General features: G+C 45.6%; 48 protein-coding genes. 29 read left to right on the forward strand and 19 right to left on the reverse strand.

All coding sequences use genetic code 11. From position 1 onward, the window contains the following. Positions 1–594: 594 nt before the first annotated feature. Positions 595–2,322 carry a group II intron reverse transcriptase/maturase gene (gene ltrA, locus QUB12_RS16915; RefSeq protein ID WP_333301309.1) on the reverse strand — a complete coding sequence of 576 codons (1,728 nt, stop codon included), beginning with the start codon at positions 2,320–2,322 and terminating at the stop codon, positions 595–597. 564 nt (positions 2,323–2,886) lie between these two features. Beyond that, a complete protein-coding gene (locus QUB12_RS16920) occupies positions 2,887–3,249 on the reverse strand; it encodes a hypothetical protein (protein ID WP_333307751.1) in 363 nt (120 codons plus the stop codon). 217 nt (positions 3,250–3,466) lie between these two features. Between QUB12_RS16920 and QUB12_RS16925 the strand changes: the two genes are divergently transcribed. Further along, positions 3,467–4,585 carry an HNH endonuclease gene (locus QUB12_RS16925; protein ID WP_333307753.1) on the forward strand — a complete coding sequence of 373 codons (1,119 nt, stop codon included), beginning with the start codon at positions 3,467–3,469 and terminating at the stop codon, positions 4,583–4,585. Between the two features lie 116 nt (positions 4,586–4,701). On the opposite strand, the gene QUB12_RS16930 is transcribed toward QUB12_RS16925, so the two are convergent. From QUB12_RS16930 to rpsB, 6 genes are all read right to left on the reverse strand, one after another. Further along, a complete protein-coding gene (locus QUB12_RS16930; protein WP_333107390.1) occupies positions 4,702–5,238 on the reverse strand; it encodes a Uma2 family endonuclease in 537 nt (178 codons plus the stop codon). A 123-nt stretch (positions 5,239–5,361) separates the two neighbouring features. Then, positions 5,362–7,446 carry an elongation factor G gene (gene fusA, locus QUB12_RS16935; RefSeq protein WP_333307755.1) on the reverse strand — a complete coding sequence of 695 codons (2,085 nt, stop codon included), beginning with the start codon at positions 7,444–7,446 and terminating at the stop codon, positions 5,362–5,364. A gap of 685 nt (positions 7,447–8,131) precedes the next feature. Further along, complete coding sequence (gene recG / locus QUB12_RS16940; protein WP_333307757.1) at positions 8,132–10,645, reverse strand: ATP-dependent DNA helicase RecG; 2,514 nt, start codon at positions 10,643–10,645, stop codon at positions 8,132–8,134. A gap of 262 nt (positions 10,646–10,907) precedes the next feature. Next, positions 10,908–11,879, reverse strand: coding sequence for a hypothetical protein (locus QUB12_RS16945; protein WP_333307759.1), 972 nt, complete (start codon positions 11,877–11,879; stop codon positions 10,908–10,910). A 306-nt stretch (positions 11,880–12,185) separates the two neighbouring features. Further along, the gene (gene tsf, locus QUB12_RS16950; protein ID WP_333307761.1) at positions 12,186–12,845 is read right to left on the reverse strand and encodes a translation elongation factor Ts; all 660 of its coding nucleotides are present in this window, start codon (positions 12,843–12,845) and stop codon (positions 12,186–12,188) included. A 427-nt stretch (positions 12,846–13,272) separates the two neighbouring features. Beyond that, positions 13,273–14,103, reverse strand: coding sequence for a 30S ribosomal protein S2 (gene rpsB, locus QUB12_RS16955; RefSeq protein WP_333307763.1), 831 nt, complete (start codon positions 14,101–14,103; stop codon positions 13,273–13,275). A 560-nt stretch (positions 14,104–14,663) separates the two neighbouring features. Here rpsB and QUB12_RS16960 point away from each other — a divergent pair. From QUB12_RS16960 to QUB12_RS16975, 4 genes are all read left to right on the forward strand, one after another. Continuing rightward, positions 14,664–16,868, forward strand: coding sequence for a cation:proton antiporter domain-containing protein (locus tag QUB12_RS16960; protein WP_333307765.1), 2,205 nt, complete (start codon positions 14,664–14,666; stop codon positions 16,866–16,868). 160 nt (positions 16,869–17,028) lie between these two features. After that, on the forward strand, positions 17,029–17,691 hold the full coding sequence (locus tag QUB12_RS16965; protein WP_333142967.1) for a hypothetical protein: 663 nt from the start codon (positions 17,029–17,031) through the stop codon (positions 17,689–17,691). A gap of 421 nt (positions 17,692–18,112) precedes the next feature. Beyond that, a complete protein-coding gene (locus QUB12_RS16970) occupies positions 18,113–18,739 on the forward strand; it encodes a DUF3038 domain-containing protein (RefSeq protein ID WP_333142966.1) in 627 nt (208 codons plus the stop codon). Positions 18,740–18,742: 3 nt separating this feature from the next. Next, positions 18,743–19,915: a DUF4335 domain-containing protein gene (locus tag QUB12_RS16975; protein ID WP_333307767.1), complete on the forward strand. Its 1,173-nt coding sequence runs from the start codon at positions 18,743–18,745 to the stop codon at positions 19,913–19,915. Between the two features lie 303 nt (positions 19,916–20,218). Here the strand turns inward: QUB12_RS16975 and QUB12_RS16980 are convergent, their stop codons facing one another. Together QUB12_RS16980 and QUB12_RS16985 are read right to left on the reverse strand one after the other, a co-directional pair. After that, complete coding sequence (locus tag QUB12_RS16980) at positions 20,219–22,207, reverse strand: abortive infection protein (protein ID WP_333307768.1); 1,989 nt, start codon at positions 22,205–22,207, stop codon at positions 20,219–20,221. 95 nt (positions 22,208–22,302) lie between these two features. Further along, a complete protein-coding gene (locus tag QUB12_RS16985) occupies positions 22,303–22,974 on the reverse strand; it encodes a hypothetical protein (RefSeq protein ID WP_333108427.1) in 672 nt (223 codons plus the stop codon). A 240-nt stretch (positions 22,975–23,214) separates the two neighbouring features. On the opposite strand from QUB12_RS16985, the gene QUB12_RS16990 reads away from it, so the two are divergent. After that, on the forward strand, positions 23,215–24,150 hold the full coding sequence (locus tag QUB12_RS16990) for an OmpA family protein (RefSeq protein ID WP_333142963.1): 936 nt from the start codon (positions 23,215–23,217) through the stop codon (positions 24,148–24,150). A 393-nt stretch (positions 24,151–24,543) separates the two neighbouring features. Here the strand turns inward: QUB12_RS16990 and QUB12_RS16995 are convergent, their stop codons facing one another. Next, positions 24,544–25,653, reverse strand: a complete 1,110-nt coding sequence (locus tag QUB12_RS16995) for an AI-2E family transporter (protein WP_333142962.1) — start codon at positions 25,651–25,653, stop codon at positions 24,544–24,546. A 96-nt stretch (positions 25,654–25,749) separates the two neighbouring features. On the opposite strand from QUB12_RS16995, the gene QUB12_RS17000 reads away from it, so the two are divergent. The 3 genes from QUB12_RS17000 to QUB12_RS17010 are packed head-to-tail and all read left to right on the forward strand — an operon-like array spanning position 25,750 to position 27,451. Beyond that, positions 25,750–26,139: a type II toxin-antitoxin system RelE/ParE family toxin gene (locus tag QUB12_RS17000; protein WP_333142961.1), complete on the forward strand. Its 390-nt coding sequence runs from the start codon at positions 25,750–25,752 to the stop codon at positions 26,137–26,139. After that, positions 26,132–26,461 carry a helix-turn-helix transcriptional regulator gene (locus QUB12_RS17005; protein WP_333142960.1) on the forward strand — a complete coding sequence of 110 codons (330 nt, stop codon included), beginning with the start codon at positions 26,132–26,134 and terminating at the stop codon, positions 26,459–26,461. Before QUB12_RS17000 ends, QUB12_RS17005 begins: the two co-directional genes overlap by 8 nt. 33 nt (positions 26,462–26,494) lie before the next feature. Continuing rightward, positions 26,495–27,451, forward strand: coding sequence for an alpha/beta fold hydrolase (locus tag QUB12_RS17010; protein ID WP_333307770.1), 957 nt, complete (start codon positions 26,495–26,497; stop codon positions 27,449–27,451). A 40-nt stretch (positions 27,452–27,491) separates the two neighbouring features. Here the strand turns inward: QUB12_RS17010 and QUB12_RS17015 are convergent, their stop codons facing one another. Together QUB12_RS17015 and QUB12_RS17020 are read right to left on the reverse strand one after the other, a co-directional pair. Further along, positions 27,492–27,674 carry a plasmid stabilization protein gene (locus QUB12_RS17015; RefSeq protein WP_333307772.1) on the reverse strand — a complete coding sequence of 61 codons (183 nt, stop codon included), beginning with the start codon at positions 27,672–27,674 and terminating at the stop codon, positions 27,492–27,494. Positions 27,675–27,900: 226 nt separating this feature from the next. Continuing rightward, positions 27,901–28,128 carry a hypothetical protein gene (locus tag QUB12_RS17020; protein ID WP_333307774.1) on the reverse strand — a complete coding sequence of 76 codons (228 nt, stop codon included), beginning with the start codon at positions 28,126–28,128 and terminating at the stop codon, positions 27,901–27,903. Between the two features lie 110 nt (positions 28,129–28,238). Here QUB12_RS17020 and QUB12_RS17025 point away from each other — a divergent pair, with 110 nt between their 5' ends. Further along, the gene (locus QUB12_RS17025; protein ID WP_333142956.1) at positions 28,239–28,427 is read left to right on the forward strand and encodes a DUF433 domain-containing protein; all 189 of its coding nucleotides are present in this window, start codon (positions 28,239–28,241) and stop codon (positions 28,425–28,427) included. Positions 28,428–28,477: 50 nt separating this feature from the next. Here QUB12_RS17025 and cysS read toward each other — a convergent pair whose 3' ends face one another. Beyond that, complete coding sequence (gene cysS, locus QUB12_RS17030; protein ID WP_333142955.1) at positions 28,478–30,022, reverse strand: cysteine--tRNA ligase; 1,545 nt, start codon at positions 30,020–30,022, stop codon at positions 28,478–28,480. Between the two features lie 71 nt (positions 30,023–30,093). Beyond that, positions 30,094–30,669, reverse strand: coding sequence for a Uma2 family endonuclease (locus QUB12_RS17035; RefSeq protein WP_333142954.1), 576 nt, complete (start codon positions 30,667–30,669; stop codon positions 30,094–30,096). Between the two features lie 127 nt (positions 30,670–30,796). Between QUB12_RS17035 and QUB12_RS17040 the strand changes: the two genes are divergently transcribed. The 4 genes from QUB12_RS17040 to QUB12_RS17055 all read left to right on the forward strand — a co-directional run bounded on the left by QUB12_RS17040 (position 30,797) and on the right by QUB12_RS17055 (position 35,197). Further along, positions 30,797–31,087, forward strand: coding sequence for a type II toxin-antitoxin system Phd/YefM family antitoxin (locus QUB12_RS17040; protein ID WP_333142953.1), 291 nt, complete (start codon positions 30,797–30,799; stop codon positions 31,085–31,087). Continuing rightward, entirely contained in the window at positions 31,084–31,422 is a 339-nt protein-coding gene (locus tag QUB12_RS17045) for a type II toxin-antitoxin system RelE/ParE family toxin (protein ID WP_333142952.1), read from the forward strand. Before QUB12_RS17040 ends, QUB12_RS17045 begins: the two co-directional genes overlap by 4 nt. Further along, on the forward strand, positions 31,422–31,865 hold the full coding sequence (locus QUB12_RS17050) for an Imm30 family immunity protein (protein WP_333142951.1): 444 nt from the start codon (positions 31,422–31,424) through the stop codon (positions 31,863–31,865). Before QUB12_RS17045 ends, QUB12_RS17050 begins: the two co-directional genes overlap by 1 nt. 170 nt (positions 31,866–32,035) lie before the next feature. After that, positions 32,036–35,197: a CHAT domain-containing tetratricopeptide repeat protein gene (locus QUB12_RS17055; RefSeq protein WP_333142950.1), complete on the forward strand. Its 3,162-nt coding sequence runs from the start codon at positions 32,036–32,038 to the stop codon at positions 35,195–35,197. Here QUB12_RS17055 and QUB12_RS17060 read toward each other — a convergent pair. Then, entirely contained in the window at positions 35,194–35,562 is a 369-nt protein-coding gene (locus QUB12_RS17060) for a hypothetical protein (RefSeq protein WP_333142949.1), read from the reverse strand. The genes QUB12_RS17055 and QUB12_RS17060 overlap by 4 nt on opposite strands. A 142-nt stretch (positions 35,563–35,704) precedes the next feature. Further along, positions 35,705–36,082 carry a hypothetical protein gene (locus tag QUB12_RS17065; protein ID WP_333142948.1) on the reverse strand — a complete coding sequence of 126 codons (378 nt, stop codon included), beginning with the start codon at positions 36,080–36,082 and terminating at the stop codon, positions 35,705–35,707. A gap of 29 nt (positions 36,083–36,111) precedes the next feature. Here QUB12_RS17065 and QUB12_RS17070 point away from each other — a divergent pair, with 29 nt between their 5' ends. Next, positions 36,112–37,320 carry an ISL3 family transposase gene (locus QUB12_RS17070; RefSeq protein WP_333142947.1) on the forward strand — a complete coding sequence of 403 codons (1,209 nt, stop codon included), beginning with the start codon at positions 36,112–36,114 and terminating at the stop codon, positions 37,318–37,320. Positions 37,321–37,340: 20 nt separating this feature from the next. Here QUB12_RS17070 and QUB12_RS17075 read toward each other — a convergent pair whose 3' ends face one another. Further along, positions 37,341–37,529 carry a hypothetical protein gene (locus tag QUB12_RS17075; protein WP_333142946.1) on the reverse strand — a complete coding sequence of 63 codons (189 nt, stop codon included), beginning with the start codon at positions 37,527–37,529 and terminating at the stop codon, positions 37,341–37,343. Next, a complete protein-coding gene (locus tag QUB12_RS17080; protein ID WP_333142945.1) occupies positions 37,519–37,728 on the reverse strand; it encodes a ribbon-helix-helix domain-containing protein in 210 nt (69 codons plus the stop codon). The genes QUB12_RS17075 and QUB12_RS17080 overlap by 11 nt, the downstream gene beginning before the upstream one ends. A 443-nt stretch (positions 37,729–38,171) precedes the next feature. On the opposite strand from QUB12_RS17080, the gene QUB12_RS17085 reads away from it, so the two are divergent. From QUB12_RS17085 to QUB12_RS17150, 14 genes are all read left to right on the forward strand, one after another. After that, entirely contained in the window at positions 38,172–38,441 is a 270-nt protein-coding gene (locus tag QUB12_RS17085) for a hypothetical protein (protein ID WP_333142943.1), read from the forward strand. A 32-nt stretch (positions 38,442–38,473) separates the two neighbouring features. Next, positions 38,474–39,838 (forward strand): DUF4912 domain-containing protein, encoded by a 1,365-nt coding sequence (locus tag QUB12_RS17090; protein ID WP_333142942.1) that lies wholly within the window; start codon positions 38,474–38,476, stop codon positions 39,836–39,838. A gap of 165 nt (positions 39,839–40,003) precedes the next feature. Further along, on the forward strand, positions 40,004–40,126 hold the full coding sequence (locus tag QUB12_RS17095; RefSeq protein WP_333142941.1) for a hypothetical protein: 123 nt from the start codon (positions 40,004–40,006) through the stop codon (positions 40,124–40,126). 323 nt (positions 40,127–40,449) lie between these two features. Continuing rightward, on the forward strand, positions 40,450–41,766 hold the full coding sequence (locus tag QUB12_RS17100; RefSeq protein ID WP_333142940.1) for an ABC transporter substrate-binding protein: 1,317 nt from the start codon (positions 40,450–40,452) through the stop codon (positions 41,764–41,766). Between the two features lie 257 nt (positions 41,767–42,023). Next, complete coding sequence (locus QUB12_RS17105; protein WP_333142981.1) at positions 42,024–42,923, forward strand: sugar ABC transporter permease; 900 nt, start codon at positions 42,024–42,026, stop codon at positions 42,921–42,923. Positions 42,924–43,162: 239 nt separating this feature from the next. After that, entirely contained in the window at positions 43,163–44,026 is an 864-nt protein-coding gene (locus QUB12_RS17110; RefSeq protein ID WP_333142939.1) for a carbohydrate ABC transporter permease, read from the forward strand. Positions 44,027–44,237: 211 nt separating this feature from the next. Continuing rightward, positions 44,238–45,320 (forward strand): ABC transporter ATP-binding protein, encoded by a 1,083-nt coding sequence (locus QUB12_RS17115; RefSeq protein WP_333142938.1) that lies wholly within the window; start codon positions 44,238–44,240, stop codon positions 45,318–45,320. 333 nt (positions 45,321–45,653) lie between these two features. Beyond that, complete coding sequence (locus QUB12_RS17120) at positions 45,654–46,004, forward strand: hypothetical protein (protein ID WP_333300568.1); 351 nt, start codon at positions 45,654–45,656, stop codon at positions 46,002–46,004. Positions 46,005–46,575: 571 nt separating this feature from the next. Further along, a complete protein-coding gene (locus QUB12_RS17125) occupies positions 46,576–47,013 on the forward strand; it encodes a DUF3574 domain-containing protein (RefSeq protein ID WP_333142936.1) in 438 nt (145 codons plus the stop codon). 162 nt (positions 47,014–47,175) lie between these two features. Beyond that, the gene (locus QUB12_RS17130) at positions 47,176–47,379 is read left to right on the forward strand and encodes a hypothetical protein (RefSeq protein WP_333142935.1); all 204 of its coding nucleotides are present in this window, start codon (positions 47,176–47,178) and stop codon (positions 47,377–47,379) included. A gap of 330 nt (positions 47,380–47,709) precedes the next feature. Next, the gene (locus QUB12_RS17135) at positions 47,710–48,222 is read left to right on the forward strand and encodes a hypothetical protein (RefSeq protein ID WP_333142934.1); all 513 of its coding nucleotides are present in this window, start codon (positions 47,710–47,712) and stop codon (positions 48,220–48,222) included. 275 nt (positions 48,223–48,497) lie between these two features. Beyond that, positions 48,498–50,522 carry an ABC transporter ATP-binding protein gene (locus QUB12_RS17140; protein WP_333307776.1) on the forward strand — a complete coding sequence of 675 codons (2,025 nt, stop codon included), beginning with the start codon at positions 48,498–48,500 and terminating at the stop codon, positions 50,520–50,522. A 634-nt stretch (positions 50,523–51,156) separates the two neighbouring features. Next, positions 51,157–55,860, forward strand: coding sequence for a PAS domain S-box protein (locus QUB12_RS17145; RefSeq protein WP_333307778.1), 4,704 nt, complete (start codon positions 51,157–51,159; stop codon positions 55,858–55,860). Positions 55,861–56,204: 344 nt separating this feature from the next. Continuing rightward, positions 56,205–57,503, forward strand: coding sequence for a cytochrome P450 (locus tag QUB12_RS17150; protein ID WP_333307779.1), 1,299 nt, complete (start codon positions 56,205–56,207; stop codon positions 57,501–57,503). Positions 57,504–57,671: the final 168 nt, after the last annotated feature.

Here is a 57,671-nt window from a genome sequence, read left to right on the forward strand (position 1 = left end):
TTCGTTCAGGAGCAAATTTTGAACTCCTATCTGAATCATTACAACTCAGCATTCGCTTTTTAACCCTTCCTCTATCCGACCGAGTGTTGTGTCCTCGTTACCTTAGACCTACTAGGATTTTTCGACCTCTCCTAGACTCTGTAGGACTTACCCAGTTGTATCGTTTGGTTTTGTGTTCTCAGTTAGGTGTTATCTATTCAGCGATGGGCTTTGTGTTCACACGATTCATAAATGAAGGAGTTATGAATCCGCCCATAATGTCCTGTCAGCCTTATTTGGACATTTTCCGTATTACGCCGTTTAAAAATGATAATTCACTTGCGTTCACCATTTAAGAACTCTCTCTAGCTCCTGACCAGCTTGGGCTGCCAGTTTCGGCTACATTCGTGGTCTGCATTCCGGTTGTTTCGTTACCTACTTGACCGTGACCGGACTCACTTAAGAGTCTTTTACGTGAGAGTAGGGGGTGTGAATCCCCTAGTGGAGTTGGCTCCACGTACCAAACGACCTTTCAGGTCGCGCCCTTCAGAACGGAACGTGAAACTTTCGCTTCATTCCGCTCCTTGATATCTTCACCCTTTTTATGGGTACAATTTAAAACGGGTTATCATTGTAGCCCTTGAAGGAGCCATCATTTTCCGTTTTTGTGTCGTGACAATGTTTGTGTAGAAGTTGGAGGTTTATATATTCATCCTTACCACTTAGGGAGCGGGGTTGGACATGATCAACTTCTACAGTGTCTGTAGGTGTGAAGTACAAACCACAGTGGGTACATTTACCTTTTTGTTTTTTAAGAAGTGTTGCCACTCTCGTTGGTGTTTCAGGGTATTCTCCGCGTCTTTTGCTCCAGTAAATCCAGTCGCCATTATAGGGTGTTGAGTTGCCTTTTACTTTTGCGTGCCTCACTATTGGCGTTGCTGAGTGTTGGGATAACTCTAAACCGTCTTCTGTGCTGAAACACCAATTTCGGTCGCCTACTGTACGCCAGTATTTGTCTTTGTTGATGCTACCTTTTCCCCGTCGTTTTGCCCAGGCTCTTAATTTGTCGTAAGTAAGGTTATCTACTTTTCCAAATATTTCCTTACTTACTACTGTAGAGTAATAATTTGACCAACCCCTAATTATTGGATTCAGCCGACTAATTAAAGCAGCTTGTGGGGCGGTATTATGAATGTTTATTACTTCAGCTATTCGTGAGAGATGAGCTTTAATTTTTGGCTGTGAAGGGGTGATTAACGTCTTAAACCCTAGTGGTATTCCATTTGTACTTCTGGCACTTCGGTAGTTACCTACCTTATGTTGTTGTATGTGGAACCCTAGAAACTCAAACCCAACATTTCCATTGTATTCATTGAGGGTGTGGGTTAATTTTGTTTTACTTGGCTTTAATTCTAAGCCAATGTCACCTAACCATTCCGCAATTATCTTCTGACAGGTTGTTACCACGTCAATGTCTTTGTGCATTATCACAAAGTCATCGGCGTATCGGATTAAGCTTAGGGATGCTCGTTTATCTCTCTTATTGATACCTAAGTATCCTTTTGTTAGCGTTTCCGCATATTGCTTAACCCGTTCTTCCATTCCGTGAAGGGCTATGTTAGCCAATAGCGGGGAAATGACCCCTCCTTGTGGCGTACCTTTGTCGGTCGGAAAGATTTCACCTTGGTCTAATACCCCGCTTTTAAGCCACGATTTAATTTGTTTTCTCAGTCGCGGATAGGTATTGATTTTGTCAAGTAATGCTTTGTGATTAATGCGGTCAAAGCATTTGGCAATATCAGCGTCCAGCACGTATTTAGCTTTATATCTGATACTGTCAAAGATAGCTCCTATTGCATCGTGACACGACCTACCTGGTCTAAAACCAAATGAATTAGGCTCGAATAATGCCTCCCATTCTGGCTCAAGCGCTGCTTTTACCACTGCTTGTAATGCGCGGTCGTACATAGTAGGTATTCCTAAATGTCTTGACTCATTACTACCCGGCTTGGGAATCCTTACCCGACGAGTCGGTTGTGATTTGCCAGTTGTTTTGAGTTGACTTACTAGCTTAATTCGTTGCTTTGGGGTTAGTAGTTTAATACCATCCACTCCGGCTGTACGTTTGCCAGTGTTATCTTGTGTTACCCGCCGTACCGCTACCACCTTATTAGACCATGAATTAATCAAGGTCTTTTGAAGTTTACGAACTGCTTTAACGTCGCCACGCTCACTTGCTCGATAGATACGTTTTTGCAACTTGAATGTCAATCTTTCAGCTTTTCGCCAATTGATTTTATTCCATTCCACCGTCGGGTTATCCCGCGTTTTAGACTTATTCATTGCTACTGAGTTCCTATCTTTGAAGTTATCATGTGTCTGTCTGCATATCTCTGTCATTACAACAGAGCGTTGGCTTTTGACACAATCCTTCTCTCATATATTATTCGTTAGCTACTTACTGGGTAATCGACCTGTTTCCAGAAATATATGAGAGTTACTTCGTTCCGAATATACATTGTTTGAGCTTTTAGTGTAATGCTCTCCACCGGGTTTCTGGGCAGTGCTTATAGGTCGTACAGGAAAACGCCTATGCCCTATCCTTGCCTTTTGGCTTGGTCTTATTCAGCCCTTAGACCATCTACAATAACGATGGTTCTGACACATTTTTGCTTTCGCTACACATGAACTCTTGCTCGGCAGTTACCAGTTTCGGCTACCAGTAGTCTGCCTTTTATCCCCGCTTTACTTTGTTAGTTGCTACCTAGCAAAATAGGGGATATGCTTTTACCGCTGCACTTGCGGACTAGGACTAGGGACTTGTGAATCCTGCACCTAGATGTATAATCAGTTACACTAACCAGAGGGTTAGGCTAATCGTCCTTGGATATTCTTTATCCATTTGGATTAAACGAGTCGCACTCCCATCATTGTATTGTGCATTGCCTCAAACTTAGATTCATCTTTAGCAATTCGTTCGTAGTGCAAAATTACGTGATAACGCTTTTCAATCGGCTCTCCCGAATCCGAAATTTCCACCGCATCCCAATCTATATTTTGAGAGTCTTCGGCTTGCTGGCGGTAGCGAGATGCTAAATTTTCCAGGGCGATCGCGATCGCGTGTTCTTTCGTTTGTCCGTAAAAATTCATGGTATCATCAGGGCGATCGCTCAGAGATGACGAAATCTGACAAAGATACTGCCCGTTTGATTGAGCGCAAACGTCGATCGCAATTGTACCAGCAGTGCGATCGGGATTTATTTGAGTCATAAGCTGTTCGGCATTTAAAAGACGATAGTAGGGTGCGTCAGTCCATAAGCGTTTCCCTTGTCCAGTAACTATTCTAACTGACGCACCCTACAAGGCTGAAACTCACCACAGCACAAGTTTTAGGAGCCGGGGAAGCATGACCGATTTCAGGATATGTCGAAAAAAAAGCTAAAATATCGATTAGTTTTCGTTGCACTTGTCATGTCGGAGAGCAAATATGAATTCAGTTGAGGAAACCGAATTGTCACAAATCGTTGACTTGCCACTGATAGGGTCTGCTGAACAATATCTCTTCTCAGTCGAAGACAATCGAGAGCGTGCTGATAAGCTAAAAGAATTACTTAGCCCTAAGCTTAAAATAATCATTAAACAAGCTTGTGACCAAATTCACCAAGTTTATGGCACAGATGTACTCTCAGATTGTCAGATATTGACTACACCATGGCACAGCCTTGTAGCCAAGAAAACCCGGTCCTTCAAAATAGCAACCGCTGGCTTGGCTATAAAAGGAAAAGGTTGGTATTTCCAACAGAGATTCGAGTGTACTTCTTATAGTTTATTTGTGAATTTCTTTGGATTAAGAGGGCTAGAAAGCAATCCGATTGTTCACGTTCTGAAAAACCATTTAGAAGATGTTACTAGGATTTTGAAGCATGGTAGATATAATATTTCCTCTGATAATATTGCACCGGAAAAATATGGTAAGTTAAAGTATGATGAGTTCATTAACAAACTGCAATTAATTCATGAAGGAGGTAGGAATGGTACTTATATTCAGAGTCCATCCCTAGTTATTCCTATTAAAGACCTAGATGCAGCTCAGCCAGTGATTAATAACTTTGTCGAAATCTTTGCTATCTTTCGTGCTGCAGCAAATGTGTTTCTTGGTGAGGAAGACCGTTTTGAGGAATACCTAAAATGTTTGTGGGATTGGCAAAATCCGCTTCAGGTTCAGGAATCTGTAACTACTAGATTGTTTCCTGATGAAGTAGATGCAGTACAAACATTTCGTGAGGGGGCAGTAAGGCAAGTTTCAGTCAACGCGTTTGAACGAGAGCCTAAAGCTCGGCAAAAATGTATTGATTATTACGGTTCAAGTTGCTCTATTTGTGATTTCGATTTTGGCAGAGCTTTTGGGCAACGGGGAAAAGGTTTCATTCATGTTCATCATCTACGACCCCTTTCAGAGATTGCAGAAGAGTATGAAATTGATCCTATAAAAGATTTGCGTCCTGTTTGCCCAAATTGTCACGCTATGATTCATCGTAGTTCACCACCATTAAGTCTTGAAGAAATCAAGATGTTGTTAAAGTCTGCTCGTGATTCTACTATCTAATATGTGGGGCTTCCTGAATAAGCCGATCGCAAACCCAGACCACGCAATATGCGGTATATTCAGCAAACCCTAATTACTATCAACGGGGTTTTAAACCCAGTTTTCTAATAAAATGCCTACTGTCGGCGAATCATAGCCATCACAGCATCAACCGTAAGTTCCGGGAGAATACCTAAAACTGGTAAAATATCTGCACCCGAACAGATTATAGGTAGCTCCTCACCCTGCCATACCCAAACTTGTTGGTGAGAGATATCGATTAGCCATGCTAATTGCGTGCCGTTAATGAGGCAGTGGAGGATCTTATTCTGCAATTTTAAAGTGCTTTGATCCGGCGATAGAATTTCAATTAACCAATCCGGTGCGCCGTTAAGTGGTCCGTCTTCATCGGTAAGCCGATCGCCTGCTACAATCGCTATATCTGGTACTGGCGAGTAGGGAAGTACCAAGCAACGCAACTCTGGTATCGCTTCAAATCGATCAGTCCGATCGTTGATATAGTTAACCAAGTTGTGTTGCAGTCGCGAATGAAAAAGGGTTGGCATAGTTTTTTGAACCGCTCGTCCCAGAATAAATTCCCATGCAGGCGAGGATTCAATATCCGGTTGAGCGAGGAAGTCTGTTAGTGAAAGTGTTGCGATCGACTCAATCATATTTTTTTGTCGAACCTCACTGTACTTATTATCTAGATTAAATCCCCGACTTCGTAGAAGTTGTCGGGGATTGAATTGTTCTGTTTGACTCCAGATAGCACCTACCGGGAGTCAAAAGCACTACTACTTCGCAGCTTGACGCTCTTTCGCTTCCTTAATCACTTCTTCAGCGATGTTATTCGGACAAGGAGCATAGTGCGAGAAGGACATTGAGAACTGTCCGCGCCCAGAGGTCATAGTACGCAAATCGCTAATGTAACCAAACATTTCGCTCAACGGTACATCTGCCTTGATCCGTGCTCCTGTCTGGCTTGTTTCCTGAGATTTCATCATCCCCCGGCGGCGGTTGAGGTCGCCGATCACGTCGCCCATGTAATCATCTGGAGTGAATACATCGACATTCATAATCGGTTCGAGCAACTGAGGCCCCGCTTTCGGCAGAGACTGACGATAGGCCGCTTTGGCAGCAATTTCAAAAGCCATTGCTGACGAGTCAACGGGGTGGAAACCGCCTTCTAGAAGCGTGAATTTCAAGTCTAGGCAAGGGAATCCGGCCAAGACGCCTTTGTCGATGCAGCTTTCAAAGCCTTTTTCGACGGCTGGCCAATATTCTCTCGGTACACTACCACCAGTCACTTTTGACTCAAATATGAAGCCACTTCCAGGCTCACCAGGCTCGATCACGTAGCCGATTTTGGCAAATTGACCGGAACCACCTGATTGCTTTTTGTGGGTGTAATCGTCTTCGAGGCGCTTGGTAATCGACTCGCGGTAGGCTACCTGCGGTTCGCCGACTTCTACTTCGATGCCGTGGGTGCGCTTGAGAATGTCTACTTTGATGTCGAGGTGTAACTCGCCCATCCCCTTGAGAATCGTTTCGCCACTTTCTTGATCCGTCACCATGTGGAAAGATGGGTCTTCTTGCACCATCTTGGTGAGGGCTGCTCCCATTTTTTCTTCGCCGCCTTTTTGTTTCGGTTTGACCGAAATCGAAATAACGGGATCTGGGAATACCATCGGCTCTAGGGTGGCGGGATTTTTGGGGTCGCAGATGGTGTGTCCGGTGCGGACGTTTTTCATACCGACGATCGCCACAATGTCTCCTGCTTGCGCGGATTCAATTTCTTCGCGAGAGTTGGCGTGCATTTCCACCAAACGGCTGATGCGCTCGGTTTTGCCTGTGGCGGTGTTGAGTACGGTGTCGCCCTTGGACAACTTACCGGAGTACAGGCGCGTGAAGGTTAAAGCACCGTAGCGATCGTCCATGATCTTAAACGCGAGTGCCCGCAATGGCCTGTTGGGATCGACGAGCGCAAACTCGCCGGTTTCCTCGCCATCGAGATCGACTTCTGGCTGCGGTGTGACTTCCATCGGGTTTGGCAGGTAGTCAACTACGGCATCGAGAACTAACTGCACGCCTTTGTTTTTAAACGATGAGCCGCAGTATGTGGGGAAAAATGCCCGATCGCGAGTACCTTTGCGAATGCAGCGCTTGAGGTCGTCGAGGCTCGGCTCGTTGCCTTCGAGATACTGTTCCATCACAGTGTCGTCTTGCTCGACGGCCAGTTCGATCAACTTTTCGCGCCAAGTTTCGACATCATCGACCATATCGGCCGGGACATCTTTAATTGTATAGTTCATCGGATCGCCGGAATCATCCCAGATCCAGGCTTTGCGGGTCAGCAAATCGACTACGCCGCAAAACTTTTCTTCTATGCCGATCGGCAATACCATTACCATCGGTTTAGCGCCGAGGATTTTATCAACTTGCTTGACAACGCGGTAAAAATCTGCACCGGTGCGATCGAGCTTATTGATGTAGATGACGCGAGCGACTTTGGAATCGTTAGCGTAGCGCCAGTTGGTTTCAGATTGCGGTTCAACTCCACCCGAACCGCAGAACACACCAATGCCACCATCAAGAACCTTCAAAGAACGGTAAACCTCGATCGTAAAATCGACGTGTCCCGGAGTATCGATGATGTTGAGCTGATGCTCGTTCCAGAAGCAGGTGGTAGCAGCGGATTGAATCGTAATACCGCGCTCTTGCTCCTGTTCCATGAAGTCAGTAGTCGCCGCGCCTTCGTGAACTTCACCGATTTTGTGGATTTTACCCGTCAGTTTCAGGATTCTTTCAGTTGTGGTGGTCTTGCCAGCATCTACGTGGGCGAAGATGCCGATATTTCGATAACGAGTGAGATCTTTCATAAATTAGTGTTGAGATTAAATGCGACGAACCGTCGGCGACCACCTGCAAGCGTGACAAGCGAGGAATCAATGTTGCCTGGTAAGGCCAGTACAGGCCGGATTTCCTTTTCCCTGTTTCTGGCAGGACTATCTTAATTTTGACACTTTCTCGTCATTCCTGCGAAGGATTCTGGGTTTAATAAGTGCCCCAAGCCTGACAACTCATAAAAATACCCTAGATTAAGGGAAAAATCGTCTCCGAAAGTAGGTTGGGTTGAGGCACTCCTACCCAACAAATTCGTGTTTTTGACGCTTCGCTCAACCTGATATTTTGCACCAGTCTCAGCAAAAAAGTATAAACCGCGTTTCCTGACAAAAAACCTAGGATTTCAGGTGAGTTTGTGGGAAGAAAACCGATTTCTTACATTACTGACATTAAATAAGTAGGTGCAAACTGAGATGTTGCACCATTCTCAATAAGCTTTTTATGAACAGGCAAGATGCCTGTTCCACAAGAAAATTCACTCTTTGTGGAACAGGCATCTTGCCTGTTCTTGACAATGGTGCAACATCTCAGTGCAAATAAACCTCCCTGTGGGGAGGAGGGCGGCTGAGTGCAGCAATAAACTGGCAACTTTGATATATCTTTGCTTAACCGGCCACTACAAAATTTTATTAAAAACCCCGTTGCTGCGTTCAAAACGATCTAAGTCAAAATAGACCCACTCATCATCCGCTGATATCTCCGCTCCAATTCATCCCGCACCACCGGCCACTGATTCAAAGTTTCATCATTTTCAATTACCATTTGAGCCGCCGCCCTCGCCAACTCCAAAACCTCCTGATCCTCCACCAAACTCGCCAAAGCAAAATCTGGCAAACCCGACTGCCGAGTTCCCAAAACCTGACCAGGCCCGCGCAATCTCATATCCATTTCCGCAATAAAAAAGCCATCTTGAGATTGTTCTAAAACCTTCATTCTCTGCATGGCTTCCGCCGTTTTAGAACCGGGCATTAACAAACAATAAGAACGGTTGCTGCCCCGACCAACTCTACCCCGCAACTGGTGCAGTTGCGACAGTCCAAAACGCTCAGAGTTTTCAATCAGCATTACCGTGGCATTCGGCACGTCTACTCCCACTTCGACGACAGTAGTAGATACTAAAATATCAGTTTCTTTGTCTCGAAACTTAGTAATTGCGTCATCTTTGTCAGCACTGCTCATCCTGCCGTGGAGCAAACCCACCTTAAACTCAGGAAATACGCTTTTTTGCAGTTTCTCTTGTTCCTCAATTGCCGATCGCACGTCCAACTTTTCCGACTCCTCCACCAGCGGCAGCACCACATAAACTTGACGGCCGCTCGCCACTTCCCGCCGAATCAAATCGTAAGCTTGAATGCGTTCTTTTGCCGACAGTACAGTGGTTTGAATCGCCTGCCTACCGGGGGGGAGTTCATCAATTTGACTCACATCTAAATCCCCATGCAGCGTCAGCGCCAGCGTCCGGGGAATGGGAGTTGCCGTCATCGTCAAAACGTGGGGAGCTTCGCCTTTTTGCTGCAATTTAGCGCGCTGTTGCACGCCGAATCTGTGCTGTTCATCAATTACCGCCAAACCCAACTTATGGAAATTCACCGTATCTTGAATCAGCGCGTGAGTTCCCACTAAAACAGGTAATTCTCCGGTTTCTAACTGGCTGTGAATTTCGCGGCGCTTGGCTACTTTTGTCGAACCAGTTAACAGTTCAACAGACAAGTGCATCAAGTTAAACCAACCTACCAATTTGCGGTAATGCTGTTCTGCTAAAACTTCTGTCGGCGCCATTAAAGCGGCTTGATAGCCGGATTGAATTGCTGCTAGCATTGCCACGACGGCCACTACGGTTTTGCCAGCACCGACATCGCCTTGCACTAATCTGTTCATCGGTTGCGATGAAGCTAAATCGTTGAGGATGTCGTTGATTACTCTTTCCTGAGCATTAGTCAACGCAAAAGGCAAGATTTCATAAAAATGTTCGATCAATTTGCCAGTAGGAAGGATGACTGCACTAGCTTGAGCTTTCCTTTGGGTTTGGCGGCGCTTTAAAAGTCCTAATTGCAGGTAGAAAAATTCGTCAAAAACTAAGCGACGGCGGGCGGCTGCTAAACAATCTCGATCGAGGGGAAAGTGAATATTAGTCACGGCATCGGCTAAACCCATTAAACCGTAACGCTCGCGCAAATCCTCTGGTAGCGATTCTGGCAACATTTTCGCCGCCGGCATTGCCGCCAAAATCGATCGCCTCACCGAACCAGCATCCACCCCCTCCGTCAGCGGATAAACTGGTATCAGGCGGCCGACTTTCATAGATTCGATCGCACCGCCGGAGTCGTCTAATACTTCTAACTCAGGATTTTCTAAAGTAATTCCATATTTGCCCTGCTTCACTAACCCGGAAGCTGCCAGCACCGCACCAGTACAATACTCGCGCTTTTTGAATTCTTGCCAACCGCGATTACTGTAGCGAGGGCCTGCAAAAAAACGACTGATTTTTATTTCTCCAGTGCGGTCTTTTAAAATTACTTCTAATATGGTTAATTTCTTATTCTTCGGACTAGAAAAGCAATTGCAGCGCTTTACTTCTGCGATTAAAGTGACAGTTTCCCCAGCTACTAACTCGCGAATTTGTACTTGCTTTGCATAGTCGATGTGGTTGCGGGGATAGTAGTAAAGCAAGTCGTATACAGTGTATAAACCCAGTTTGACCAAGCGGTTGCCGTTGGCGGGGCCGATGCCGGTGACGCGGGTTAACTGTTGGTCGAGAGTCAGGCTTGGTGGTGCGGCTGCTGTACTCAGGGGTACTGTTCGGGGAACGGAAAGTGCTGGGGCGGTTGGTTCAGAAGCGTTAGCGTTTGCGGGTCTGACTTGTGCTACTTGTTCTGGCTGGTGGCGAGTTTCTTGTTCCCAAACTTGCTCCATTTGCCTCAGAAAACTGACCGTAATGGCGATCGAATGTTGGCGCTGTTCGATATCTTTCTGAGGGTAGATGTCAAATTCAGCAGCTAGTTGTCTGGCTCGATCGCGCGAAGAAGCGGCCACAGAACCTGCCAACTGTCTCAAACTCAGGCCCAGAAACTCGCTGAAGCGGTATTGACTGCCTTGGATGTCGTTAAATCCGCGATCGGCTTCTACTGAAAGAGCTTTTTGCAATCGCTGCCATTCGGGTTGATTATTAGTCATCAGTCATTAGTTATTAGTCATTAGTTATTAGTCATTAGTCATTAGTCATTGGTCATTGGTCATTGGTCATTAGTCATTAGTCGTTAGTCATTAGTTATTAATCATAGCTCAAGAATTCCCGACAACTGACAACTGTCAACTGACAACTGACAACTGACAACTGACAACTGACAACTGCCAACTGACAACTGACAACTGTCAACTGACAACTGTCAACTGTCAACTGACAACTGTCAACTGTCAACGGACAACTGTCAACTGACTAATCTTCAAACCAACTCGATCGCCAAGCCGACTCAGCCTCCACCACAGCGAGTTCCCGCTGCTTTTTCTGGTAATCGCGGCCCAGCGAGTTCAACTTTACAGAGAGGTTACGAATTTGCTGGCGCCAAGCCGAGGTTCCCGCATCGGCAAACTCTATTTCCGACAGTCGCAGTTTAATCGCTGTAATGTGCAGTGCCCTACTACCAAAGGTTGCTGCAGCCAATTTGCGCGATGCTGATGAGGCATCGGTTTCAATGATTATGTTTAATAAGTTAGGCGGCCCGGCAACACTATCGCCGGAGGATTCAGCTTGAGAAGCAGCTTCGAGAACCGGTTCTGGTAATTGACTCGGCAAGATTCCCGACTGTTGCAGCAAGCGGTTGGTGTCGCGAGAAAGCAGCTTGAGTATATGGACGATCGACTTTTCCATACTATTTTGCCAGCGTGCCAAACTTTCTGGGGAATTGGCACTTGGCAATTGATAATTTGCCAATGAAAATAGATAGTTAATGGCGGAAACTGGGTTTTTTTCCTTTTCGTCTTCTTCGTCTTCTTCGTCTTCCTCTTCTTCGTCTTCCTCTTCGTCTTTGTCGAAGTCGTCTTCCTCTTCGTCTTTGTCGAAGTCGTCTTCGTCTTCCTCTTCCTCTTCGTCTTCCTCTTTGTCTTTCTCTATTTCTTCATCTGCTTGTGATTCAGTCACCAGCGATCGCAATTTTTCCTCCGACGCCACAGCCAAAGCCCTTACAGACTGCTGCATTTTTTGCCGCCCATCGAAGGACAACTTGAGAAACGACTCCGGTACGGCTTGAGTGCAAAGGTGATAGCAAGCCAAAATTAACTGCTGCCGCACCGCTTGTCCCAACGCAGTTAAATAACCTTCGTAGGTACTGCGAAACTCCAAATTCAAGGCTGCTAAAGCCTCTTCGAGTCCTGCCAAATCTTGCTCTATTCTCTCTCTTGGTCGCACCATATCTCTCGTATAAAATTAAAATAGGACTTATATCATTTCCGGTAACACCGGAATGATTTTTACTGTTGACGGTTGACTGTTGACGCCGTGAACGCCGTGAACAGTGAACTCTAATTTACTATTCCGATGCTAACGGATTTGATATTACGCAAGTTTTCCATTTTTACGCTGTCTGTAGTAGTAAGGTTTGCAGTGCCCACCCTACAAATATAGTCTGTCGATAAGTCCTATAAAAATTAAAAATTAAAAATGCAAAAAATTGATTTTTCACATTTTTAATTTTTAATTCTAAATCTTAAGTTGGGATTATTGAGCACCCATTTGGGCTGCCACTTCATCGGCAAAGTTAGCTTCTACCTTTTCAATGCCTTCGCCCAAGACAAAACGCACGAAGCGGCGCACTTGGATATTTTCTCCAATTTGGGCGATCGTTTGTTTCACCAACTCTTCCACCGAGATATTCTGATCTTTAATAAAAGGCTGATCCATCAACGATAACTCTTTCATGCGCTTCTCAATCCGCCCTAGAACAATCTTTTCTTTGATGTTGTCTGGCTTGTTGCCCAAGTCATCTTTGCCCATTTCAATTGCCTTTTCTCTTTCGACAACTTCGGCGGGGATATCTTCAACTTTCACGTATTCCACATTCGGGCAAGCTGCAATTTGCATCGCAATATCCCGCACCAACTTTTGGAATTCTTCGCGACGTGCCACAAAATCTGTTTCGCAGTTAACTTCCACCAGCACTCCCACGCGGCCGCCGGTGTGAATGTAGCTGCCTACAAGCCCTTCTGAGGCAACTCGTCCACCTTTTTTACCTGCCGAAGCCAGACCTTTTTTCCGCAGCCACTCAATGGATGTTTCCATATTGCCTTCGTTTTCAACGAGGGCTTTTTTGCAGTCCATCATGCCCGCGCCAGTTTTTTCGCGCAGTTCTTTAACAAGTTTTGCAGATATGTCCGCCATCTTCTTTAAGTTCCCAATCAAAATTAGTTATTAGTCATTAGTCATCAGTCATTAGTCATCAGTCATTAGTCACTAATTTTAATGTTAATGATTAGACCAGAGTGAAGAAATACCCAGTCGATATTAGTACCGACTTTGTAGGTGTAGCGCCAGAATTAATTCTGGCCCTGACACAATGAATGCTTTTGCCAGAGCTCTACTAATGACTTAGACTCGTGCTATAGCAATCCTCGCATCATTTCTGAATTTCTTACTCCCTCCCCTTGGTAAGGGGAGGGCTGGGGTGGGGTAAAAAATTTACGACTCCTGCAAGGATTGCTATATGTACAATTAAAAATTAAAAATATCCAACTAAAAATAATTATTATTATTGTTAATTTTCAATCTTTAATTTTTAATTTCCTGGTGTCAGATTCCGAGGGCAATACTAGCTCTCGGTTTCTTCGCCCTCGGCCTCAGCAGCTTCGTCGGGATCTACATAATCGGGGTCATCCAATTCTTCGATTTCGACATCATATTCAGCGCCTTCGTAACCACCCTCGTAGTCGTAGTCTTCATCAGAGTCGCCGCCCTGCTGACCGTGACGACCTTCGTAGATGGCATCAGCCAACTTGCCGACAATCAGCTTGATCGATCGAATAGCATCGTCATTCGCCGGAATCGCAATGTCAACCAAATCCGGGTCGCAGTTGGTATCCAACAGAGAGACGATCGGAATTCCCAACTTTTGGCATTCCAACACCGCATTATACTCGCGGCGTTGGTCTACCAGCACCACTCCGTCGGGAATCTTCCGCATAGATTTAATCCCGCCCAGATATTTCTGGAGTTTTGCCATTTCTCGGCGCAGTACCGAAGCTTCTTTTTTCGGCAACAAATCGAGGGCGCCGATTTCCTCGCGGCGCTCCAAATCCTTGAGGCGCTCCACGCGGGACTTAATCGTCGTCCAGTTTGTGAGCATTCCCCCCAGCCAGCGCTGGTTGACGTAATAAGCACCGCAGCGTTGAGCTTCTTGGGCTACAATCCCTGCAGCTTGGCGCTTCGTACCCACGAACAAAAACTTTTTGCCTTTTTCTGAGGCAACTCTCATGTACTCGTAGGCGTCTTCCATAAGCTGAGCGGTTTGCACGAGGTCGATGATGTGAACCCCGTTGCGCTCTGTAAAAATGTATGGAGACATTTTCGGGTTCCACCGACGGGTTTGGTGTCCGAAGTGAACCCCTGACTCTAACATTTGAGCCAAACTGACTACTGGCATTGTATTTTTAACTCCTAATTCGGGTTAATCCTCCACCCGGTCGTATTTCTGAAGGTTTGCGCCCTAGAAACACCCGAAAACCCGGATGTGCGAATTTAAACAACTTTTCTAGTTTATCACAGCGCGCGCTACTTTTTCTGACAATTTTATATCACTAGGTTTAAACTCAGATGTTGCACCATTATCAAGAACGGGCTCTTCGCCCCGTTCCACAAAGAATGAGTTTTCTTGTGGAACAGGCCGAAAAGCCTGTTCCTAAACAAGTAATTGAGAATGGTGCAAGATGTGAGTTTAAATGGGCGGTGGGCAACCGGAGGTGAGATAGAGTCCGGGGTGCGCCGGCTGCGGTTAAAGTTACTTGCAAGCGCTTGTAAAAAACGAAAAATCCTGGTGGGATGTTGCCAAAGCCTTTGTTCGCTTGTGAGAGAATGGCCTTGTTGGTGCGCCTCTGGTGCCTTCTACCTTCGATCGAGCTGGTATCCATTTTTTTCGATCGGCAATTCAGTCAGCTTTAGTACCCTGCCCTCTCCATCCGCAAAAATCCCAAAGCTAAAAACGCCATGCCCATACCCATTCTCGTTCTGCTTGAAGTTCTAATTGTCATCGCACTTTCGAGACTTGTAGGTTTAGGATTTCGAGCGATCAAACAACCTCAAGTCATTGGAGAAATTGTAGCAGGAATTATGCTTGGGCCTTCTCTATTTGGCTTAGTTGCACCTGATTTAGCAACAACACTTTTTCCAGCCGAAGCCGTTCCCTTCCTCAACGTGTTGTCTGAGGTGGGGCTGATATTTTTCATGTTCTTGATTGGTTTGGAACTGAATCCCAAGTACCTCAAAAGCAATTTAGATATAGCGATTTTAACTTCCCACGTCAGCATTCTAGTGCCGTTTTCCCTGGGAAGCTTGCTCGCACTGCTGCTGTATCCCATCGTTTCAAATAATAGCGTTTCGTTTACCGCCTTTGCTTTGTTTTTGGGCGCTGCGATGTCAATTACTGCCTTTCCGGTGCTGGCAAGAATTATTACAGAACACAACTTGCAGAATACAAAATTGGGGACGCTGGCCCTGACTTGCGCTGCGGTAGACGACGTGACGGCGTGGTGTTTGTTAGCGGTGGCGATCGCAGTTACTCGTACTAATTCGATGCTCGGTGCTTTGCCGACAATTATTGAGTCTTTAATTTACATCGGTTTCATGCTGACTGTAGTCCGCTGGTTCTTGCAGCGACTTTCCAAACAGTACAACCGCACTGGCAGATTAACACAGTTAGTGCTGTCAGGAATTTACATGGGAGTTGTAGCTTCTGCCTTAATTACTGAATTGATCGGCATTCATTTAATTTTCGGTGCATTTTTGCTGGGTGCAGCCATGCCCAAAAATGCGGGATTAACCAGAGAATTAGCAGAAAAAACCGAAGACTTTGTACTAATATTTCTGCTGCCAATATTTTTTGCTTACAGTGGCTTGCGGACTCAAATCGGCTTGCTCAACAGTCCCGAATTGTGGCTGCTGTGCGCCGCAGTTTTGGGAGTGGCAATTATCGGCAAGTACGTCGGCACTTACGTTGCGGCCAGAGTCTGTGGCATCAGCAACCGCGAAGCTTCAGCGCTGGGATGGCTGATGAATACTCGCGGTTTGACTGAACTAATTGTGCTGAATATCGGTCTTTCCTTGGGGGTAGTTTCGCCGCTGCTATTTACGATGTTAGTCATCATGGCTTTAGTGACAACTTTTATGACTTCGCCTCTGTTGGAGTGGACTTATCCAAAACGGTTAATTCGGTTAGATATTTCAGAAGTTAACTCTGAGGATTCAGAATTAGAGGATTTACAAATGGCTGACAGCAGCGAAGAAACTGCTAATAAATTGCTGCCAACTTATCGAATTTTAGTACCGGTTGCCAATCCCAGCACGCAGAAAGGTTTACTGCGACTAGCGGTAGCGCTGGCGCAGCCGGCTGCTGGCATGGGTGGTGAGGATTTACAGTCGGCGGCGGTTCATCCTCTGAGTTTGATAGAATTAAATGATGACTATGCCTTTGAAAGTACGCCTGCGGAAGCCGATCGCATTATTCAAGAGCGCCGCTCGAAATTATCAGAATTGATTGATAGTTTGCAAGTGTCCGATGCGAGAAAATTCGTACATCCCATCATTCGGGTTACTAATGATGTAGCCAGGGAAACGGCACAAATTGCGGAAATAGATCGCGCGGATTTGATTTTAGTAGGATGGCACAGGCCAACTTTTAGCAGCAACCGTTTGGGAGGACGTGTCGGCCAAATTCTCAGCAACGCTAAGGTGGATGTAGCAATTTTTGTTGACAGAGGCCGAGAAAGGTTGAATAACTTGTTAGTACCTTACGCGGCAAACATTCACGATGATTTGGGGTTAGAATTGGCGCTGAGACTGTTAGTTAATAGCGAGGAACGCCGTTTGACGGTGCTGCGGGTGGCGGTTGGCGGGGAAGCTGAAAACAATCTGAGTTACGAGTTTCAGCGAGTGATGGATCAGTTACCGGTTGAGGTGCGATCGCGAATTGAAACTCCGATTGTGGAGGCTGCTGAGCCAATTCAAGCAGTGGTGGCGGCTTCTGCTAATGCTGATTTAACTATTGCGGGTACGAGTCGGGAGTGGGGAATTGAGCGCCAAACTTTGGGACAGTATACTGATGAATTGGCTGTGCAGTGTCATTCTTCGCTACTGATTGCGCGGTGCTACGTTAAAGTGCGATCGCACTTGGCATCGGTACTTCCTCAAAGGTAGTCAGTTGACTGTTGACTGTTGACTGTTGACTGTTGACTGTTGACTGTTGACTGTTGACTGTTGACTGTTGGCAGTTGACTGTTGACTGTTGACTGTTGACTGTTGACTGTTGTTATTAGTTATTGGTTATTGGTTATTGGTTATTTGTGAGTTAGTATCAATGCCCAATGCCCAATGCCCAATGCCCAATGCCCAATGCCCAATGCCCAATGCCCAATGCCCAATGCCCAATCCCCAATGCCCAATCCCCAATGCCCAATGCCCAATGCCCAATGCCCAATGCCCAATGCCCAATGCCCAATTATTAATTACCAAGATGATGAATCATTTAAGCCTCAAATCACTGGCATTTTACGGGATTGCGATCGGCTCAGTTGCACTGCTGTTTAAAGTAGTAACTGCTTACGGCGAAACAAATTTAAAGGCGGCCCCGGCAATTGCGGGAACTTATCGCTTCGATCCTAAAAATTTGCCCGAATGTCTGAATTCTGATGTTTTGGAATTGACAATCGAGCAATCGGGGGTTTATTTGAGCGGTAATTTGCGATCGGGCAGCAGGGAGGGCAGGGAAAAAACAGGCGAGGAGAAACCTTCTCTATTTGGTAAGTGGGAAACTCAAGGATTGAACTTGTCGGGTGCGGTTCCTAATTTAGCGGGTTGCAGCGACTCCACAGCAACCGGTCAAAACAGTTCTGTTAAAATGCGCGGAATTGTGGAGCAAGAAACCCTCAAGGGAAAAATTAGTCTAACTGATAAGGCGGCGGCTACTGATTTTACGGCTCAAAGAGAAGCGGCGGTGCAACGCCAGAAGCAGGAACATTGATTGATCCCAATAGAGAATAAGAAAGGGGAAATGGGTAATTCTTTGTCGCTTTCTGACCGAAAGCATCCAGGATACAAGCCGCCGGATTCATCCGTCCAGAAATAAAAAACCTGTATCCGATGAAACTTGCCCCCCGGATTCATCCGTGGGGTCAATGCTTCAATCTAAAATCTAAAATCTAAAATCTAAAATCGATTGACTCTTCCCTTCACCCCACGCGAAGCAAGGAATCACAAAGCGGCGGCGGGGGTAGGAGAGTGGGCGATCGAACTCTCGCCGGAGCTCGCCCGCGACGGTCGGTTGCTGCTAGATTGAATATATATACATAAAAGTCAACGATCGAAATAAAGTATCCCAGAGAAGTTCTTGGTTGAGAATTTGTCTTGCTCAAGACCCCCCCTGCCCGTATAGTTTGTTTGGAATGGATGTTGCCGTGATCTTAATGCCGTCAGAAACTTCGCTTACCCAGTCAAACCCGTTAATTTTAGACAGTTTGCCAGACTTGTCGCCCTCCGATGGGGGATGTCCCCGCCGAGCCAGATTGCAAATTGACTTGATGTTGCTGGCGATCGAAGCCTTGTATCTCGGAGGTGCGGAAGAAATGCTGGCTGTGTCAAAGGACCTGGAATTGGGATCAATTATCAAAAATCGGGTTGCCCTTTGGCTGATGCGTAATACTAACCCGCTGAGACGCTATACCCAGCGCCGCTCCCTTACCATTGTGGAGGCAAAAGCGCTGGTGGCGATCGCCTGTAATATGGCGCGTAAGTTAACCGCCACAATTCGGCAGTTGCTGCTAGACTCCCAGCAGTTGCGATCGAAAAATATCCCCCTCAACCAGAACCAGCCGCTGGCGGAGTATTTAGAACGCTTTCGAGCTCACTTTCGATCGCGCATGAACCCCAAGCGATCGCTAGTTGCAGCTTACGATTCCGACGACAAGCTCAACGAACTAGCTTTGAACTTGTTGAGCAAACTGCTATTTTGTACAGGCACAGCCGGAATGCAGCGCTTCTGGGTTAGCCTGTTTGATGGAGAAGTTGAATAAAAAATGACTATTAGGCGTCAGTACAGTCTGCCAAATTGCACCCTGGTTCTAGAAGGGTTGAGCGATGGATCGGCAGCCAGCCAGTTAGATATAAGGCCGGTGCTTTCGATATTAATGAGCGCTGAATGCTATGTGACAGGTCTCGGCGAGCCCCTAAGCGGGGGACGAGACTTTTTTGAAAGCTTGGTGAGGGCCGTCAGCAGCTACGCTCAAGAATTTATGAGCGGAGTGCATTATCCCGATCGCTACGGCCCGAATTTGGGTATGGTGCAGTTGCACAGAATTGACGGGAATTTGCACCGATTGACCGTTCTACCCGCCTCCACAGGCAGCCCAACCCAAATCGATCAAAAAACAGAACTGTCGGCAAAAGTAGATTTGACGACGGTACAGCTATTTGACTTGGTAGAGGCGATCGATCAGTTTTTTGCCGACACGCAGACGCTGCCGGAATTGTCGCTGCAATTAACCCCAATTTCCAAGCGTTACGTCAAGTCGGCCGAACCTTTGGCGAAGCGGACTTTGCCCGCTGTCGTGGGCGTGTCGAGTTTGGCTTTGGCTGCGATGGCGTTTTTCTTGGTGCCGGTGCCGGAAGTCCAACGTCCGAGAGATCCGGTGCGGCAGCCGAATCCAGCCGGCCAGAATCAGGGGACGGCGAATCCGGGTGGATCGGGTTCGCCTAATCCCAATCCCACGCCTCCTGCTGACGGTTTGCTGCCTGGGACTCAAACTCCAAACGCTGAATCGCTTTCGCCGACTCCGAGCCCCGCGCCGCAGCCGGACGCTTCACCGTTGGCCACACCGCAGTCGAGCACTTCGCCGGAAAGCACGCCCACTCCTGTTGCTGAAGGTTTGGCAAGCCCAGAGGTGGGCGCGGTGCCAATTACCGATCCAGGGCAAATTGAGCTGTTGAGGGGCAAACTTTCCCAGCAAATTGACGGAGTTGTGAAGGATAAGCCTCCGGTTGATGCGGAGTTGGTTTATCGGGTGAGTGCGGCCCAAGACGGGGCGATTGTCGGTTACAAGCCGGAAAATTCGGCAGCAGTCGATCGATCCGAAACGCCTTTGTCGGAGTTGCTTTACAAACCTGTTGGCACCAGGCCACCTGCGGAACCGCTGGCTGATTTCCGCGTAGTTTTGGCACCGGGTGGTAAAGTTCAAGTCACTCCTTGGTAATGGTTGATTGTTGACTGTTAACGGTTAAGTGTTGACTGTTAACGGTTGACTGTTGACTGTTGACTGATACCAAATCCCGCTTAAATGCTGCCTCATACCATGTCCGATCGATCGCGCATAATACAATTGCCGGGGCGGGTTTTTGAGATTGTCGGTTTTTAGCAAATATTGTTGGTGAACCCGCCCCTACAGGAATCAGGCTAATTGACCGGACATGATATCAATCTCTTAGTCTGGGGAGGCAGACTTGGTTTTTCTAGTAGCGATTTAAATCGCCGAATCATCTACAAACCGATTGCTGATTCAAAGGCCTGTTGGTGCGATCGGCTCAATATCTGGGTCAAATCCTCCGACTTGATTTGTGCGAATTATCCACAAAAAAGCTCCTTGTTTTAATAAAACTTTGGCGATTTCATCTTGGGTTCGCCTCGGCAGCATTGTTCGGTAACTAATAGCAGCTTTTATCAGGGTTGCTATACCAGCAAAAAAGGTTTTTTTTAGTTCAGAATCAATCCCCGCTAATCTCGAATTTTTCCGCCAATCTGGACGGACAATGCCGAGGGGCATTAATACTTTTTCTAAACTCTCTCCTAAAGCTACTAATTGGTGAAACCTTTGGGTTTGTGCGTCGGTGGGATGTGTTTTCAACCAGTCTTGAATCTGAGGATTTGACTCTATTTCGGAAGTGATTTTTTTAATTGTCGCGTAAATTGCCTGACTTGAATCTTGGACGCAAGAAGTTGCTGGCGTGACTAAACTTGCGCCGGTGCCGTCTCCGCTGCGGTAGCGGGCCATCATGATATCTAGTTGCTGGTTTAATTCGGTTAAAGGCGACAAGGTTATGCCGTCAAAATCGTAGTCGCAACACACGCAGTCTAATTTACAGATGATATCGCAAACCGGGCGATCGCCCAACCAGCCGCGCTGCAAGTCTCCCATGTAGCTTTGCCATTTGCTGGAACCGGCGACAATTCCGTCAGGATTGTGGGCGTAAACTTGTTTGTATTCTATGTCAAAACGCAGTTCGCTGGTAAAGCGATCGCGCACTACTTTTGCTACTCCGAAAGCAAAATGTCCGGTGACAATTCCCAGCGGTGGTCGTTCGCCTTTTTTGCCGCCGATACCCCCGAAACTGTGAATCACTATCCCGATATCTCCTTCTTGCCAAGGAGAGATTGAAGCGTTTTCTGTAGCATCATTTGGGGTTAACAATACTCTTTTTGCTTGCCCTTTTTGGGCTGGTGTATTTTCCCAATTTTTGCTGCTTAAATAATCGAGAGATTTTTTGAGTCCGAAATGTGTTTCATCTGGGATTAATTGAGCAATTTTGCGGGGTTCGATTGCCTCCACTACAAATATACTGTCTTCGTCTCTTTCGCCGTAAATGTACCAGCCGTCTGGATTTAATGGCGATTTTTCGATCAGGTGATTGGTAGACCTCGCTACGCCATGTTTGTCTGGCTGTACTTGGGGAATCCGAATGATTTCGGCGGCGCCGTCAAATTGTTGAGATGTTTTGTTGAAATGCCGGACAATGAATTTGTCGCTGTCGCCTTCTTTTCGCTGTAAAATTGTGACTAAGGCGCAGAAACGTCCGATAATTTGTACTGGTTCGCGATCGATCGTGAGTTCCTGGCGATCGCTGCTGCTATAATGAATCGCAATCACCGGTCTTCGCAGCATCACAGTCACGCTGTCTTCGAGTCGGGTGCCTGCTAGAGTTTCTAAAGGGCCGACATTTCGCCAACCGTTCAATCTATCTGGATGGATGTTGCCAGATTTTTGACTTTTTTTAGTTTCTTGTGTAAAGTTTATATCTTGACTGACTGCGTGGACAAAAAACTGTACTTCGCGATTTGTACTCCATTTTAAAAATGCTGTTTTGCCAATAAAGTTTTTATATTTTTTGGGTGCATTTATTACTTCAAAAAACACGGTACCGTAGGGCTGGCGCTGTTCATGTGAGGGCAAAATTAAGCGCCCGTGCCAAAGAGCGATCGGCTTGTATAGATAGGCAACGGATGCTGAATTATCGCAAATTATCTCCGGCTGAAGCGCTGCTGAAATATCGCTTTTGCCTCCAAAAATAGTAGCAGTTAAATTCCCGTCACTTTCTACGAATCGGGGTTCTAAAAACAAGTTTTCTGGTTCGGAAATATTAGCGGTTGAATTGCCCGTATTTCTGGTAAACGAGCGTATAAAAAAAGGGCGGTTTGCCTCCAATTTCGCTTGCAACCAATTAATGAAAATCCGAATAAAAATAAAAGCTGTTAGACCGGAAATAACAGCCATAACTATCAGCGCCAGCGTCAAAATGAATTGGTTGAAAGACTGACCTGACACTAGAAAAATTGTGGGCCATATCCAAGAAAATGCCGCCATAATATCTAAAAACGAGTTTTAGGTTCGATCCAGTCTGTGCTGGCTTGACTGCCGAAAACTAGGGGTTTGTCCTCGGTGACTGCTACGGTTTGCCCTGTCATATCCACTGCACAAAGAGGCCAAGATCGATCGCCCAAATTGCCTGCGCGGAACAGAACTTGTCCGGGACAAACTTGACTCCAACCCAACAATACAGCATGAGTGTAAAGACTGCGAGCGGGAGCAACTGTATAAGTGTAATTATCATTTTTGTCCCAAATGACACCGTAGTCGGACATATCCGAAGAGTTGAAAAGTGCTTCAAATTCGCGGGCGAGAATGCGGGAACCGTCTTGATTCCAAGAAACAGGCACTAAAATGGCGATCGTCCCGGACATATCTGTATCATCGCTAGCATACATCCCACTTTCGGCCAGGGGCGAAGCAGCCGCCACTGTTTGCAGTTCCCCGGTTTTGAGATTTTCCACAAACATGACGCTGCTAACCCGACACCGGGAGAATTCCGGCTGTACTTGCAACTCAATTCGACTGTAAGCTGCGTATTGGCCGTTAGTTGATACTAGGGATGGACTGCGATAATAGCGGAGGCCTGTGCCGGCAGTGGAGCTCACTTTAGCATGAGTGGCACTAATCCATTCCCAAGGAACGGGATAAGGGCTATTTAAAGGGTCAGTCATCGGTTTTTTTTCCAAAAGTTTTACTGAATTATCCAACAGATTCAGGCTGGCACGCAACGGACTAGAAACCCGGTTTCTGCCTCGATGCTTCGCCACTAAACCCCAGATTTATATAAACCGGGTTTCTTTTTTAGATTTTAGATTGGAGGCCAAATCTCAAATCTCAAATCTCAAATTTCCAATCGGATAGGTAAGATAGTATCGAAATTAATGTGGTCTGTACACCGAGAGGGATGAAATATGACGCGATCTTTTAACCAAAAACCTTCAATCCCCCCCACTCGCGTCTCCAAGTCGCGGGGAAAAGGTTTGCTTTTACTGTCGCTGATTTTTCGACTGCTGCTGCTGGGGGTGGGCAGCGGTTTTGCGTGGGTTTTGGGGATGGCGATCGCTCAAATTTATCCGTCAGGCGCGACGGAAATGCCGCTGGCAGAGAGATTGCTGCGTGGAACTCAAAATTTGACCTCCAGCCCGAAACGCGCCCCAGCAACGCCAATTCCGGCGCTTCCGCCACCAACCGCTACACCAAGTCCCCAGTCAACAGTCAGTCCTGCCCAGAGAGAGAAATTGCTGTCAGATTTGAGACAGTTGCAGGGCGAACTCAACGCGCTGATTGGCCGCACGGCGGCTTTGGAGAGTCAGTTGGGCAGCAGCCGGCCGACGGAAACTTTGGAAAAGCGTTTGCAGTTGATGTCGCGGGAATTGGCGGGGCCGGAAACGGCGACAAGTCCTGTTCCTGCTTTACCCGCGATCGGCAGCAGCCCCAGTCTGAACCCTGAAACGGTGAATACTGCCCCACAGAATGCCAATAATCCGGTGTTTGGGGGGGATGGGCTGATGGTGACTCTGCCCAGCGATGTTTTGTTTGATACTGGCAGCATTTCTTTGCGCGCGGGTACTAATGCGATTTTGGACAATTTGGTGGCGGAGTTGGGCAATCACGAGGGGGCAACTGTGCGGGTTGCGGGCCACACTGACGACGCGGGGGAAGCGGCGGATAATCGCAATGTGTCGTTTGCGCGGGCTCAGGCTGTGGTGCAGTATTTGTCGGGTGTACTCGGTCAGAAGTATCATTGGGTGGCGATCGGCTATGGGGAAAGTCGCCCTTCGGTAGACAATAGTTCGGATACTAATCGGCAGCGCAACCGCCGCATTGAAGTGGTAATTAATCCTTAGTTTTTAGTCATCAGTCATCAGTCATTAGTCGGCAGACTTGTAGATACTGTTGAAGTGTCAATGGTAGCGATCGAATAATTGGAGTCATATCACATCCGGTTGAACCGGAATGATTTAACCGCAGAGGACACAGAGGACGCAGAGGAAGAGAAGAGAGAGATGAATAATTCCTATGCCAACGGATTTGATATCAAACGGCTTCTGGGATGTTAAAATTGCTGTTGTGAATTTAAGATCAAACCTGGCAACTACGGAATTATACCCAAGTACGAGTGTCCCCGCGATCGGTCACGTAAGCGCTGAACTCCGAAAATTATTATTCCGATGCCAACAGAAACGATATAAATTGTATGTTTCAATTCCCTACTCCCCTTCTCCTTTTCTCCCCTGCTGTCACGCCGAAGGTGTAAGAGGTGGCAAGTCAGAATTATTTTTAGCCCGATCTATTGCCTCTCGATGTTCACTCCTAAGTTTCGGTTTTAAATACAAGTTCTCAATCAAAGCTGCTACTCCCGCAAACCAAGGCGGCACAATGACTGCTCCAATAATTCCTAATACTTGAACGCCTCCCAAGACAGACAGCAATTGATATAAAGGATGCACACCAACTGAGGAACCAACCAGCAAAGGATCGAGGACGTAAGTTTCCAAGTTCTGGATGATTACAAATAACAGTAATACCCACAAAAGTACCCAGCCACCTTTAGCTAATGCTACGATTAATGCTGGTACTGCTCCCAATACTGGGCCGATGAAGGGAATCAAGTTGGTAACACCTGCGATCGCACCCAAGCCTAAAGCAAATTCCGGCATTCCCAAAATGCTCAAACCAGTGGTAATAAATATCCCTAAAATACCCGAAACTAACACTCGCCCGCGAATATAGCTCCCCATTCTTTGACCAATTGGCGCCACTTGTGCGGCTAATCTTCCGTCCCAAGGTTTCGGGAAAAACTGCACCAAACTTTTAATTAATGTGTCGCTGTCCGCAACCATGTAACCTGAAATAAATAATGCTAAAACTAAGCTGAAGAAACCGCCGAGAATGCCTCTCGTTAAACTGTACGATCGCAAAACCAGTTGTTGACTCGATCGAATCAGCCAATTAGTCAGCGATTGAGTGTCCACCAGACCCACCAAGGTTGGGGCATCGTCGCTCAAGCGACTCAATACATTAGTTGCCACAGTTCGCAAACTTTCGACATAAACTGGTAACTGCCGCAGCAGTAACTCTATTTGTTCGATGACTGTGGGCCCGATTAACACTACCGTCCCACTAAATCCGCCGATGAGAGTTAAATAAACCATAATCACCGCCAGCCAGCGGGGAACCCGCATCGTTTGGGCCCAATTCACGATCGGGACGATCGAAGCAGCCAGCACAACTGATATCATCAGAATTACTAGCAGGCTCCGCAATTGCCACAGCAGCACTAGCAGCAAGGACGATGCTACAATTAGCAGCAAGTTAGGTAAAGAAATGGTAATCCGCTGTTCTGACATGATTATTCTGACAAAATTGAGTAATGATATTGTTGTCGATCGTGTCACTCTCTATTTTATGATAAACGATATGATATAAATAATATAATTAAGATTATGAAGTCGCTCTTAAAACCCGTTGAATGGATCGGCAGTTCCCGTGACGACTTGCGCGACTTTCCTGAAGATGTTCAGCAAATTATGGGTTTTGCTTTGTACCGCGCTCAACTGGGTAAAAAGCATCCTGATGCTAAACCGCTTAAAGGATTTAAAGGTGCTGGCGTTCTAGAAATTGTTGAGAATTTTGATGGCGACACTTACCGAGCGATATATACCGTAAAATTTGAAGGAATAGTCTATGTTCTTCATTCTTTTCAAAAAAAATCAAAGCAGGGAATTGCTACCCCCAAGCAAGATATAGATTTGATTGACTCTCGACTTAAGCGTGCCAAAGAACACTACAAAAAATATTTAGAACAGCAAGAATTGGAGGAACAAAATGACTGAAGAAATAAAAGTGCATTCCAGTAGTGGAAATGTTTTTGCTGATTTAGGGCTACCCAATCCAGAGGAATTACTGATTAAGGCAGAACTAGCTCATCAGATTAGTGAATTAATTTCGGAACGCCAACTAACCCAGAACCAAGCAGCAAAGCTATTAGGAATCGATCAACCTACACTCTCAGCATTGATGCGCGGTAAATTATTAGATTTCTCTACGGAACGCCTATTTCGTTTTCTCAACGCACTCGGCAGCAACGTAGAGATTAGGATTGCCCACTCGCCACCAAATGTTCAAGCTAAAACTCACATTGTCGTAGCATCATAAGTAAACAAACAAGTAAAAAATTAAAAGATTAATATGCAATCACCACCTTCAAATAAAGATTTGTCAACCCTTTCGTCTATAAAATCACCAACGCTGTTTTACGAATGGCAAAATTACCGTTGTGCTTATGAAGTTTATAACCCAACTACTGCGACAGAAGATAGCATCCCTTTGTTATTAATTCATCCGATAGGAGTTGGTTTGTCAAGAATCTTTTGGCATAGATTTTGTGAGAGTTGGTACAAAGCAGGGAACAGTAATCCGATTTATAATCCCGACCTTTTGGGCTGCGGCGATTGCGAAATGCCTGCTGTGGCTTGCTATCCAGACGATTGGGCGGCACAGTTGCAGTATTTCTTGGAAACTGTAGTGAAAAAACCTGCGATCGTCCTCGTACAAGGTGCTTTACTGTCTGTAGGCTTGGCTTTAGCAAAAATGCAGCAGGAAAGCGGCTCAAATTTAATTCGCGGCTTAGTCCTCGCAGGGCCTCCCGCTTGGGCTGTCATGAACAAACATTCGACAGAAAGACAGCAAAGGATTGTCTGGAATTTGTTAAATTCTCCCTTGGGAAATGCTTTTTACCGCTACGCCAGACGCGGTGAGTTTTTGCGTTCTTTTTCTGTGAAACAACTGTTTGGCGATGCGGCAAAAGTTGACAGCGAATGGTTGGATGCTTTGCAGGCTGGGGCGGCAAATCCTGACAGCCGTCACGCGGTTTTCTCGTTTTTAGCGGGGTTTTGGCGCCAGGATTATAGCGGTACGATTCAAAAGTTCGATCGACCTGCACTCATTGTCATGGGAGAAAAAGCCTCAAGCATCAGTCAAGCAGGTAAGGAAGAGAAACCCGATGAAAGATTAGCGCAATATTTGGCTAAATTTCCCAATGCGGAAGGTTTATTAATGCCGGGGCGCAATGTTTTGCCCTACGAATCAACCGCAGAATTTGTCGCGGCTGTTGCGGATTTTGTGAATAAGTTAAATACAAATTAATTTTTTTTATGAAGTTGTCGTCTAATAATAACTGACACAGTTAATAGACCTCATCATGTGTCCCGATGTCGAGTAAAACAATGACTTCACTATTTGTTTCCGTATCCTCTTCAATCGAGAAAACGATACGGCAATCATAGCCGCAAGAGCAGGACTGAAGACCGTCGAGTTTGCCGCCTAGTTTGTGAGTATTTAGGTTTGGAAAAAATACATCTGCTTCCATTTGTTGAAGAGATTCTTCAATACGTTGCTGGATCTCAGGATTTCGTTTGACTCACATCTTGCACCATTCTCAAGAACAGGCAAGATGCCTGTTCCACAAAGAGTAGATTTTCTTGTGGAACAGGCATCTTGCCTGTTCCTAAAAAGCTTATTGATAATGGTGCAACATCTCAGTTCGACAAACTTGCGAAATGCTCGTTTGAATTTGGGAGTCAGAACCAGTTGTCTCATGCTTCCGGCTCGTCCAAAGACTGGCGTAATGTTGCAATAACATCCTCGGCTGACTGGTGTCGAAATTTGCCTGTACGGAAATCAGCTAAGGTTTGTTGAGCATCAGCAGCTATTTCCGCGCGGACACTCTCGCGGTGACGGTTTTGCAGGATTTTTATCAGCATTTCCTGCTGTTCGTAGGACAGTTGTAAAGCAGTTTCTAGCACTTGGTCGAGGGTATTCATAGAGTTAGGCTATTAGCTCTAAGGTTGAACAAATTGCGAAGTTGAGTAAATTGTATCGCTTATTCTAAGACTAGGCTACACTAAAAAAATGTACTAAACTCGGTTTTGTCATGAGCGACAACATCATTACAATTGAAGCAGGTAAACGCAGTGGAAAGCCTTGCATCAGGCGAATGCGAATTACCGTTTATGATGTGTTGGGTTGGCTGGCTGCGGGAATGTCTCATGCACAGATTATGGACGACTTTCCAGAGTTGACGGAGGAAGACATTAGAGCGTGTTTAGAATTCGGCGGTTGAAACCGCTTCTTGTCAAACAAAGTCTGCCTCCGCAGACTATGAATTTAGTTTCAACTCCGGTGCCAGATGGTTGTACCATCCTTTTGATCGATCAGAGTAATGCCCCGATCCTTAAGTTCGTTGCGAATGCGATCGCCCTCAGCGAAATTCTTAGCTTTCCGGGCATCTTTCCGTTGCTGAATCATCGCCTCAATCTCCCCATCACTCAAACCATCAACAGCATCATTGCTATCACTTTCCGGCTGAACTTCTAAACCCAAAACCCCCGCCAAACTCACCAATGTCAGCCATTTTTGCTGCAACAAATCCGGCGAAGTTTCTGTTTTTCCATGATGCACTAAAATATTGCCTTCTTTGGCCAATTCCTTAGCCAATTCAAACAAAATCGTCACAGCGCCGGGAGTATTGAAATCATTGTCCATCGCTGATTGGAATTCCTGCACAGCTTTGCTATCCTGTCCAGTTTTCTCAACGTCCCAATTCAGTTGAGAACCGTAGCGCAGCCCAAACAGCAAACCTTCATTGATGGTATTCCAGCCATTTCTAGCGCTAGCGATCGCCTCTTCGGTAAAATCAATTTGACTGCGGTACTGCGCCATCAACACAAACAGCCTCACCGCCATCGGTTCCACCGCTTTTGACTTCTGACTCCCCCCCTGCGTAGGGGCGGTGCCCCCGTGCCCGCCCTGGGCTGCGGGGGGGTTAGATTCCAAATCGCCCGACCAATTCCCATCCAACAAATCGCGAATTGTAATAAAATTGTGCAAAGATTTCGACATCTTTTTGCCATTGACAGTCACAAAAGCATTGTGCATCCAATAATTAGCAAGTGACTTGCCAGTCGCGGCTTCAGATTGAGCAATTTCGTTTTCATGGTGCGGAAAAGTTAAATCGGAACCGCCGCAGTGAATGTCAATTGTTTCGCCCAAGCAATCGCGCACCATCGCCGAACATTCGATGTGCCATCCGGGGCGACCTTTTCCCCAAGATGAATCCCAAGCAGGTTCTCCGGGTTTAGCGCTTTTCCACAGGGCAAAATCAGATGAATCTTGCTTTTTTTGAGCTTCTATTTCTGCGGTTTCCAATCTACCGCTAGCCCCGGCTTGCATTTCTTCCAACTTGCGGCCGGAAAGTTTTCCGTAATCGGCAAACTGCCTCACCTTGTAGTAAACGTCGCCACCGGAAGCATAGGCATAACCTTTATTTTCTAATTCGTGAATCAGCCGTTTAATGCCGTCGATTGTATGGGTGGCGCGGGGATATTCATCGGCCCTGAGAATATTCAGCTTGTCCATATCTACGAAATATTCATCGATGAAGCGTTGCGCCACGGCTTCCATTGTGGAATTTGTTTCGCGGGCGCGGTTGAGAATTTTGTCGTCAATATCTGTAAAATTCTGCACGTAGCGCACATCGTATCCTCGCCACATCAGATAGCGGCGCACCATGTCCCAAACAATGTAAGCGCGGGCGTGGCCGACGTGGCAGTAATCGTACACCGTAACGCCGCAGCAATACATCCGCACCTTTCCTGGTTCGAGGGGTTCAAAAGGTGATTCGCGACGGGTCAAGCTGTTGTAAAGCGTTAGGGGCATGGGATTTGAGATTTGGGATTGAGGTACTGCTCTAATTTATTATATTGCGGTTGGTGAATCTTTCGCTGTCGCTACCAAACATCTGTTAAATCTAAGACAAATCCCGGCAATACATCTTCCCCGGACAAAGTTGTGGGATTATCTAATATTTCCACATCCCGATTTTGTCTGTATATTTCGACTTTCTGATTTTTGCGATCGATTAACCACCCCAAACGAGCTCCATTCGCGATGTATTCCCGCATTTTTTCTCGCAATGGTTCCATGTTGTCCGATTTAGAGCGCAATTCTACAACAAAGTCTGGACAAAGGGGAGCGAAACCTTCTTGTTCTTTGGGTGTGAGAGTTTGCCACCGTTCTAATTTAACCCAGGAAGCATCAGGGGAGCGATCGGCACCATTGGGCAGTTGAAAACCGCTAGAAGAGTTAAATGCTACTCCCAGCTTGGTTTGGCGATTCCACAGCCAGAGTTGTCCTTCAATATCTAGGTTTCGATTGCCTGTCTCGCTTCCTGTGGGGGGCATAACAATTAATTCTCCTGTAGCTGTTCTCTCTAGTCTTAACTCACGGTTGACGGCAGCAATTTGCTGGAACTGTTCGTGAGTTACTTTGAAGGTTTGGGGAATGGTAATGGTGTTGTTGAACATATTGTGCGGCCTCGCGATGGCTATTATCTATTCTATCGTGTCACAGTCTTTTTTACTTTCAAAATTAGATTGACAAACTCCGAAGGTATAGTTTAACATTAAATTAGATGCTAATTTAATGTTATTTATGATAAACCTTTCAAAAGACATACATTCTCTCACGGATTTTAAACGCAATACCACTGAGTTTGTGCAGCGGATCAAGCAAACCAAACATCCTGTGGTTCTAACTGTCAACGGGAAAGCTGAGTTAGTTGTTCAGGATGCTGAATCCTATCAGAAGCTTTTAGATGCGTTTGAGTTATTGGAAACTTTAAAGGGAATTAAACTGGGGTTGGAACAAAGCTCGCGAGGCGAAGGGAAAAAAGCCGAAGATTTCTTTAATCAACTGCTTGATAAGTTAGACAGTTCCCCATGAATCAGAAATATCAAGTCATTATCCAACCCGCAGCGCAAAAAGCCATTGAGGAAGCCTATTTTTGGTTAAGTAATCATTCTTCTCTGAAGGCTAGAACTTGGTTAGAAGGATTGTATAAAGCTACTTTATCGCTAGAAAATATGCCTTCTCGTTGTTCATTAGCATTTGAGAATAGTTTTTTTGACGAAGAAATCAGACAACTGGTTTACGGCAAGGGACGAAATGCCTATCGGATTCTGTTTACGATTGTTGATGATAGCGTTCAGATTATTTTTGTGCGACACGCTGCTCAAAAACCGATAATAGGTGAATCAGACGAGGAAGGTAATAGTTGATGAAAAAAAAAATCTGGATTAGTATTTTAGAAGCGAAGAAATTGATGCGCTCGGCTGATGAAGTTATAGCTTTTGAAAATGCTTTAGCCTCACTTGCCGAGCGTCCTCAAGATAAAGATTTGCCAGATTTACATCTGATTTTAGACGATCGCTGCGAACAGCCAGAAGTCATGTTTGGTTTGATTCATTTTCTAGAATCTTTTGATGTGTCAGCACAGATTCAAGCGTTTGTTACAGTTGTACCGCAATTAATGCTCGTTGCTTCGGAATGGACTAGAATCCTCCACAGCCGCATTTTAAATGATGATGAGGCTTGTCGTTTGTATCGAGATATTTTGCATTTATTGAACTCCCAACAACCTAGTTTTGCTCGTCAATTGCTCGAAGAAAGCGCTAGTTACCATTTAAACAAGCGGGCGGCAAAATTAGAGTTAGCTAGGTAAGATCGATTATTATACAGGATTTCTGAGAAACCCGACTTTTGCCAGAATTCGGGTTTTTGGATGCGTAGTAGCAGCAACTAAGGCCCCCTGTAGGGAATATTATTTTGCATCCCGAAAAAGTGCAAATCCTGATGTAGAAAATAACATCACTACTCCGAATATCGCCCACAATGGATGAAAGCCACCGTCAAGCCTATCTGCATCTGATCTATTTGTTATTAAATTGTCCGACTGAAGATGAAGCAACAGAGATTTTGAATGCTAACTCAGAGTTGGTTGATGATGGGTTAGTGCAAATGATGCTACAAGTTGCTGACTATCTGGCACAGCAGGGGGATGAGAATAACGCTACTTGGTTGCGAAATTGGGCTTCTCATTTGGGTGAGATGATTGCCAACTCTTCAGCGGCAACATCCCTAGAGGTGTATTTTGATTTCTTGATGGAGGTATTGCAGGCAACTCAAGATAGCAAGGGAAACCAGCAGGTGGTGTACCAACTGCTGCAAGATAACCTAGATAAATTGGATGATGACTTTGCCTCTGCATTGCGAGATTGGACAACAGCGAAACTGTCAGAGGTGAAATCAGAAGAAGCACAATACATTGCGGCGATTATTGGTACTTTTAGCAACTGGATTTATGAGTTCCCTCTGGGGAGTGTAGCTAACAATTTGGAGATTGCGATCGCAGGTCATGAAGTTGTGGCTATTGTCTTTACTCGCGAAGCCTCTCCTCAAGGTTGGGCAGCAACTCAAAATAATCTGGCTAATGCCTACTCAGACCGAATCAAAGGAGACAGGGCAGAGAATTTAGAAGTGGCAATTAGCTATTATCAATTCACACTTGAGGTTCACACCCGCGAAGCCCTTCCCGAAGATTGGGCAATGACTCAACATAATCTTGGCAATGCCTACTCATACAGAATCAAAGAAAACAGGGCAGAGAATTTAGAAGTCGCAATTGGCTATTATCAAGCTGCACTTGAGGTTCACACCTGCGATGGCTTTCCCCAATATTGGGCAATGACTCAAAATAATCTTGGCTATGCCTACTATGAGAGAATTAAAGGAGACAAGTCTGAGAATTTAGAAGTTGCAATTAATCATTGCCAAGCTGCACTTTCTGTTTACGCAGGCGAAGCTTTTACTCAAAGTTGGGCAGCGACTCAAAATAATCTTGCTAATGCCTACTATGAGAGAATTAAAGGAGACAAGTCTGAGAATTTAGAACTCGCAATTGGCTATTATCAAGCCGCACTTTCGGTTTACAATTGTGAGGCTTTTCCCAACAAATGGGCATTGATTCAACATAATCTGGCTAATGCCTACCGTGATAGAATCATAGGAGACAAGGCAGAGAATTTAGAAGCCACAATTGGCTATTGCCAAGCAGCACTTTCTGTTTACAACCGCGATGCTTTTCCTCAAAATTGGGCATTGACTCACAACAACCTGGGTATTGCCTACTTATACAGAATTACAGGAGATAAGGCAGGAAACTTAGAAGTGGCTATTGGCTATTGCCAAGCCGTACTATCAGTTTTCAATCGCGAAGTATTTCCCCTAGATTGGGCAATGACTCAACATAATCTGGCTGCTGCTTACTTTAACAGAATCACAGGAGACAAGGCAGAAAATTTAGAAGTGGCAATTCGCTATTACCAAGCAGCACTTGAAGTTTACACCCGTGATGCTTTGCCCCAAGATTATACCGAAACCTTATTTAACCTTGGACTTGCCTACCAACAAATAAACCAGCAGCCTCTTGCCTATGATGCCTTTGCCACTGCTATTGAAACAGTGGAATTTCTGCGTAGCGAGATAGTCTCTGGAGATGAATCTAAGCAAAAACTAGCTGAGGAATGGAACAAAAGCTATCAATCTCTGGTGGAAGTGTGCCTAGAGATGGGCAATTACACCGCAGCGATTGAATATGCCGAACGCAGCAAAAATCGTAACCTAGTTGAACAAATCCTCACCCGTGATTTACATAACATTTTCCCCCCAGAAGCTGTCACAGAACTAGAACAACTTCGAGACGAAATTGCTACTAATCAGAACAAAATCCAGACTGGTAAAACCGATAACCCAGAAACTATAGCGCTACATCTTGTGCAGTTACGACAGCAGCGCAACGACTTACAAAACCGCTATCTACCCATCGGTTCTGGCTTCAACTTTGACCACTTTCAGGCAACTTTAGATGACCACACTGCAATTATCGAGTGGTATATCACTCGTGAAAGCTTCCATACATTTATCTTTACCCACCACAGCCCGCAACCCTTCGTTTTGTCTGCCACCATCGATGACCGAAATGCTTTGGTATATTGGGCTAATGCTTATATAGATGATTACTACGAGCAAAAAGACAACTGGATGACTCAGCTAACTCCGCGACTCAAGGAATTAGCAAAGATATTGCACTTGGATGAGATTCTTTCCCATCTTCCCAAAGATTGTCAGCAGCTAATCCTCATCCCCCATCTGGCCTTACATCTTTTCCCCCTTCATGCTTTACCAGTCGGTGAATTGTGCCTCCTCGATATTTTCCCCAAAGGTGTCAGCTATGCACCGAGTTGTCAGCTATTACTACAAGCACAAAAACGACAACGCCCCGACTTTACCCACCTATTTGCTGTTCAAAATCCTACTAAAGACCGTCCCTATGTTGATTTTGGAGTTGAAGCTATCCGTCCTTATTTTCAGCCGAATGACTATGTTCTCCCTGGAGACAAAGCAATAAAAGCTAGCCTCATTCAATCAGAACAACTACGCTCTGCCCACTGCTTCCACTTCTTCGGTCATGCTACATTTAACTTTGAAAAATCAGCTCTAATTTTGGCGGATGGACACCTGACGCTGGGAGAAATCTTTGCTCTAGACTTAAATCAATGTCGCCTGGTTATCCTCTCAGCTTGTGAAACTGGCATGACAGATTTTAACAGCATCAGCGATGAGTATATCGGTTTACCAAGTGGTTTTCTGTTTGCAGGTAGTCCTAGCGTCGTCAGTACCCTTTGGGAGGTTGATCAACTGTCTGCTGCTTTTCTGATGATTGAGTTTTATGAAAACCTGAGAAAATATAAACAGTTAGAAGAGGGAGATATTGCGATCGCCCTCAACCTAGCACAGAAACGGCTACGGGATTTAACTGTGGACGAATTTAAAAAAAGCCTGATTAAATACAAGCCTCTAATTGATGAAATCCTTAGTAAACTGCCAAAAGTAGAGCGTAGGAAAGCTGAGGCCTCAATAACATATCGCCTATCTCAAGCATATCCCTTTGCTCACCCTTCCGATTGGGCAGCCTTTACAGCTACAGGAATCTAAGCTTCAGACTCTGACGACTCGCAAAACTTATTAACACCTATTTTAGTCACGTTGATAGCAACTAAGGTTGCTAAATTAGCAGGAAACGGCATAAAATCTCTCAAATCCTTGAATAATTCTAGTAAATCACCTGTGTATTTGCTACAGATAACTTTTCGTGCTTTCTCGGTTAACTTGTCTAAATAACTTTGGTCTGACTCTGCCAGAGTGGATTTTGTGTATCCCGACTCAATTGCTAACACTTCTGCTGCATCTTCTAAACTGTTATCACAAGCTTCAACTTCGTCAAGTGCAGCTAATGCCTCTGGATCGCTCGCCAATTCAGAGCGATATTGTGCAATTTGTTCTGATGTAAGTATGGTCATTTGAGGCTGACTCCGTAAAATGTGATTAATGCTTTTTACCTTCACTCCTCCACCAGCTACTGCCGGAAGTTTTCCAGTTTGTCATATTCCCAAAGACAAATATATCTATTCTCAAGCGATCGCTAATTTTTAAATCGAGCGGTTATGCTGGAACGATCGCCTCTTGAAGATGGATAATATTTCCCTCGGAATTTAAGATATAAAACCATTCCCTCGGAATGATAGTTTGATTCAGTATTCTGAGATGATGGCTCAACTCTTCAATAGAGAATGTTTCTACATAAGTGACAGTTTTTGTATCGCAGGGTTTGAGGCGATCGTTTTCTCCAATGTAGCGACCCTCACCAACATAGCCTAAACTTGACAAAAGTTCTTCTACTTCGGGTTCAATGATGGGCATACTTAAGTCGTCATCTGGGTAATCGACAAAAATAGCAATTTTACCTGTTGCCGGAACTTCTAGTTCTGGAGAAGTCCAACCCTGTTTATAGTCCCAAACAATTGTATCTTTAGTCTTCATCTTCGCCTCCTGGGAAAATACACTGCCAAATGGGCTCTCCTGACTTTATGGTGTATAATGTAACAAACAATACATTTATTCTCATGGACTTTTATTTGGATTATATATTAGACTTGCCTGGAGTGAAGGTTGAAAGTTGTACTCAAATTGATGGAAAAATTTTATTAGGACTGAGAATTGTAGGAGAAAGTATGGTTTGTCATCACTGTCAAAATTATACCGAACAATTGCATCAGAATCGACCAATCTTAGTAAGAGATTTGCCAGTGTTTGGTCGTCCTGTGTATTTAAAAGTCCCGCGACGGCAGTTTTACTGTCCTAATTGCCAACGATATCCCACAGAAAAAGTAGATTTTTTGGACATTAAAAGACGGCATACTCAACGATACGAACAAAATATTTATGAGCGTGTCAAACAATCGAGCATGGAGCAAATTGGACGAGAAGAAGGACTGAGTTATGACGAAATAAAAGGAATATTTGAGCAGACAAATAAGCAGAAAAAAAAACCGAATTGGGAACAGGTTAAACGAATTTGTCTCGACGAAATAAGTATGCGGAAAGGTCAAGGAAATTTTGTGACTGTTGTTGGGGACATTTCCGAAGGTAATTTAATTGAGATGATTGATTCTCATCGCTGTGAAGAAATCATTGAAGTCCTTATGCAACAAGCAATTGAGGTTCGAGAGCAAGTTGAGGAAGTGAGTGTTGATATGTGGGGAGGGTTTCCTAAAGTTATCAAAAAAGTATTTCCCAACGCCAAAATTATTATCGATCGTTTTCATGTGATGAAAGTAGTTAATAAAGATTTGAATAAATTACGCAGAGCAGCCGGAATAACAGATAGGAAAAGTAAATATTTATTGTTAAGTAATCGAATAAACTTGAATCCTCTTCAGATTGATAAATTAGAGATGGCACTAGGTAAATCAGAATGCTTGAGAATTGCGTATGAGATGAAAGAAAAATTTAGAAAAATATATGAGACTAATTTGACCGTCAAAGAAGGGCAGGCAAAAATTAAAGAATGGCTAAATCATGCACAAGTATTTTTTAGAGAATCTGCATCAACGAGTGAAAATCATTTTGAGGGTATTTGCAACTACTTTCTTAATCGCACAACAAGTGGAGTTATGGAGGGAATCAACAATCGAATTAAGTTGATAATGCGCCAAGGATATGGCTTTTCTAATTTTAATAATTTCAGGAATCGCGTATTAGCTTGCTTCTCTGATTAGATAAAATTATAACCACAAGTTCAGGAGAGCCGCCAAATGTTTTTCTGAAAGTGTTGAACGGCGAGTAACTTCCGTCCTTTTGCTTCTTCTAAGCAACGTTCAACTGCTTTTTTTCTGGTTCCTGCTACAACGGATTCGGTTTGAGGACTCCCCATACGCTGGATTTCATCTTCAGGATCTTCGAGATAGCCCCGTGGGTTAGTTGTCATTGTCCAAACCTTCCTGCTGCTGTTGACGGGAGCAAAGTGCTTGATCGATCAGCTTGGCGACTATCCAAGAAACCGATCGCTCTTCTGAGGCTGCCCACGCCTCTAAAGCGACTTTCTTTTCTTTGGGGATGTATACCGCTATCAACTCCCGCTTGCGTTTTCCACCCACGAGTTCTTTTTCTTTTAATTCTATAGACATTGTATCTTCTATCTTGGATTTTACTTTGCTACTATATGCTATAGTAGCATATAGTATGAGCGCGCCAACAAAAATTTAATCCCTTGGTGACAGGAAGTGATGGAGAGAAAAGCATCGGGAGAATAGTTGGCTGGAAGTGCGATCGAATTCCTAAAGATATAGATATTGCATACGGATCGCCCCCACCCTCCAAACCCATCAAAAGCCCCCTATCCCATTGGTCATCAAATCCTGACATTCGCTTCAACACCGATCCCCCAAACCTCCCGAATGTCAAGATTCCCTGACAAAGTGATCCCCAAAATCACGAAAATGCGTATAAGTACCCAGAATTGAGGGAAAAGACCCCTTGACCCGATCGCAACTTGTCTGCAACATTAAGTCATGACAAAGCGATCCCAAAGAAATGCTTCGATTAAGCAGCACTGGGAGTCGAATAGCGCGTGTGCTGCCAGCACAGCGTTGCTAGCAGCACCGATCGCACTCACAAAATCGATCTTGTCAATCAAGAATCGACAGAAAAGTTTTATTTAGATCGGACGGTGCGCGCAGAAGCCAAGAAGTCACAACCCTCGATCGCATTGGGGAAAAGACAAGCTAAAAACAATCAAGGCTTCAAAGGTTGGAGAGATTTGGAAGCTCGATCATATTTGCATTTAAAAGAGTTTCTAACTCAAAAAGTCAACACATTTGTGTTGAAACGAAAAATCTAACCCGCCATCCTAAATTAGTGGAGAACAAACTCATGGCAAAAGAACGCCCACCATTAGAAGAGATGACTTTGCGACAACTCCGCAGAGTTGCTAGCGAATGTGGAGTCTCTCGCTACAGCCGGATGCGGAAATCGCAACTTCTGGCATCAATTCAAGAAATTCAGCGCACCAAATTTTCATACAGTCCATCTCGCAAACTAGAGGCACAAGAAGCAGTGGAAGCAGCAAAGTTTGAACTCGGTCAAGAAGATAGAACCGGCGGTTCTTTGTCATCTGTAGATGAAGGTTTAGCAGATTTGCCCAACGGCTACGGCGAAAGCCGGGTGGTTTTAATGCCCCGCGACCCAGAATGGGCCTACACTTACTGGGACATTCCCAACGATCGCAAAGAAGAATTGCGTCGCCAAGGAGGACAGCAACTCGCCCTGCGGATCTACGACGTTACAGATGTTAACCTCGACATTCAAAGCCCGCACAGCATTCAAGAATATCCCTGCGACGAATTGGCGCGGGAATGGTACGTGCCAATCCCCGTGAGCGATCGGGACTACGCGATCGACATCGGCTACCGCTGTGCAGATGGCCGCTGGCTGGTATTAGCTCGATCGGCCGAAGTCCGGGTTCCTCCCGTCTATCCCAGCGACTGGATTGAAGATCAATTCATCACCCTCGACTGGGAAGAAGAATTGCAGGGCAAAACCTTCGCGGAACTGGTTCCTCCGGCCAAGAAACTCGCAAAAGCAGTCAATGGCGGTGGTTACAGCACCAGCAACGCCATCTACGAACAAATCTTCGGCATGGCAGAATCTGCAGAAGCCCTGCGCGTAGCGGGTTCTGTCTTCGGTTCCATGCAGCACGTAGCCGGTTCCGTCCAGCAAGTCGGCATCCACGAACAAGCTCTCAGTTCCTACGTGTTCCCCTCCGGCGTCGGAATGTGGGCGGCTCCCACCATGTCCGGCCTCACCGCGTCGGGTGTCGGTATGTCCGGCCTCACCGCGTCGGGTGTCGGTATGTCCGGCCTCACCGCGTCGGGTGTCGGTATGTCCGGTCTCACCATGTCAGGTTTCGGTATGTCCGGTGTCGGTATGTCGGGAGTTGGCTTCGCCGCCCCGATGCGCCCCCGCCAGTTCTGGTTAGTTGCTGATGCCGAACTGATCGTCTACGGCGCCACCGAACCCGACGCTACCGTCTACGTAGGCGGACAGCCGATTAAACTCAATGCTGACGGCACTTTCCGCTTCCAGATGTCTTTCCAAGACGGCTTAATCGACTATCCGATTTTTGCAGTAGCAGCAGACGGCGAACAAAACCGCGCCATCCACTTGAAATTCAACCGCGAAACCCCAGAACGGCGCACCAATACCAAGCAGGATGCTGTTGTGGAATGGTTGGGCTAATCGCTCGCGGTCGATCGATCAATGGGTGATAATGCAGGTTTGTGCCAATTTTTTAACCATCACAAGGCATAGCCTCAGCCGACCCTGATTTGTTAAGGTTAATCCCAGACAACAACCCATAACACCCCCTATACACCGTTCTCCTGTTTTGAGGAGCGGTGTTTTTTGTATTTAGAAGGAAGAAGTTCGGCAACGGATTGTGTAACGGATGTAACGGATGTAACGGATGTAAAGGATAGAAGGAAGAAGGAAGAAGGAAGAAGGAAGAAGGAAGAATTATTTATTTAAATGTTCTCAATAGACTTGAATTGCATAAATCTTTGATAGAAGGATTAACCGCAGATTACAGGCAGATAAACACAGATAAACGCAGATAATCTCAAGATAGTTGATGATTTTTGTAATAGGTTTAATATCTATCTGTAGATAGATGTTGATTTAACTCGCCATCTAATCAGTTTAATCAAAATTTGCATTCTTCACTCAAGGATTATTAAGTAAGCTAAAGTTTACTTAAACTTTTATTGCACAAACTCGGTAAATCCAGCGAAACAAAAGAAAGCGAGTTATGAGAGAAAGAAGGCGATCGCACCGCCATTTCTCAAAAACAAATGCAAAAAATAAATTCCCCGCAGCAACGAAGCCAGAAGCGTCCCCGTCTTTTAGCCTTATTCGCTGTCACATTAGCGACAGTCTTACTTTTATTTATTCTGCCGGCACTGACTCAACAGCCAGTCGTGATTACCATGTTAATGCAAGGTCAAGACCTTGTTAACTGGAAACCCTTTGTCAAAGAATTTGAACAGAAAAACCCCGACATTCGCATCAACCTCATAGAAGGGCCTTTTGACAGCAACCTCATAGAAAATCTTTACACATCTGCCTTTCTTTTAGGCGAATCGCCCTACGACATCATCAACATGGATATTGTCTGGGTTCCCAAATTTGCAGCCGCAGGTTGGGTAAGCGATTTGACAGACAGAATTCCCCCCGAACAACTATCAAAATTCATCCAAGGTAACGTCGAAGGCGGGCGCTATCGGGGCAAACTTTACCGAATTCCCCACGCTTCCGATGCCGGAATGCTTTATTACCGCAAAGACATTTTAGAACAAGCGGGGATTCCAGCCCCGAAAACTTTTGAAGAGATGGTAAAAATCTCTCAAAACTTGCAAAAACAGGGAAAAGCAACTTGGGGTTATCTGTGGCAAGGTAAACAATACGAGGGAGTATCTGCGATGTTTGTTGAAGTGCTCTCCGGTTTCGGCGGCTTTTGGGCTAACCCGCAAACTTTTGAAGTTGGCTTAGATAAACCAGAAGCAATTAAAGCAGTGGAATTTCTCAAAAATACGATCGCCTCTGGCATTTCTCCTCCGGGTGTCACCACCTACGGCGAAGAAGAAACCCGGCTGTTGTTTCAAAATGGCAAAGCGCTGTTTTTGCGAAACTGGCCCTATGTTTGGAAGCTGGCAAATGCCGAAGGATCGAATGTTAGAGGCAAAATTGCGATCGAGCCAATGCTCAGCAGTATCGGCCAAACAGGCGGTTCCTGCTTGGGCGGCTGGGGCTGGGGAATTGCCAAAACCTCAAAACATCCAGAACAAGCGTGGAAAGCAATTAAATACCTTACCAGCGAGGAAACCCAGCGCAAATTTATTATACAAACCGGTTTAGTTCCCAGTTACAAATCCCTATTTACCAACAAAGAAATAGTCGCCAAATATCCCCACTACCCGCAACTGCTAAAAGTAGTGGAACGATCAGCTTTGCGCCCGCCCCTGGCACAATACGCTCAAGCTTCTGATATTTTGCAGCGTTATTTGAGTTCAGCTTTTACCGGGAGAATGAGTGCAGAACAAGCAATGAAAGCTGCCGCTAGCGAAACTCGCAATTTATTAGGCAGTTTAAAACAACCCAAAGCTTCGTAAATTTGACATCTTGCCTCTGTCAGAAACAGGCAAGATGCCTGTTCCACAAAGAGTTAGAAACAGGCAAGATGCCTGTTCCACAAAGAGTTAGGAACAGGCAAGATGCCTGTTCCACAAAGAGTTAGAAACAGGCAAGATGCCTGTTCCACAAAGAGTTAGGAACAGGTAAGATGCCTGTTCCACAAAAAAATAATTCAATTGTGAGGAGTAGGGGGTGGGCTTCTAGCCCGCCCCAAAATAAATTAAAGGTGAGAAATATGCAATTAGACAAGATGCGACAGCGCGAACAAAAAACCGGGTGGATATTAGTAGCACCAGCTTTGATAATTCTGATGCTAGTATTTGCTTACCCAATATTGCGCGCTTTTTGGCTGAGTTTATTCACCCAAAACCTCGGTACAGAATTAAAACTGGTTTTTTCCGGTTTTGCTAACTACAGTCGAATGTTAGGTGACGGGCGTTTCTGGCAAACTTTAGGCAACACCACAGTATTTACTGTCGCCTCTGTTGTGCTGGAATTAATTCTCGGTATGGGAATTGCCTTAGTCTTAAATCAATCCTTCGCAGGGCGCGGCATTGTTCGCACAATCTCCCTGCTACCTTGGGCGCTGCCGACTGCATTGATGGGAGTAGCTTGGGCGTGGATTTTTAACGATCAATACGGCGTAATTAACGATGTTTTGATGCGTTTGGGATTGATTCAAAATAGCATTAGCTGGCTGGGAGATCCGACTTTGGCAATGATGGCAGTGATTACAGCGGATGTGTGGAAAACTACGCCCTTTGTCAGCTTGCTTTTGCTAGCGGGATTGCAATCGATTCCCGGTGATTTATACGAAGCACACGCGATTGACGGCGCTAGTAGCTGGCAGAGTTTCCGTCAAGTTACTGTGCCCCTGTTGATGCCCCAAATTGTGATTGCTATGCTGTTTCGATTTGCCCAAGCTTTCGGCATTTTTGACTTGATTCAGGTGATGACGGGAGGGGGGCCGGCGGGGGCAACTGAGACGGTTTCTATCTACATTTACAGCACGGTAATGAGGTATTTAGACTTTGGGTATGGGGCTGCTTTGGTGGTGTGTACTTTTTTGCTGTTAGTGGCAGCAGTTGCGATCGCCGCTTACCTGTTATCGAGAGCCCGCGCCAGTCAATTTTAGATTTGGGATTTTAGATTTTAGATTGGTACTGGTTAAGTTAGTTTGCGATCGCACACAGAGCCCAGAAACCGGGTTTCTTCGTAAATTTCTCGTGACTGTTCACAAAACTCATAGAAACCCGGTTTCTCGCCGCACAATCCTATTTCTTGAAACTCTTGTGGGGTGTCCAGGAAAGCCCGCCCAGAAAGTTAAATCTAAATGCAGAACAACTTAGCACGTTCCTTTAATTGGTATAAATTATGTCGATCGCCCGCGAACAACCCACCAAAAAAACCTTTGACATCCGGCAATTAATCTTGGCAATCTCAGCGATATTAATCGTCGCATATTTTCTCGCACCCATTATCTGGCAAGTGCTAACTTCATTCAAAGTAAATGCAGATATTTCAGCGATTCCCAACGTCTACATTCCCAAACGAATTACTTTCGAGCATTACCTGTCGCTGTTCCAGCGTCGCCCGTTTGCACTTTACATATTAAATAGCGCTTTTGTTTCCATTACTTCAACATTGCTGTGTTTAGCAGTAGGCGCTCCCGCAGCTTACGCTTTAGCCCGGTTGCGGCTGTGGAGCGAGAGAATCATCCTGGCAAGTGTGACGATTGTAACCCTATTTCCGGCGGTGCTGCTATTTTTGGGACTGCTGGAAATTGTCAAAGCTTTGGATTTAGGCAATAATTATTTAGCATTAATTATTCCTTACACAGCGATCAATCTGCCGCTGACAATTTTGGTGATGCGGAGTTTCTTTCAACAGTTGCCAAAAGATTTGGAAGATGCGGCTAAAGTTGACGGATACAACACTTTTCAAATGCTGTGGCAAATCGTGCTACCGATGACATTTCCAGCTTTAGTCACAACGGGAATTTTGACATTTATTTCAGCTTGGAACGAGTTTATATTTGCACTAACATTTATGACTCGCGAATCTCTAAAAACAATCCCCGTTGCCACGGCTCAACTCAGCGGGGTGTCAGTATTTGAGATTCCTTACGGGCCGATCGCCGCAGCTACCGTTTTGGGAACTTTGCCCTTGGTTTTGCTGGTTTTGGTGTTCCAGCGGCGCATTGTTCAGGGTTTAACAGCCGGGGCGGTAAAAGGATAGTTTAGAACTCGTTCCTAGGCTCTGCCTGGGAACCGATATCTAGAGGCTCTGCCTCGCTTTTTAAACAGGAAAATTGGAGGCAGAGCCTCCGGATATGCGTGACCAAGCAGAGCCTGGTAACGAGTAAACAATCAACAGTCAACAATCAACAGTCAACAGTCAACAGTCAACAATCAACAGTCAACAGTCAACAGTCAACACTTTAAAAATCATGGCAAAATTGCAACTCAAAAACCTCAATAAAACCTACAGCCCTAAAGTTGTTCCCGTGAAAGACATTAGTTTGGATGTCAGCGAAGGGGAATTTCTGACTTTGTTGGGGCCGTCAGGGTGTGGCAAATCTACGACGCTGCGCTTAATTGCAGGGTTGGAACAGCCGACTAGAGGCGAGATTAGAATTGGCGATCGCGATGTCACTTATCTCAGACCGGGCGATCGCGATATTGCAATGGTTTTTCAAAGTTACGCGCTGTATCCGCACATGACAGTATACGAGAATATGGCATCGAGCCTCAAACTTCGCAAAATCTCCTCCAGCGAAATCAATCGGTTAGTGACAGAAGTTGCAACATCCCTCGGATTGACAGAATTAATCGATCGCAAACCAGGAAAACTATCAGGCGGACAGCGGCAGCGAGTCGCCCTTGGCCGCGCATTAGTGCGCCAACCGGAAGTATTTTTGCTCGACGAACCTTTGAGCAATCTCGACGCATTATTACGAGAAAAAGTTAGGGCTGAACTCAAACAATTGTTTTCCTCTCAAAAAGCTCCTGTAGTTTACGTCACTCACGACCAAACCGAAGCAATGACGCTTTCTACAAAAGTCGCAGTTCTCAACAGCGGCAGCGTCCAGCAGCTAGATCCGCCACACTTAATTTATACTCGTCCGGCAAATCAGTTTGTAGCCGGTTTTGTGGGCAGCCCGCAAATGAATTTGCTAGTGCTTAAATGCCAGGGCAATTTTGCTGTGTTGGGGGATTTTCGAGTTCCACTCCCAAATATACCTACTGTGCCGCCAGAAATTGTGTTGGGAATTCGCCCGGAACACGTCGGCTTTGCAGATGTAGAGGCCGGCAATATGTCGGCCCCAGAGGCAATTAAAGGTGAGGTTTTTTTAGTGGAAAACTTGGGGATGCAAAATTTAGTTAGCGTCCGAGTTAAAGGTGTGGAGTCAGTAACGGTGCGGGCTTTGCTGCCAAATGACCGCCACTGGAATTCTGAAATTGTAGAGCTGGTTTTTCCGCCTCAGTTGCTGCACTGGTTTGACGTGAAAACGGGCGATCGCTTGCAATAAGAATTTGCGCTGCAGAGCATGATTGATTAAAAATTCTCTAACCCTGTGCTGAAAAATATTGTTTTTACTTCTAACTAAGTTATGACTTTAGTTAGAGGTAGAACTCTTTGGCTGCTGTTAACGTGATAATCATGTGTGAAAAAACTAATTGGCTGACACATAGGTGGCGTGTTTACCAGATTTAATCGCTAACCTATAACTCTATTTATCTGGTTAATAGCAAGTTGAAGCTAAATTGGCTTCCCCTCGCGTTAGCTGCTGATTTTGGAGCCAGTCTATTAGATGAAAAAATGTTCAAAAATATCACCAATAAACTTAGGGAGTATGACCCAGATGAATTTGATTTCCACAGCCATTGCTCGCATCAGTTCCCTGCTTAAGGGCTTTCAAATCAAGAGTTTTTTGAGTGTTGTCCTAGTCGGTTTTCTGCTGCTAACAACAAATGTTGATTCCGGAAGCAGTAACAAAGGTTTTGGCGCGCAAGCCAGCTCAAAGGCTGATCTAAACAATCCTGAAAGACCCCAAACAACACGGGAATGGAGGCAAGAAGCTCGCGAAACCTCAGACTCTCCGGGCGAACGAGTTCAGAAGATTGGGCAAGAGGCAGGAGCAGCCGTGAAAGAAATGGGGGAGATGTACCAAGACACTGCTAAGAGAAGTGTCCGCGAATTAAAGGATAACTAGCTCCACCTAAAAAAATATAACACTGAGAAACCTGATTGCTTTAAGGGCGCAGCCAAGAGTTCTCGCCCTTCCGGGTTTCTGAACACCTGAAAAGTTTGACGTTTAAAATAGGTTGAGCTAGTTAAGCTGCTGTGCATCTAATTTGACAGTCAATTTTTCTACAATTATTGTGGGACGGGCATCCTGCCCGTCTCTGTATTCAATTTAGATGCGTAGCAGCTTAATACGACAGACGCAATCAAGTAGGCGATCATAAATAAACTAGAACAGACGCTCAAAAACCCAGTTTCTCAGGTGAAACTGGGTTTTTGAGTTGGAAGTCTTTTATGTTAAATTAAATCAAATTTGCGTTAAAAACCCGTTGATCAGACTCGGTGGTTAAAACTGAGATATTGCAGTAAGCTGAAGTGCATTTAAATTGTAGAGTCAAATTTAAGAAAAGTCTTGTGGGGTGGGCGTCTCGCCCGCCCAAAAAATACAATTTAGATGCCCAACAGCTTATTCTCTATCAGCATTTCAAGGGCACGCTAGAAACAACGGCCCACAATATAGAAGTTCCGCGTAATTCCTGATGAATAAACATCTTAACAGTCTTTGCTTGACCGGCCTGCTGTTCATCCTGCCTGTTTGTCCGGCCACAATTGCCCACGCTCAAATTCCCGAAACTTCGGATACTAATGCCAAGCAAACAAATCTCCTCAAAGATGAACTGTATTTTGGCTTAACAAAACCTGGAGGCGAGACCATTTCTGAATCCGAATGGCAGGAGTTTGTCAAGGCGGTTATTACCCCTCGCTTTCGGGAAGGGCTAACCGTATTAGAGGGCTCCGGGCAGTTTCTCAACAGTTCTGGAATTCTGATTAGAGAAAACTCTAAAATAGTTATTTTAATTTATGAAAGTAGTCCGGCCAAGAATCAAGCTATTCATGAAATTATCGAAATTTACAAGCGCACTTTCCAGCAAGAGTCAGTGCTGCGGGCAACCAGCGAAGTTAAGGTTTCTTTCTGATCCGGTCATCGAATCAGCGTATTTATGATATTATTTGTGGTAATCAAGGTCATACCCTCAAAGATAAGTAGGGTGCGGGTGCAAGCAAAATCATAATTTTTGGGTATCGATCGCACACTGCAAAAAATCGCTAGAAAAACCTGCCCGGGAGAAAACAAAAACATGATGAACGACGGCAACCAAAAAGCTGAAGCGCCTGAAAGCGAGGATGCACAAAATTTGTCCGGCATGGCGAAAGCTTTTATTGTGAGCATGGCTTGGTCTTACGCAGAGGCATTGGAGCGAATGAAACGATCGCGAAATCCACAGGAAGCCGCGCCGGAATCTCCGACAGAACAAGTCGAACCCGATACTGAAAAAAATTAATGAAAGACTATTAATGCGATCGATTTGCCAAACTATCTGGGAGTGCGATCGAACGCAATAGTCAATTAGCTGTTTTGAGTGAAGAACAATCTACTCAGAACAGCGAACTGTGCAGCTTAAGCCGAATTTGTATTGGATTTTACAATAAAAAAAACTGAAAGCCCCGTGACGCTTCAACAAGCTCAGGAAAAGCTTTAGTCGGGGGATGACAACTGCGTTGCAGGTTGGAACCGCAACCTATATCTATCCTTAAAAGGGATTTAAACTAAATAAAGTACGGTTTTACCGCTACAGTGTACAAAACAAATAACCAATTTTTAGATCGGTCTCATGTCTAATTCAAAAATGATTGGTAAAGCGATCGCAGGTGGCCTTTGCTTCGGCATCCTCGCCAGCTTCACCGCTTCACACGGCCCCGCATCCGCAGCAGCACCAATAATTGCCCAAGAAACAGCAGCCCCGGCCGCTAGCAGCATCGACCAGCAACTCCTAGGCCAATGGCAAGGCACAGTCGCCTCCGGTCAGTCTTTCACCTTCGTCTTTGCCCCAGAAGGCAAATTGTTTCTCATGGCGAAAGGCCCCGACGGAGCCGCCCGCGCCAAAGAAATGAGGTACAAAGTTAATCTCGGTGAAAAACCGATGCACATTGATGTCGGCCTCAGCAGCACAGAAACCGTTCAGACTGTTTTTGAATTGACTCCCGAAGGTCAAATGCGGCTTCAGTTGCAAGGCACTAATCCCGGACAGGCCAGACCTAATTCCTTAAACGAGCAGGCAACCGTGTTTAAAAAGGTCTCCGAGGCCACTGCACTGCCTGCTGACACTCAAATCATCGGTTTTTGAGGAAAATTGCAGGCAGAAGGCACTTATCGCAATTGTCAATTATTGAGTCAGGTACTGATTGGGATTTTCGATTTTCGATTTTCGATTGGGGAATTGGTAAGAAAGCCGGCGAGTACCTCACCTGATTGAGAGCCGCTATCTATAACTAGCCCTGAGTTTTCAGATTGCCACGCTTCGCGAGGATCGAAGCAATCTTAAAACTTTCCCCGTGCCTTCTGCCTTCCACAGGCCCTGCTACAATCCACTTAATCTCCATTTAACTGCCATAGACCTCCATGAGTGAAACCGTTCTAGAAGTTCGCAACCTGCGGGTTCAATTTCAATCTGCGGACGCAGGCGATGCGTCTGCAACCGTCAAAGCGGTTGACGGCATTTCCTTTGAGGTCAAGCGAGGGCAAACTCTGGGCATCGTGGGAGAGTCGGGGTCGGGAAAATCGGTAACATCCCTGGCTGTGATGGGTTTGCTGTCGAGTTCGTCAACGAAAATCGATGGCGAAATTTGGTTTTCTCCGACAAAAGACAGCGCTAGCAAGGGGCCTGTGAATCTGCTGGAAATGCCGGACAGGGAAAAACAAACATACCGCGGCAGCCAGATTGCAACGATTTTTCAAGAGCCGATGAGTTCGCTAAATCCCGTTTATACGATCGGATTTCAACTCACAGAAGCCATTTGTTTGCACCAACAGGTGTCGCAGACAGAAGCGCGGCGCCAAGCTGCTTCTCTGCTGCAAGAGGTGAAGCTGCTACCGGGCGACGATGAGCTCAGGCAGCGGTGTTTGGCTTTGCGGCAAGAAGCGGTTCGGGAGGACGATCGCGATTTGATGCAGCTCGTCAACGGCCAAAAACAAGCTATGCTCGATCGCTATCCCCACGAACTCTCAGGCGGTCAAATCCAGCGCGTGATGATTGCAATGGCCATTTCTTGCAATCCAACTTTATTAATTGCTGATGAACCTACCACGGCTTTGGACGTAACCGTGCAGGCAACAATCTTAGCTTTGCTGCGGGAGTTGCGCGACTCTAGAGGCATGGCAATGATTTTTATTACCCACGATTTGGGCGTCATTGCTGAAATTGGCGATACGGTGGCGGTGATGTACCGAGGCAAGATTGTTGAGTGCGGTGCGATCGAACAAATTTTCAGCAATCCCCAACATCCTTACACAAAAGGTCTGTTAGCTTGCCGCCCAACTCTCGATCGGCAAAGGCGCCGCTTGCCGACAGTTTCCGATTTTATGGATGTCACCACAAATGCTAGCGGCGAATTAGTAATTGTCGAGAAAAATGCCGATTTAGACGGCGACAACAGCGGGGGAAATCCCGCTTTTGCAACAGGAAAACCGCCTCGGCTGCCGAATATTTCCGAGCCTTTGCTAGCTGTTGATAACTTGCGAGTCGGTTTTCCGGTGCAGGGAATGTTTGGCGAAACTAAACGCTTATTTATGGCGGTCAACGATATTTCTTTTGAGGTTTACCCTGGCGAGACTTTGGGTTTGGTGGGTGAGTCTGGCTGCGGCAAATCTACTTTGGCGAGGGCTTTGCTGCAATTAATTCCGATCGCCAGCGGTAAAGTGTTTTTTGAAGGTCAAGAAATTACGCCTCCTGCGAAAAGTAGTTCGGCATCGCAGTGGATGGCTAATTATCGGATGAAAAAAGAGTACGATCGCAAATTGCGATGGCTGCGGCGGGATCTGCAAATTATTTTTCAAGACCCTTTTAGTTCTCTCGATCCGCGCCTGAATGTTGGGGATGCGGTGATGGAACCGATGGTGATTCACCGCTTTGGTAAGAACCAGAAAGAACAGCGCGATCGCGCTGCTTATTTGTTGGATAGAGTGGGTTTAAATCCCGATTTTATGCGGCGCTACCCTCACGAGTTTTCGGGCGGACAGCGGCAGCGAATTTGTATTGCTAGAGCTTTGGCTTTGAATCCTAAGTTTATTATTTGCGATGAGTCGGTTTCGGCATTAGATGTGTCGGTGCAGGCGCAAGTTTTAAATTTGCTGAAGGAGTTGCAAACAGAGTTTGGACTGACTTATATTTTTATTTCTCACGATTTGAGCGTGGTCAAGTTTATGAGCGATCGCGCGATCGTCATGAACAAAGGTAAAATCGAGGAAATTGGCACTGCCGAGCGCATTTACCGCCAACCGCAGCAAGCTTACACGCGGCAACTCATAGCTTCTATTCCGGCGGGAAATTTGGAGCGAATTCGGCAACAGCAATTAGGCCGCAAATCTGCTTTGGGTGCTGTGGCGCCTTGGCCCCCATCGCCTGCAGATGAATCACAACAAAATTGATATCTAGTGTTTTAAACTCGTATCAATTACCAATTGGCCGTTACCAATTACTAATTAGCCCTTACGCGCGAAAATAGGAGTGCAACGAAAAAATGCTACCAATATTTTTGTCATTTTATCTTCAGAAATCCGCAGTTTATCTTTATTTTAACTTCATAATTTATTGTCAAATTCAACCTGCTTGAACTTGACTAATATTCCGGGTTGTTCAACCCACAGCCAGCGCGATCCACGCAGTATTTTCATACATCAAACCCGGTCATTCCTGGACGAAAAAAGTGGTATAACACGCTACTATAACGCGGTAAGCTGCTTCAGCCGAACCCTACATAATTAGGTTCTGCGTCTAGGATTAGCTAGATTAGGCCAAATGTCCAATGACTAACAGCAATATGTAGCGTAGTATTATAGATAAACTCTCTCTATGAGTCGGAAAAAGTAGAAAATGCCCACCCCAGCTAAAAAGAGATTGCTCGCTAATTCCGTAAATACACTTAATTCTATGGTCGGGTTGCGTAGATTTAGGCAAATTTTAAAATGCTAGATTTCGCAAGCTAGGAAAATATTACAATATTTAAACAGCTTTATTGTAATTTTGCCTCACCACACGTAAAACGGGATCAAAAGTAAAAAAATGAAATCTTCTGTTCGTATCGAAGAATCAAAAAGCACTAAATTCTCGAACTTACTGCGCGTGTTGTGGACAAAAATTACGGCAGCAGTCACCAGAATAGAAAAGGCAGAAGGCAGCAAGGAGTATGAAAAAAAAATTAGCGTAGGGACGATCGCCCCTGGCAGTGTATTCTCAATTTGGATAATTGTACTGCTTGTCTTAAACGGGTGGCTCGTAGCTGGCAGCGCTGATAATTTCTACGATAGCCCACTCGCCCTGGGATTTTTGGGAATAGCCAATATTGTCTTTTTGGGGGTATCGGGGCGCTCAAAAGCTTCTGCTGTCGCAGCCCAAAACGATCGCCCATCCAGCGAACCCAACGGGGGCGATCGCTTTTTTAGCCTCTCGCTAGATCTGCTGTGCGTCCTTAGTTTTGACGGTTATGTAAAACGCATCAACCCAGCAGCAGAAAAAATCCTCGGCTATGCCCCAGGAGAAATGGTTGGCCAACTCTTCATTGAATTCGTGCATCCCGACGATCGCGAAACTACTTTAAAAGAAGCTGAAAGTATTGCTGCGGGGAATAATACCGTTGGGTTTGAAAACCGCTGGCGCTGTCGAAACGGGTCTTACAAGTGGATAGCCTGGACTGCTACCCGTTTCTGCGAGGAAGAATTGATCTATGGTGTCGGCCGCGACATTACCGATCCCAAACTCGCCCAACAGTCCCTCCAGCAAAGCAATTCTCTTTTGCGATCAGTGATTGACAGTACGCCGGATGTCATTTTTGTCAAGGACATTCAAGGTCGCTACACGATCGCTAACTCCGTTGCTGCTGACTGGCTGTCAACATCGGTGGAGGCAATGATCGGCAAGGACGATACAAATTTATTTCCCCCAGAAATAGCCCAGCAAATTATCGAAGCAGACCGCAGGATCGTGACAGCGGGAGAATATTTAAATTATGAAGAAATTGTACCAAAAAATGGCGAAAATCGGACGCTACTAACAACAAAATGCCCTTGGAAAGACGCCGAAGGAAATATTATCGGCGTAGTTGGCGTATCTCGCGACATCAGCGATCGCAAAGAAATAGAAGCAGCGGTACTAGAGAGCAACATCCTGTTTGAAAACGTAATCGAAAGTACAGGCGACAGCATTTTTGTCAAAGATACTCAGAGCCGGTACCTATTGCTCAATTCTACGGCGGCGGGCATTATTGGCTTGCCAAAATCAGAAATTATTGGCAAAAAGGATGCAGAATTATTTCCGCCGGAGATTGCAGATATGCTGGTGGAAAATGACCGCCGGATATTGCAATCTGGTATTGAGGAAACGAGCGAGGAAGTAGTAAAAGATAGCGAGGGCAACATCCTGAGAGTTCTTTCTACCAAAAGTCCTTTGCGCGATCGAGCTGGAAACATCACGGGTGTAGTGGGAGTTGCTCGCGATATTAGCGATCGCAAAAAAGCAGAAGCAGCGCTGCAAGAAAGCCAGCGTTTTATCGAACAAATTGCCAATGCTACTCCGAATATTCTCTATCTCTACGACGAGATCGAGCAGCGAAATGTGTACAACAACCGCGCAATCAATGTCGCACTGGGCTATACCGTCGAAGAAGTTCAAAAAATGGGCAGCAGTCTGTTGCGAACCATTATCCACCCTGATGATTTAGCTAAATTTCCAGAATATTTGCAGGAATTGGAAACTGCTCCCGACGGCGAAGTTGGTGAGTACGAATACCGGGTGCGCGACAAAAAAGGCTGTTGGCGCTGGCTAGTCAGCCGGGAAATTGTGTTTAGCAGAACAGAGGAGGGAAAAATTAAGCAGCGTCTCGGTGCTGCTACGGACATTACAGAGCGCAAAATAGCAGAACAAGCCTTAGCAGAACAATTGAAACTTTCTTTATTCACAGCAGATGTGGGAATTGGTCTAACTCAAAACCAGACTTTGCTTGCAACTTTGCAATATTGCGCCGATGCAGTTGTGCGCCATTTGGATGTTGCCTTTGCTCGGATTTGGACGCTGAATCAAGAGGAAAATGTATTGCAACTGCAAGCAAGCGCGGGGATATATACTCATATTGACGGCGCTCACAGCCGCATTGCTGTCGGTGAGTTCAAGATTGGTTTAATCGCCCTGGAGCGACAACCTCACATCACTAATTCTGTGCAAGAAGATCCTCGCATTAAGGACAAAAAATGGGCCTCACGAGAAGGAATGGTGGCTTTTGCTGGATATCCGCTAATTGTTGACAATCAGTTGCTGGGAGTAATAGCGATGTTTGCTCGTCACGAGTTGAACGAATCAACGCTGATTGCTTTGGCCTCAAGTGCCGATACGATCGCCCTGGGGATTAAGCGCAAACAAACAGAAGTTGCTCTCGCCACACAAAAGCAAACTTTGAGGGCAATTATTGACAACGCTCCGATCTGGGTATGGATGGCAAATGCTAGCGGGCGGATGTTATTAGTTAACAAAACTTTCTGCGAAGATGTGGCTATACCTGAATCAAGATTTTTAGCAGCCTCTCACTATTCCGAAGTTTTGGGCTTAGAACAATCTGCTAGCTGCATGGCATCTGACGCGCAAGCGTGGAGCCAAGATATTCCATGTTATACGGAAGAAATTATAGAGCTTACTGATGGTGACTATCACCAGTTTGACACAATTAAAACTAAGGTCAAAGATGATTGTGGTAACGCGATCGGCTTAATCGGTTTGGGTTTGGACGTTACAAAACAAAAAGAAGCTCAAAGACAGTTGCAAAAGTCGGAAGCGAGATTCCGCAAATTAGCTGAGCAGGAAGCGCTGCTGAACCAGCTAGCTAGCAATATCCGCCAATCTCTGGATTTAGATACTATTTTGGCGACAACTGTGCAGCAAATTCGCGACTTGCTCCTGCTCGATCGCTGTCAGTTTATCTGGTATTTACCCGACGCTTCGCCGCCGGTTTGGAATGTGAGATACGAGGCAAAGAATGCCGATTTGCCCTCGCGTTTGGGTTTATATCCTGTCGAGCCAACTGCTTCTATCGCTGATCGGATTGCCAATTTGGAAATAATTCAGATCGACGATGTTGAGGCATTAACCGATCCAGCCGAACGGGAATTTTTAATGTCTGTAGGGCTCAATTCTCTGCTGGACATTCCCCTTCAAACACAGTCGGGTCAAATTGGCGCGATCCTCTGCGGTGCTTGCAGCGGGGTGCGGCTGTGGAGAGACGAAGAAGTGGAACTGTTAATGGCAGTAGGAACTCAATTGGCGATCGCCATTAATCAAGCCGAACTTTACGAAAAATCTCGCCTCGCCGCCGCCGAATCAAAAGCAGCAGCAATGCAGCAAAAATTGCTCAACCAGCTAGGCAGTCAAATCCGCGCTTCTCTAGATTTAGATACTATCTTGGCAACAACTGTGCGGCAAATTCGCGACTTGCTGCAACTCGATCGCTGCCTGTTTATGTGGTATACGCCCGATGCCGAGACGCCCGCTTGGGATATCGTCCATGAAGCTAAAAATGATGACTTGCTCTCGCTTTTGGGTTATTACCCTGCTGAGGTAACGGGGACGCTGGCGCAAAAGATAGCTAATTTGGAAATGTATCAAATAGATGATGTGGCAACTTTCAGCGATCCAGTAGAAAGGGAATTCTTTTTGCAGGTGGGTTACAAGTCTGTCTTGGATTTTCCGGTTAAGAGTGCAGGGGGTTTAACTGGAGTTGTTGGCTGCACTTCTTGCCGCGAGGTGCACAGGTGGACCAAAGACGAAGTGGAGTTGCTATCGGCAATTTGCGATCAATTGTCGATCGCCATCAGTCAAGCGGAACTCTACACTAAAAGCGTTGATTCAGCCCGGATAGCGCAAGAACAAGCAGCCAAACTCGAAGTAACTCTGTGCGAACTTAAGCTTGCTCAAACTCAGCTCGTGCAGGCCGAAAAAATGTCGAGTCTCGGTCAGATGGTAGCAGGAATTGCCCACGAAATCAATAACCCGGTTAGCTTTATCTTCGGCAATCTTACCTACACAGAAGAATACACCAGGAGCCTGATGAAACTGGTGCAAATGTATCGAGATGAATACCCGGAACCTTCTCCAGCGATCCAGGAGGAAATAGAAGTTTTAGAACTGGATTTTGTGCTAGAGGACTTGCCTAAAATGCTGTCTTCTATGCAGGTGGGAGCTACTCGCATCCGGGATATCGTGCGGAGTTTGCGGAATTTCTCTCGCCTCGATGAATCTGACATGAAAAAGGTTAACATTCACGAAGGCATCGACAGCACATTGATGATTTTAGAACACCGTCTGAAAGTTCAGCCAGATCGCCCCGCAATTCAACTCGTTAAAGAATACGGGCAATTGCCACTGGTGGAGTGCTACGCCGGACTACTGAATCAGGTGTTTATGAATATTATCGCCAACGCTATTGACGTGTTACAAGAACCGCTCGATAATCAGGGAATTATCCGCATTCGTACAGAGGTAAAAGATAGTCTCGCTGTGATTAGAATTTCTGATAACGGTGCAGGTATCACCGAGCAAGTCAAGCATCGGATATTTGACCCGTTCTATACTACAAAACGGGTCGGTTCAGGAACGGGGATGGGTTTAGCGATTTCCCATTCAATTATTGTCGAAAAACATAAAGGTGAAATCAAGTGTTTCTCGGTGGTGGGGAAAGGCACTGAATTTATCATCGAGATTCCGATTAAAAAAACAAAAAATTAAATTGGTTTTTTGGCCAAAATACTAAGGTGCATCACTTGGAAAGACATGAGTTTTTTGTACTAACCTTAAGACACACGCACCCTACAAACGCCAACATATAAAACTTATTTTACCAGAAAGTGGTCGGGTTGACAATATGAACGAGACAACGAAAATTGATATTAAAAATCTAAAATCTAAAATCTAAAATCTAAAATCTAAAATCTAAAATCTAAAGACGCACCCTACAGGCTACACACAGAGAAAAGTTATTTTACCAGAAATTTGTCTGCTGCGTATTGCCCACCCTCCAACTAAAATTGATATGATATTAAAAATCTAAAATCTAAAATCTAAAATCTAAAATGGCATTACCTCCCGGCAGTTTCGGTTTACCCCTAATTGGCGATACTATCAACTTTTTGCAAGATTCCCAATTTGCCAAAAAACGCCACCAGCAGTACGGGCCCCTTTTCAAAACCAGCATTTTCGGACAGCCTACCGTGTTTGTGTGTGGCCAAGAGGCTAATTTGTTTGTTTTAAGCAATGAAAACCAATATTTTGCTGTGACTTGGCCTGCCAGCACGAAAGCGCTTTTAGGGCCACTTTCCTTGGCGTTGCAAACGGGTGCTAACCACCAAAATCGCCGCAAGTTGTTGTACCAAGCGTTTGGGCCGCGAGCTCTGGCAGGCTACATCGGCGAGATGGAAGATATCACTCAGCGCTATTTGGAAAAATGGGCCAGAATGGAAACCATGACTTGGTATCCCGAACTGAGGAATTATACTTTTGATGTTGCGGGTAAGTTGTTAGTAGGGATTGATAATGGTTCGGAAACGGCGCTAGGACATTATTTTGAAACGTGGTGCAATGGTTTATTTTCGATTCCTTTAGATGTGCCTTGGAGTCAGTTTGGCAAGGCGAAAAAGTGCCGAAAGCTGCTGTTGGCAGAACTTGAAAAGATTATTATAGATCGCCAGCAAGGAACCCCTAGCGACAAGGATGCTTTGAGTTTGCTGATTTCGGCTCGCGATGACGAGGGAAATAGTTTGAGTTTGGAGGAGTTAAAAGATCAAGTGCTGTTGCTGCTGTTTGCAGGACACGAAACTTTAACTTCGGCGATCGCCTCTTTTTGTCTTCTGCTATCTCAAAATCCCGATGTGATGGCAAAAGTCCGCGCCGAACAGCAGCAGTTCCCCCCAACTGAACCGCTAACCTTGGAACAACTCAAACAAATGACTTATTTAGAGCAAGTTATGCGAGAAGTGCTGCGGTTGGTTCCGCCAGTGGGAGGCGGCTTTCGGCAGGTAATTAATGCTTGCGAGTTCGGCGGCTACGAAATTCCCAAGGGTTGGATGGTACTTTATCAAATCAATCAGACGCATCAGGATAGCGCCGTTTATCCCGAACCCGATCGATTCGACCCCGATCGATTTAGCTCGGATCGATCGGCTAAACCGTTCAGTTACGTGCCATTTGGTGGCGGTTTGCGAGAATGTTTGGGCAAAGAATTTGCCCGGTTAGAGATGAAGTTGTTTGCGGCAAAGATTGTTCGGGAGTTTGAATGGGAGCTTTTACCGGATCAAGATTTGAATTTAATCCGAGTACCGACTCCGCATCCCCGCGACGGTTTGCGAGTGAAATTTCGGCGGAACAATTCTTAAGAACAGGCAAGATGCCTGTTCCACAATCGGTAAATTTTCTTGTGGGCCGTTGCTTCTAGCCCGCCCTGAAAGCCTTATTGAGAATGGTGCAATATCTCAGTTGAGACTGAAATCTTGCACCATTCTCAATAAGCTTTTTATGAACAGGCAAGATGCCTGTTCCACAAA

This window comes from Microcoleus sp. B7-D4 (assembly GCF_036705125.1).
Classification (GTDB): domain Bacteria; phylum Cyanobacteriota; class Cyanobacteriia; order Cyanobacteriales; family Microcoleaceae; genus Microcoleus.

What these genes read in the sequence shown, in the direction of transcription:
- ltrA (WP_333301309.1), bottom strand. Translation starts at nt 2,322, where the DNA reads ATGAATAAGTCTAAAACGCGGGATAACCCGACGGTGGAATGGAATAAA.
- QUB12_RS16920 (WP_333307751.1), bottom strand. Translation starts at nt 3,249, where the DNA reads ATGACTCAAATAAATCCCGATCGCACTGCTGGTACAATTGCGATCGAC.
- QUB12_RS16925 (WP_333307753.1), top strand. Translation starts at nt 3,467, where the DNA reads ATGAATTCAGTTGAGGAAACCGAATTGTCACAAATCGTTGACTTGCCA.
- QUB12_RS16930 (WP_333107390.1), bottom strand. Translation starts at nt 5,238, where the DNA reads ATGATTGAGTCGATCGCAACACTTTCACTAACAGACTTCCTCGCTCAA.
- fusA (WP_333307755.1), bottom strand. Translation starts at nt 7,446, where the DNA reads ATGAAAGATCTCACTCGTTATCGAAATATCGGCATCTTCGCCCACGTA.
- recG (WP_333307757.1), bottom strand. Translation starts at nt 10,645, where the DNA reads ATGACTAATAATCAACCCGAATGGCAGCGATTGCAAAAAGCTCTTTCA.
- QUB12_RS16945 (WP_333307759.1), bottom strand. Translation starts at nt 11,879, where the DNA reads ATGGTGCGACCAAGAGAGAGAATAGAGCAAGATTTGGCAGGACTCGAA.
- tsf (WP_333307761.1), bottom strand. Translation starts at nt 12,845, where the DNA reads ATGGCGGACATATCTGCAAAACTTGTTAAAGAACTGCGCGAAAAAACT.
- rpsB (WP_333307763.1), bottom strand. Translation starts at nt 14,103, where the DNA reads ATGCCAGTAGTCAGTTTGGCTCAAATGTTAGAGTCAGGGGTTCACTTC.
- QUB12_RS16960 (WP_333307765.1), top strand. Translation starts at nt 14,664, where the DNA reads ATGCCCATACCCATTCTCGTTCTGCTTGAAGTTCTAATTGTCATCGCA.
- QUB12_RS16965 (WP_333142967.1), top strand. Translation starts at nt 17,029, where the DNA reads ATGCCCAATGCCCAATGCCCAATGCCCAATGCCCAATGCCCAATGCCC.
- QUB12_RS16970 (WP_333142966.1), top strand. Translation starts at nt 18,113, where the DNA reads ATGGATGTTGCCGTGATCTTAATGCCGTCAGAAACTTCGCTTACCCAG.
- QUB12_RS16975 (WP_333307767.1), top strand. Translation starts at nt 18,743, where the DNA reads ATGACTATTAGGCGTCAGTACAGTCTGCCAAATTGCACCCTGGTTCTA.
- QUB12_RS16980 (WP_333307768.1), bottom strand. Translation starts at nt 22,207, where the DNA reads ATGGCTGTTATTTCCGGTCTAACAGCTTTTATTTTTATTCGGATTTTC.
- QUB12_RS16985 (WP_333108427.1), bottom strand. Translation starts at nt 22,974, where the DNA reads ATGACTGACCCTTTAAATAGCCCTTATCCCGTTCCTTGGGAATGGATT.
- QUB12_RS16990 (WP_333142963.1), top strand. Translation starts at nt 23,215, where the DNA reads ATGACGCGATCTTTTAACCAAAAACCTTCAATCCCCCCCACTCGCGTC.
- QUB12_RS16995 (WP_333142962.1), bottom strand. Translation starts at nt 25,653, where the DNA reads ATGTCAGAACAGCGGATTACCATTTCTTTACCTAACTTGCTGCTAATT.
- QUB12_RS17000 (WP_333142961.1), top strand. Translation starts at nt 25,750, where the DNA reads ATGAAGTCGCTCTTAAAACCCGTTGAATGGATCGGCAGTTCCCGTGAC.
- QUB12_RS17005 (WP_333142960.1), top strand. Translation starts at nt 26,132, where the DNA reads ATGACTGAAGAAATAAAAGTGCATTCCAGTAGTGGAAATGTTTTTGCT.
- QUB12_RS17010 (WP_333307770.1), top strand. Translation starts at nt 26,495, where the DNA reads ATGCAATCACCACCTTCAAATAAAGATTTGTCAACCCTTTCGTCTATA.
- QUB12_RS17015 (WP_333307772.1), bottom strand. Translation starts at nt 27,674, where the DNA reads ATGGAAGCAGATGTATTTTTTCCAAACCTAAATACTCACAAACTAGGC.
- QUB12_RS17020 (WP_333307774.1), bottom strand. Translation starts at nt 28,128, where the DNA reads ATGAATACCCTCGACCAAGTGCTAGAAACTGCTTTACAACTGTCCTAC.
- QUB12_RS17025 (WP_333142956.1), top strand. Translation starts at nt 28,239, where the DNA reads ATGAGCGACAACATCATTACAATTGAAGCAGGTAAACGCAGTGGAAAG.
- cysS (WP_333142955.1), bottom strand. Translation starts at nt 30,022, where the DNA reads ATGCCCCTAACGCTTTACAACAGCTTGACCCGTCGCGAATCACCTTTT.
- QUB12_RS17035 (WP_333142954.1), bottom strand. Translation starts at nt 30,669, where the DNA reads ATGTTCAACAACACCATTACCATTCCCCAAACCTTCAAAGTAACTCAC.
- QUB12_RS17040 (WP_333142953.1), top strand. Translation starts at nt 30,797, where the DNA reads ATGATAAACCTTTCAAAAGACATACATTCTCTCACGGATTTTAAACGC.
- QUB12_RS17045 (WP_333142952.1), top strand. Translation starts at nt 31,084, where the DNA reads ATGAATCAGAAATATCAAGTCATTATCCAACCCGCAGCGCAAAAAGCC.
- QUB12_RS17050 (WP_333142951.1), top strand. Translation starts at nt 31,422, where the DNA reads ATGAAAAAAAAAATCTGGATTAGTATTTTAGAAGCGAAGAAATTGATG.
- QUB12_RS17055 (WP_333142950.1), top strand. Translation starts at nt 32,036, where the DNA reads ATGGATGAAAGCCACCGTCAAGCCTATCTGCATCTGATCTATTTGTTA.
- QUB12_RS17060 (WP_333142949.1), bottom strand. Translation starts at nt 35,562, where the DNA reads ATGACCATACTTACATCAGAACAAATTGCACAATATCGCTCTGAATTG.
- QUB12_RS17065 (WP_333142948.1), bottom strand. Translation starts at nt 36,082, where the DNA reads ATGAAGACTAAAGATACAATTGTTTGGGACTATAAACAGGGTTGGACT.
- QUB12_RS17070 (WP_333142947.1), top strand. Translation starts at nt 36,112, where the DNA reads ATGGGCTCTCCTGACTTTATGGTGTATAATGTAACAAACAATACATTT.
- QUB12_RS17075 (WP_333142946.1), bottom strand. Translation starts at nt 37,529, where the DNA reads ATGACAACTAACCCACGGGGCTATCTCGAAGATCCTGAAGATGAAATC.
- QUB12_RS17080 (WP_333142945.1), bottom strand. Translation starts at nt 37,728, where the DNA reads ATGTCTATAGAATTAAAAGAAAAAGAACTCGTGGGTGGAAAACGCAAG.
- QUB12_RS17090 (WP_333142942.1), top strand. Translation starts at nt 38,474, where the DNA reads ATGGCAAAAGAACGCCCACCATTAGAAGAGATGACTTTGCGACAACTC.
- QUB12_RS17100 (WP_333142940.1), top strand. Translation starts at nt 40,450, where the DNA reads ATGCAAAAAATAAATTCCCCGCAGCAACGAAGCCAGAAGCGTCCCCGT.
- QUB12_RS17105 (WP_333142981.1), top strand. Translation starts at nt 42,024, where the DNA reads ATGCAATTAGACAAGATGCGACAGCGCGAACAAAAAACCGGGTGGATA.
- QUB12_RS17110 (WP_333142939.1), top strand. Translation starts at nt 43,163, where the DNA reads ATGTCGATCGCCCGCGAACAACCCACCAAAAAAACCTTTGACATCCGG.
- QUB12_RS17115 (WP_333142938.1), top strand. Translation starts at nt 44,238, where the DNA reads ATGGCAAAATTGCAACTCAAAAACCTCAATAAAACCTACAGCCCTAAA.
- QUB12_RS17120 (WP_333300568.1), top strand. Translation starts at nt 45,654, where the DNA reads ATGAATTTGATTTCCACAGCCATTGCTCGCATCAGTTCCCTGCTTAAG.
- QUB12_RS17125 (WP_333142936.1), top strand. Translation starts at nt 46,576, where the DNA reads ATGAATAAACATCTTAACAGTCTTTGCTTGACCGGCCTGCTGTTCATC.
- QUB12_RS17130 (WP_333142935.1), top strand. Translation starts at nt 47,176, where the DNA reads ATGATGAACGACGGCAACCAAAAAGCTGAAGCGCCTGAAAGCGAGGAT.
- QUB12_RS17135 (WP_333142934.1), top strand. Translation starts at nt 47,710, where the DNA reads ATGTCTAATTCAAAAATGATTGGTAAAGCGATCGCAGGTGGCCTTTGC.
- QUB12_RS17140 (WP_333307776.1), top strand. Translation starts at nt 48,498, where the DNA reads ATGAGTGAAACCGTTCTAGAAGTTCGCAACCTGCGGGTTCAATTTCAA.
- QUB12_RS17145 (WP_333307778.1), top strand. Translation starts at nt 51,157, where the DNA reads ATGAAATCTTCTGTTCGTATCGAAGAATCAAAAAGCACTAAATTCTCG.
- QUB12_RS17150 (WP_333307779.1), top strand. Translation starts at nt 56,205, where the DNA reads ATGGCATTACCTCCCGGCAGTTTCGGTTTACCCCTAATTGGCGATACT.